65 protein-coding genes and 1 tRNA gene (1 of these 66 running past the window's edge) are annotated in these 53,555 nt (G+C 68.3%); 54 read left to right on the top strand and 12 right to left on the bottom strand.

The window, feature by feature from the left end; translation table 11 throughout:
- From DFR50_RS26830 to DFR50_RS26770, 13 genes are all read left to right on the top strand, one after another.
- On the top strand, positions 1–1,050 hold the 3' portion of the coding sequence (locus DFR50_RS26830; protein WP_113892606.1) for a phage portal protein. It extends 231 nt beyond the left edge of the window; the window shows 1,050 of its 1,281 coding nt (coding positions 232–1,281); its start codon lies off the left edge, out of view; the stop codon is at positions 1,048–1,050.
- An 84-nt stretch (positions 1,051–1,134) separates the two neighbouring features.
- A complete protein-coding gene (locus tag DFR50_RS26825) occupies positions 1,135–2,298 on the top strand; it encodes an HK97 family phage prohead protease (protein WP_170153408.1) in 1,164 nt (387 codons plus the stop codon).
- A 206-nt stretch (positions 2,299–2,504) separates the two neighbouring features.
- Positions 2,505–3,923 carry a phage major capsid protein gene (locus DFR50_RS26820; RefSeq protein ID WP_113892602.1) on the top strand — a complete coding sequence of 473 codons (1,419 nt, stop codon included), beginning with the start codon at positions 2,505–2,507 and terminating at the stop codon, positions 3,921–3,923.
- A gap of 116 nt (positions 3,924–4,039) precedes the next feature.
- Positions 4,040–4,525, top strand: a complete 486-nt coding sequence (locus tag DFR50_RS26815; protein WP_113892600.1) for a hypothetical protein — start codon at positions 4,040–4,042, stop codon at positions 4,523–4,525.
- Positions 4,526–4,594: 69 nt separating this feature from the next.
- A complete protein-coding gene (locus DFR50_RS26810; RefSeq protein ID WP_113892598.1) occupies positions 4,595–5,371 on the top strand; it encodes a hypothetical protein in 777 nt (258 codons plus the stop codon).
- Positions 5,372–5,533: 162 nt separating this feature from the next.
- Positions 5,534–5,905 (top strand): hypothetical protein, encoded by a 372-nt coding sequence (locus DFR50_RS26805; protein ID WP_113892596.1) that lies wholly within the window; start codon positions 5,534–5,536, stop codon positions 5,903–5,905.
- A gap of 1 nt (position 5,906) precedes the next feature.
- Positions 5,907–6,569: a phage head-tail connector protein gene (locus DFR50_RS26800; protein ID WP_113892594.1), complete on the top strand. Its 663-nt coding sequence runs from the start codon at positions 5,907–5,909 to the stop codon at positions 6,567–6,569.
- Positions 6,570–6,603: 34 nt separating this feature from the next.
- On the top strand, positions 6,604–7,005 hold the full coding sequence (locus DFR50_RS26795) for a hypothetical protein (protein WP_113892592.1): 402 nt from the start codon (positions 6,604–6,606) through the stop codon (positions 7,003–7,005).
- Positions 7,005–7,478, top strand: a complete 474-nt coding sequence (locus DFR50_RS26790; protein ID WP_113892590.1) for a hypothetical protein — start codon at positions 7,005–7,007, stop codon at positions 7,476–7,478. Before DFR50_RS26795 ends, DFR50_RS26790 begins: the two co-directional genes overlap by 1 nt.
- A gap of 165 nt (positions 7,479–7,643) precedes the next feature.
- The gene (locus tag DFR50_RS26785; RefSeq protein WP_113892588.1) at positions 7,644–8,081 is read left to right on the top strand and encodes a hypothetical protein; all 438 of its coding nucleotides are present in this window, start codon (positions 7,644–7,646) and stop codon (positions 8,079–8,081) included.
- A gap of 178 nt (positions 8,082–8,259) precedes the next feature.
- On the top strand, positions 8,260–9,006 hold the full coding sequence (locus DFR50_RS26780; protein ID WP_113892586.1) for a hypothetical protein: 747 nt from the start codon (positions 8,260–8,262) through the stop codon (positions 9,004–9,006).
- 79 nt (positions 9,007–9,085) lie between these two features.
- Positions 9,086–9,439 (top strand): hypothetical protein, encoded by a 354-nt coding sequence (locus tag DFR50_RS26775; RefSeq protein ID WP_113892585.1) that lies wholly within the window; start codon positions 9,086–9,088, stop codon positions 9,437–9,439.
- Between the two features lie 74 nt (positions 9,440–9,513).
- Entirely contained in the window at positions 9,514–9,696 is a 183-nt protein-coding gene (locus DFR50_RS26770; RefSeq protein WP_113892583.1) for a hypothetical protein, read from the top strand.
- A 5-nt stretch (positions 9,697–9,701) separates the two neighbouring features.
- Here the strand turns inward: DFR50_RS26770 and DFR50_RS26765 are convergent, their stop codons facing one another.
- The gene (locus DFR50_RS26765) at positions 9,702–10,148 is read right to left on the bottom strand and encodes a TM2 domain-containing protein (RefSeq protein WP_113892581.1); all 447 of its coding nucleotides are present in this window, start codon (positions 10,146–10,148) and stop codon (positions 9,702–9,704) included.
- A gap of 325 nt (positions 10,149–10,473) precedes the next feature.
- On the opposite strand from DFR50_RS26765, the gene DFR50_RS26755 reads away from it, so the two are divergent.
- The 22 genes from DFR50_RS26755 (at position 10,474) to DFR50_RS26655 (ending at position 28,510) form a co-directional block, all read left to right on the top strand.
- A complete protein-coding gene (locus DFR50_RS26755; RefSeq protein WP_147262942.1) occupies positions 10,474–10,863 on the top strand; it encodes a hypothetical protein in 390 nt (129 codons plus the stop codon).
- Positions 10,864–10,877: 14 nt separating this feature from the next.
- A complete protein-coding gene (locus DFR50_RS26750; RefSeq protein ID WP_113892575.1) occupies positions 10,878–11,381 on the top strand; it encodes an HNH endonuclease in 504 nt (167 codons plus the stop codon).
- 33 nt (positions 11,382–11,414) lie between these two features.
- Positions 11,415–13,616 carry a hypothetical protein gene (locus DFR50_RS26745; protein WP_113892573.1) on the top strand — a complete coding sequence of 734 codons (2,202 nt, stop codon included), beginning with the start codon at positions 11,415–11,417 and terminating at the stop codon, positions 13,614–13,616.
- Entirely contained in the window at positions 13,617–15,941 is a 2,325-nt protein-coding gene (locus DFR50_RS26740; protein WP_113892571.1) for a baseplate megatron protein TIM-barrel domain-containing protein, read from the top strand.
- Entirely contained in the window at positions 15,938–16,555 is a 618-nt protein-coding gene (locus tag DFR50_RS26735) for a DUF2460 domain-containing protein (protein ID WP_113892569.1), read from the top strand. The genes DFR50_RS26740 and DFR50_RS26735 overlap by 4 nt, the downstream gene beginning before the upstream one ends.
- Before the next feature lie 55 nt (positions 16,556–16,610).
- Entirely contained in the window at positions 16,611–17,708 is a 1,098-nt protein-coding gene (locus tag DFR50_RS26730) for a DUF2163 domain-containing protein (RefSeq protein WP_113892567.1), read from the top strand.
- Position 17,709: 1 nt separating this feature from the next.
- Positions 17,710–17,904, top strand: a complete 195-nt coding sequence (locus tag DFR50_RS26725) for a hypothetical protein (RefSeq protein ID WP_113892565.1) — start codon at positions 17,710–17,712, stop codon at positions 17,902–17,904.
- On the top strand, positions 17,901–18,347 hold the full coding sequence (locus DFR50_RS26720) for a C40 family peptidase (protein ID WP_113892563.1): 447 nt from the start codon (positions 17,901–17,903) through the stop codon (positions 18,345–18,347). The genes DFR50_RS26725 and DFR50_RS26720 overlap by 4 nt, the downstream gene beginning before the upstream one ends.
- Before the next feature lie 3 nt (positions 18,348–18,350).
- The gene (locus DFR50_RS26715) at positions 18,351–20,882 is read left to right on the top strand and encodes a phage tail protein (protein WP_113892561.1); all 2,532 of its coding nucleotides are present in this window, start codon (positions 18,351–18,353) and stop codon (positions 20,880–20,882) included.
- Positions 20,883–21,716 carry a hyaluronate lyase N-terminal domain-containing protein gene (locus DFR50_RS26710; RefSeq protein WP_113892559.1) on the top strand — a complete coding sequence of 278 codons (834 nt, stop codon included), beginning with the start codon at positions 20,883–20,885 and terminating at the stop codon, positions 21,714–21,716.
- A gap of 14 nt (positions 21,717–21,730) precedes the next feature.
- Positions 21,731–22,054 carry a hypothetical protein gene (locus DFR50_RS26705; RefSeq protein WP_113892557.1) on the top strand — a complete coding sequence of 108 codons (324 nt, stop codon included), beginning with the start codon at positions 21,731–21,733 and terminating at the stop codon, positions 22,052–22,054.
- Positions 22,051–22,881, top strand: coding sequence for a hypothetical protein (locus DFR50_RS26700; protein WP_113892555.1), 831 nt, complete (start codon positions 22,051–22,053; stop codon positions 22,879–22,881). Before DFR50_RS26705 ends, DFR50_RS26700 begins: the two co-directional genes overlap by 4 nt.
- A 10-nt stretch (positions 22,882–22,891) precedes the next feature.
- Positions 22,892–23,620 (top strand): hypothetical protein, encoded by a 729-nt coding sequence (locus DFR50_RS26695; protein ID WP_113892553.1) that lies wholly within the window; start codon positions 22,892–22,894, stop codon positions 23,618–23,620.
- On the top strand, positions 23,617–24,060 hold the full coding sequence (locus DFR50_RS26690; RefSeq protein WP_113892551.1) for a hypothetical protein: 444 nt from the start codon (positions 23,617–23,619) through the stop codon (positions 24,058–24,060). The genes DFR50_RS26695 and DFR50_RS26690 overlap by 4 nt, the downstream gene beginning before the upstream one ends.
- Before the next feature lie 130 nt (positions 24,061–24,190).
- Positions 24,191–24,763: a hypothetical protein gene (locus DFR50_RS26685; protein WP_113892549.1), complete on the top strand. Its 573-nt coding sequence runs from the start codon at positions 24,191–24,193 to the stop codon at positions 24,761–24,763.
- Positions 24,764–24,791: 28 nt separating this feature from the next.
- Positions 24,792–24,980 carry a hypothetical protein gene (locus DFR50_RS26680; RefSeq protein ID WP_113892506.1) on the top strand — a complete coding sequence of 63 codons (189 nt, stop codon included), beginning with the start codon at positions 24,792–24,794 and terminating at the stop codon, positions 24,978–24,980.
- 8 nt (positions 24,981–24,988) lie between these two features.
- The gene (locus tag DFR50_RS26675) at positions 24,989–25,372 is read left to right on the top strand and encodes a hypothetical protein (RefSeq protein ID WP_113892504.1); all 384 of its coding nucleotides are present in this window, start codon (positions 24,989–24,991) and stop codon (positions 25,370–25,372) included.
- The gene (locus DFR50_RS26670) at positions 25,369–25,764 is read left to right on the top strand and encodes a hypothetical protein (protein ID WP_113892502.1); all 396 of its coding nucleotides are present in this window, start codon (positions 25,369–25,371) and stop codon (positions 25,762–25,764) included. The genes DFR50_RS26675 and DFR50_RS26670 overlap by 4 nt, the downstream gene beginning before the upstream one ends.
- Before the next feature lie 164 nt (positions 25,765–25,928).
- On the top strand, positions 25,929–26,363 hold the full coding sequence (locus DFR50_RS26665) for a hypothetical protein (RefSeq protein WP_113892501.1): 435 nt from the start codon (positions 25,929–25,931) through the stop codon (positions 26,361–26,363).
- Positions 26,363–27,628: a hypothetical protein gene (locus DFR50_RS26660; RefSeq protein ID WP_170153407.1), complete on the top strand. Its 1,266-nt coding sequence runs from the start codon at positions 26,363–26,365 to the stop codon at positions 27,626–27,628. Before DFR50_RS26665 ends, DFR50_RS26660 begins: the two co-directional genes overlap by 1 nt.
- 59 nt (positions 27,629–27,687) lie before the next feature.
- Complete coding sequence (locus tag DFR50_RS32360) at positions 27,688–28,098, top strand: DUF1937 family protein (RefSeq protein ID WP_170153406.1); 411 nt, start codon at positions 27,688–27,690, stop codon at positions 28,096–28,098.
- Between the two features lies 1 nt (position 28,099).
- Positions 28,100–28,510 carry a dATP/dGTP diphosphohydrolase domain-containing protein gene (locus DFR50_RS26655; RefSeq protein WP_113892499.1) on the top strand — a complete coding sequence of 137 codons (411 nt, stop codon included), beginning with the start codon at positions 28,100–28,102 and terminating at the stop codon, positions 28,508–28,510.
- Here DFR50_RS26655 and DFR50_RS26650 read toward each other — a convergent pair.
- From DFR50_RS26650 to DFR50_RS26640, 3 genes are all read right to left on the bottom strand, one after another.
- Positions 28,459–28,695, bottom strand: coding sequence for a hypothetical protein (locus DFR50_RS26650; protein WP_113892497.1), 237 nt, complete (start codon positions 28,693–28,695; stop codon positions 28,459–28,461). The two genes, DFR50_RS26655 and DFR50_RS26650, sit on opposite strands and share 52 nt — an antisense overlap.
- A gap of 16 nt (positions 28,696–28,711) precedes the next feature.
- Positions 28,712–29,254: a phospholipase D-like domain-containing protein gene (locus tag DFR50_RS26645; RefSeq protein ID WP_113892495.1), complete on the bottom strand. Its 543-nt coding sequence runs from the start codon at positions 29,252–29,254 to the stop codon at positions 28,712–28,714.
- Between the two features lie 169 nt (positions 29,255–29,423).
- Positions 29,424–29,498: transfer RNA gene (locus tag DFR50_RS26640), tRNA-Val, on the bottom strand.
- A gap of 73 nt (positions 29,499–29,571) precedes the next feature.
- On the opposite strand from DFR50_RS26640, the gene DFR50_RS26635 reads away from it, so the two are divergent.
- From DFR50_RS26635 to hmuQ, 5 genes are all read left to right on the top strand, one after another.
- Positions 29,572–30,117 carry a GNAT family N-acetyltransferase gene (locus tag DFR50_RS26635; RefSeq protein WP_113892493.1) on the top strand — a complete coding sequence of 182 codons (546 nt, stop codon included), beginning with the start codon at positions 29,572–29,574 and terminating at the stop codon, positions 30,115–30,117.
- Between the two features lie 171 nt (positions 30,118–30,288).
- The gene (locus DFR50_RS26630; RefSeq protein ID WP_113892491.1) at positions 30,289–32,088 is read left to right on the top strand and encodes an NAD(P)/FAD-dependent oxidoreductase; all 1,800 of its coding nucleotides are present in this window, start codon (positions 30,289–30,291) and stop codon (positions 32,086–32,088) included.
- A gap of 121 nt (positions 32,089–32,209) precedes the next feature.
- Positions 32,210–33,019 carry a bestrophin-like domain gene (locus tag DFR50_RS26625; protein WP_113892489.1) on the top strand — a complete coding sequence of 270 codons (810 nt, stop codon included), beginning with the start codon at positions 32,210–32,212 and terminating at the stop codon, positions 33,017–33,019.
- A gap of 76 nt (positions 33,020–33,095) precedes the next feature.
- Entirely contained in the window at positions 33,096–33,401 is a 306-nt protein-coding gene (locus DFR50_RS26620; RefSeq protein WP_113892486.1) for a GNAT family N-acetyltransferase, read from the top strand.
- Positions 33,402–33,519: 118 nt separating this feature from the next.
- Positions 33,520–33,843 carry a heme-degrading protein HmuQ gene (gene hmuQ, locus DFR50_RS26615; protein ID WP_113892484.1) on the top strand — a complete coding sequence of 108 codons (324 nt, stop codon included), beginning with the start codon at positions 33,520–33,522 and terminating at the stop codon, positions 33,841–33,843.
- Between the two features lie 100 nt (positions 33,844–33,943).
- On the opposite strand, the gene DFR50_RS26610 is transcribed toward hmuQ, so the two are convergent.
- Positions 33,944–34,432 (bottom strand): hypothetical protein, encoded by a 489-nt coding sequence (locus DFR50_RS26610; protein ID WP_147262941.1) that lies wholly within the window; start codon positions 34,430–34,432, stop codon positions 33,944–33,946.
- Between the two features lie 145 nt (positions 34,433–34,577).
- Positions 34,578–37,289 carry an aconitate hydratase AcnA gene (gene acnA / locus DFR50_RS26605; RefSeq protein ID WP_113892480.1) on the bottom strand — a complete coding sequence of 904 codons (2,712 nt, stop codon included), beginning with the start codon at positions 37,287–37,289 and terminating at the stop codon, positions 34,578–34,580.
- A gap of 120 nt (positions 37,290–37,409) precedes the next feature.
- Here acnA and ccmA point away from each other — a divergent pair, with 120 nt between their 5' ends.
- From ccmA to DFR50_RS26585, 4 genes are all read left to right on the top strand, one after another.
- Positions 37,410–38,030: a heme ABC exporter ATP-binding protein CcmA gene (gene ccmA / locus DFR50_RS26600; protein ID WP_113892478.1), complete on the top strand. Its 621-nt coding sequence runs from the start codon at positions 37,410–37,412 to the stop codon at positions 38,028–38,030.
- A gap of 478 nt (positions 38,031–38,508) precedes the next feature.
- Positions 38,509–39,177: a heme exporter protein CcmB gene (gene ccmB / locus DFR50_RS26595; RefSeq protein ID WP_113892476.1), complete on the top strand. Its 669-nt coding sequence runs from the start codon at positions 38,509–38,511 to the stop codon at positions 39,175–39,177.
- 32 nt (positions 39,178–39,209) lie between these two features.
- Positions 39,210–39,527 carry a nucleotidyltransferase domain-containing protein gene (locus DFR50_RS26590; protein WP_113892474.1) on the top strand — a complete coding sequence of 106 codons (318 nt, stop codon included), beginning with the start codon at positions 39,210–39,212 and terminating at the stop codon, positions 39,525–39,527.
- A complete protein-coding gene (locus tag DFR50_RS26585) occupies positions 39,524–39,913 on the top strand; it encodes a HEPN domain-containing protein (RefSeq protein WP_113892471.1) in 390 nt (129 codons plus the stop codon). The genes DFR50_RS26590 and DFR50_RS26585 overlap by 4 nt, the downstream gene beginning before the upstream one ends.
- 27 nt (positions 39,914–39,940) lie before the next feature.
- Here DFR50_RS26585 and DFR50_RS26580 read toward each other — a convergent pair whose 3' ends face one another.
- Together DFR50_RS26580 and DFR50_RS26575 are read right to left on the bottom strand one after the other, a co-directional pair.
- Complete coding sequence (locus tag DFR50_RS26580) at positions 39,941–41,215, bottom strand: hypothetical protein (RefSeq protein WP_147262940.1); 1,275 nt, start codon at positions 41,213–41,215, stop codon at positions 39,941–39,943.
- Between the two features lie 702 nt (positions 41,216–41,917).
- On the bottom strand, positions 41,918–43,021 hold the full coding sequence (locus DFR50_RS26575; protein WP_113892467.1) for a transporter substrate-binding domain-containing protein: 1,104 nt from the start codon (positions 43,019–43,021) through the stop codon (positions 41,918–41,920).
- 169 nt (positions 43,022–43,190) lie between these two features.
- Between DFR50_RS26575 and DFR50_RS26570 the strand changes: the two genes are divergently transcribed.
- The 3 genes from DFR50_RS26570 to DFR50_RS33675 are packed head-to-tail and all read left to right on the top strand — an operon-like array spanning position 43,191 to position 45,136.
- The gene (locus DFR50_RS26570) at positions 43,191–44,582 is read left to right on the top strand and encodes an MFS transporter (protein WP_113892465.1); all 1,392 of its coding nucleotides are present in this window, start codon (positions 43,191–43,193) and stop codon (positions 44,580–44,582) included.
- Between the two features lie 48 nt (positions 44,583–44,630).
- Positions 44,631–44,858, top strand: a complete 228-nt coding sequence (locus DFR50_RS26565) for a hypothetical protein (protein ID WP_113892463.1) — start codon at positions 44,631–44,633, stop codon at positions 44,856–44,858.
- Positions 44,855–45,136 carry a type II toxin-antitoxin system RelE/ParE family toxin gene (locus DFR50_RS33675; RefSeq protein WP_170153405.1) on the top strand — a complete coding sequence of 94 codons (282 nt, stop codon included), beginning with the start codon at positions 44,855–44,857 and terminating at the stop codon, positions 45,134–45,136. The genes DFR50_RS26565 and DFR50_RS33675 overlap by 4 nt, the downstream gene beginning before the upstream one ends.
- A gap of 66 nt (positions 45,137–45,202) precedes the next feature.
- Here the strand turns inward: DFR50_RS33675 and katG are convergent, their stop codons facing one another.
- The gene (gene katG / locus DFR50_RS26555; RefSeq protein ID WP_113892459.1) at positions 45,203–47,404 is read right to left on the bottom strand and encodes a catalase/peroxidase HPI; all 2,202 of its coding nucleotides are present in this window, start codon (positions 47,402–47,404) and stop codon (positions 45,203–45,205) included.
- A gap of 329 nt (positions 47,405–47,733) precedes the next feature.
- Between katG and DFR50_RS26550 the strand changes: the two genes are divergently transcribed.
- The 5 genes from DFR50_RS26550 (at position 47,734) to DFR50_RS26530 (ending at position 50,910) form a co-directional block, all read left to right on the top strand.
- Positions 47,734–48,492: a heme ABC transporter permease gene (locus tag DFR50_RS26550; RefSeq protein WP_113892457.1), complete on the top strand. Its 759-nt coding sequence runs from the start codon at positions 47,734–47,736 to the stop codon at positions 48,490–48,492.
- Positions 48,492–48,662, top strand: a complete 171-nt coding sequence (gene ccmD / locus DFR50_RS26545; RefSeq protein WP_113892455.1) for a heme exporter protein CcmD — start codon at positions 48,492–48,494, stop codon at positions 48,660–48,662. Before DFR50_RS26550 ends, ccmD begins: the two co-directional genes overlap by 1 nt.
- Positions 48,659–49,252, top strand: coding sequence for a DsbE family thiol:disulfide interchange protein (locus tag DFR50_RS26540; RefSeq protein ID WP_113892453.1), 594 nt, complete (start codon positions 48,659–48,661; stop codon positions 49,250–49,252). The genes ccmD and DFR50_RS26540 overlap by 4 nt, the downstream gene beginning before the upstream one ends.
- Before the next feature lie 117 nt (positions 49,253–49,369).
- On the top strand, positions 49,370–50,437 hold the full coding sequence (locus tag DFR50_RS26535) for an AI-2E family transporter (RefSeq protein WP_245428169.1): 1,068 nt from the start codon (positions 49,370–49,372) through the stop codon (positions 50,435–50,437).
- A 56-nt stretch (positions 50,438–50,493) separates the two neighbouring features.
- Entirely contained in the window at positions 50,494–50,910 is a 417-nt protein-coding gene (locus DFR50_RS26530; protein WP_113892449.1) for a hypothetical protein, read from the top strand.
- 85 nt (positions 50,911–50,995) lie between these two features.
- Here DFR50_RS26530 and DFR50_RS26525 read toward each other — a convergent pair whose 3' ends face one another.
- Complete coding sequence (locus tag DFR50_RS26525) at positions 50,996–51,148, bottom strand: DUF3309 family protein (protein WP_113892447.1); 153 nt, start codon at positions 51,146–51,148, stop codon at positions 50,996–50,998.
- 94 nt (positions 51,149–51,242) lie between these two features.
- Between DFR50_RS26525 and DFR50_RS26520 the strand changes: the two genes are divergently transcribed.
- Positions 51,243–51,662 carry a secondary thiamine-phosphate synthase enzyme YjbQ gene (locus DFR50_RS26520; RefSeq protein WP_113892445.1) on the top strand — a complete coding sequence of 140 codons (420 nt, stop codon included), beginning with the start codon at positions 51,243–51,245 and terminating at the stop codon, positions 51,660–51,662.
- An 81-nt stretch (positions 51,663–51,743) separates the two neighbouring features.
- Here DFR50_RS26520 and DFR50_RS26515 read toward each other — a convergent pair whose 3' ends face one another.
- The gene (locus DFR50_RS26515) at positions 51,744–51,947 is read right to left on the bottom strand and encodes a CsbD family protein (RefSeq protein ID WP_113892443.1); all 204 of its coding nucleotides are present in this window, start codon (positions 51,945–51,947) and stop codon (positions 51,744–51,746) included.
- A gap of 151 nt (positions 51,948–52,098) precedes the next feature.
- Here DFR50_RS26515 and DFR50_RS26510 point away from each other — a divergent pair, with 151 nt between their 5' ends.
- Positions 52,099–52,362 (top strand): hypothetical protein, encoded by a 264-nt coding sequence (locus DFR50_RS26510; protein ID WP_113892441.1) that lies wholly within the window; start codon positions 52,099–52,101, stop codon positions 52,360–52,362.
- Positions 52,363–52,581: 219 nt separating this feature from the next.
- Here DFR50_RS26510 and DFR50_RS26505 read toward each other — a convergent pair whose 3' ends face one another.
- Entirely contained in the window at positions 52,582–53,082 is a 501-nt protein-coding gene (locus tag DFR50_RS26505) for a PRC-barrel domain-containing protein (RefSeq protein ID WP_170153404.1), read from the bottom strand.
- Between the last annotated feature and the right edge of the window lie 473 nt (positions 53,083–53,555).

The following is a 53,555-nucleotide window of genomic DNA, read 5'->3' as shown; positions in this document are numbered from 1 at the left end:
GTCGACCACGAGGTCTACAACCTCCTCTACCGTCCGAACTCGTGGCAGAACTATTTCGAATGGGCGGAGATGATGCAGCTCAGCCTCGTACTGCGCGGCAACGCCTATTCGGTCAAGATCCGCGACCGCCGCGGCAAGGTTTCCGCCCTGATCCCGGTCAACGCCGACTGGGTCGCGCTTTGGGAATCTCCCGACGGCGAGATTTTCTACCGGGTCACGCCGAACGGCCTGCATCTGCGTGCAGAACTCGCTGGCCAGCCGTTCCTGATCCCCGCCGAGGACGTGTTTCACGTCCGCGGATTCTCGATGAATGGCCTCTTGGGCGCCTCGCGCATCTCGCTGGCGAAAGAGGCGATCGGCCTCGCGCTTGGCTATGAGCGCCAGGCGGCGATGTACATGAGCCAGGGCTCGAACGCCTCGGGCATCCTGACGACCGATTCCAAGCTGACGCCTGACGCGGCGAAACGTATGGCGGCCGACTGGAAGGAAAAGCGCTCCGGCGTGCAGAACTCCGGCAAGATCGTGGTGCTCGAGCAGGGCCTGAAATACCAACCGACGGTCTTGAGCGCCACTGACGCCCAGTTCATCGCCGCCAGAAACCTGCAAATTCAGGAAGTGACCCGCATCTTCCGCATTCCGGCGCACATGATCGGCGATCTGGCGCGCAGCACAAACAACAACATCACCCAGCTCGCGCAGGAATACATCAACCTGACGATGAGCGGCTACACCTCGCGCTGGGCGTGGAAGTGGGACACCGACTTCGACCTGCGCGCCGAAAACCTGTTCGTCGACTACGACCTCACGCAGCTTTCCCGCGCCGACGTCTCGACCCGCTACAACAATTACGCCCGTGGCGTGATGGGCGGCTTCCTGAAGCCGAACGAAGCCCGCATCGACGACGGCCGCAATCCGGACCCTGCCGGCGACAAGCTGCTCGAGCCCGCCAACATGAGCGTGATGGGCTCGCAATCGAGCGGAACCGGCGCCGACGGCGGCGGCCGCCCCGCAGACGGCAGCGCCGACCAGTCCGTCAAGCCCGCCCCCTGACCCCTTCGCCCCGTGAAACGGGGAGAAGGTGGCGCGAAGCGCCGGATGAGGGCGGCGCCGCCCTTTACAATTTTTGAGGCCCCCATGCCGACAGCCATCAACATCGCCGATTTTGCCCGCGAGGCGAGCCGCACCCGCGCGACGCCGTTCACTCCCACCGTGCGCTTCGCCACCGTCGCCGAGCCCGTCCTCGCGGCCGACAGCCGCACCGCGAGCTTCGTCTTCTCCGACGAGACGGTCGACCGCTACGGCGACGTGATCTCGGCCAAGGGTTGGGAGCTTTCCAACTTCAACCAGAACCCGATCGCGCTCTTCGGCCACGATAGCGCCTCGGTCGAAAACGCCATTGGTCGGGCGAAGAACGTCCGGGTTGAGGGGACGCGGCTCGTCGGCGACATCGAGTTCATGGGCGCCGACGTCAACCCGACCGCCGCGGCCGTCTGGGAGATGGTCAAAGGCGGCTGGCTCAAAACCGTCAGCGTCGGCTTCGCCCCGATCGAATGGACGCCGTCGAAGACCCGAAAAGGCGGCGTCGATTTCCTGAAGCAGGAGCTGCTCGAAATCTCGATCGTGCCCATCCCCGCCAACCCCAACGCCGTCGCGCTCGCCAAATCCGCCGGCGTCGACGTTGCCCGCCTCAACCTCCTCCCCCTCGCCCGCGAAACGGGAGAGGGACAGCCCGGCGCAGCCGGGCAGGGTGAGGGCTCGCAACACCGAACCGTCGACCCTCGCGCCCTCGCGCGCGCCTACCGCAAGCGCGGCCTCTACGAGGTCTCCTATCTCTGCGACCTGCTCGCCTTCGCCGACTGGGTGTGCGCCCGCGTCGAGGAAGAGGCCGAAGCCGAGCAGGACGGCTCGCCGCTGCCGGCCCGCATGCGCGCCTGGGTCAACGAGGGGGCGGCAATCGCCGCCGCCATGGCCAAGGAAGAGACCGACGAGCTGATCGCCGGCGGGGAAACCGGAAACGTCGAGGCGCAGGTCGCCGCCGGCGTCCAGAAGGCGCTGTCCGCCCTCGGCCTTGGCCGCTCCGGCCGCCGCCTCTCGGCCGAGACCGAAAAATGCCTCCGCGCCGCGCACGAGCATTGCGCCACCGCCGGCAAGCACATCATGACCGTGCTCGAGCCGCCCGACGACGACAACCCTGAGACTGGCGACGACGGCGGCGACAATGCCGACGAAGACCCGGACAACGAGCGCGCACTTCGCGCCCGCAAGGCCCGCGCCCGCGCCGCCCGCAACCGCCTCTGATCACGCATTCGCCGGCGACGTATCGCCAGCGCGATAGACAGGCCGGCCGTTCGAATCGGTCCGTCAGCCGCGGTCGTCGCCCCCTTCCGGTCTCAAAAACCGGACGCCTCAAACCGCCCTTCGGCAAGGCAGCCCGCGGACGTCTGAAAACGTGCGCAATCCCCCAGTGCCGCTCGTTGTGAGACGCGGCCGAAGGAGCCCTCTACATGGACAAGCTCGCTGAGCTGCGCCGGAAACTCGGCGCGCTGACCGACGACCTGAATTCCGCAGAAATCCTCGCCGACGGAAAGGCGTTCGACGCCAAGGAGGCCGAGATCGTCGCGGTCGAGGCGGAAATCCGCCGGGTCGAGGCCGCTCGCGCCCGTTCGGCCTCGCTCGCCCAGCCGGTCTCGGCCGCCGCAGCCGAGCCCGATCCGAACCTCGCCGCCCGCGCCGCGCAGGGTTTCAACCTGCGCGCCTTCAACGGCGGCGGCGAATGCCTGTCGCCGGCCAACTACAATCCGGTGATCGGCCGCCAGTTCGAATCGTACGTTCGCTCCGCCCGCGCCGAGGCCGCCTCGCTCGGCCTGACGGCCAAGGACCTGCCGTTCAAGTCGTTCGGCGAGCAGCTGCAGGCCATCGCCCGCTCGACGCTGGCGACCAAGGCCGGCGGAACGGCCGACCCGCGCCTCGTCCGCGCTCCGACCGGCGCCTCCGAAGTCGATCCGACCGGCGGCGGCTTCCTCGCCCAGGTCGATTTCCAGCAGGCGGTGTTCATGCTCGCCCACGATATGGGCGAAATCCTCTCCCGGGTGAACAAGATCCCGATCAGCGCGGAAGCGAACGGCCTCAAGATCAACGCGGTCGACGAAACGAGCCGCGCCACCGGATCCCGCTGGGGCGGCGTACAGTCCTACTGGGTCGGCGAAGGCACGCAGCCCTCGTCCTCCAAGCCGAAGTTCCGCCGGGCCGAGTTCGACCTCAAGAAACTGTTCTCGCTCGCCTACATGACCGACGAACTTCTGCAGGATTCGACCGCGCTAACCGCCATTCTCGGCCAGGCGTTCGCGGAAGAAATCATGTTCATGACCGAGGACTCGGTGTTCGAGGGCACCGGCGCCGGCCAGCCGCTCGGTATCCTCAATTCGACCGCGCTGGTCTCGGTCGCCAAGGCGGTCGGCCAGCCGACCGCCACCATCGTCAAGGAAAACGTCGATGCGATGTGGTCGCGCCTGTGGTCGCGTAGCCGCAAGAACAGCGTCTGGCTGGTCAACCAGGATGCGCTGCCGCAGCTGATGGGCCTGGCGCAGGTGGTGGGAACCGGCGGCGCGCCGGTCTATCTTCCGCCCGGCGGCTATTCCGGCTCGCCCTATTCGACCCTGCTCGGGCGCCCGGTGATCGAGACCGAATACAGCGCCGCGTTGGGCTCGCCCGGCGACATCGTGCTGGTCGATCTCAGCCAGTATACGCTGGTCGACAAGGGCGGCGTGCAGGCGGCGACGTCGATGCACATCGCCTTCCTGACCGACGAAATGGTGTTCCGCATTACCTACCGCACCGACGGCCAGCCGATGTGGAAGAGCCCGATCACCCCGTTCAAGGGCGGCAACACCCGCTCGCCGTTCGTCGCCATCGCCGCCCGGTAAAGCCCGTCGCCCTGACCCCCTCTCCCCTCGCGGGAGAGGGACAGGCGCCGCAGGCGGCAGGGTGATGGTTCGGAGCGCCGCCCTTTCAATCCCTCGCACTTCAGGAGCCCGCCGCAATGGCCCGCCAGTATTCCCTCCCCGACATGTTCCCGCCCGTCAGTCTGCTTCCGCCCGCGGCCGACGCCGCCGGCCGCACTGGCTCCTACCGCACGCTCAAGGGCGCGGAAAAGGCATGGATCGTCGCCCGCGTCAACCAGGGCAACGCCGCGCAGGTGACCTTCTCGCCGCTGCAGGCGCAGGACGTCTCCGGAACGGCGTCGAAGGCGATCAACGCCGTGCGCGTCTGGCTCGACAACGCCACCGGCACGACCGACGTTTTTGTCGCCCAGACCGCCGGCGCGACCTTCCAATGCGACGCGAGTCTCGCCGACAAGATCGTGATCTTCGAGATCGTCCCCGAGGTCGCGCTCGACATGGCCAACGGCTTCAAGACCATCGCGCTGCAGACCAGCGCATCCAACGGCTCGAACATCACCGAGGCGACGCTGATCGTGTGGGAGCGCTACCAGGGCGCCGACAAGATCAGCACCTACACGAATTGACGATGACCGGAGGGGCGGCGTCTCGCCGCCCCTGACCGCCGCCTTCCCGCATGTCCGGAGTTTCGCCCCATGTCCACCCCGACCAGCACCAAGGCCGAATTCCGCGCCGGCGTGCAATGTGAATTCGACGGCAACACGACGGAGACGGTCGCCGCCGCCTCGGCCTTCGCCTTCGGCGACGAGTTCGTCGGAGCCGGCCACACAGCCGGCATCCCGGCCGCAGGCTCGCCGGCCGTCGGCTATGCCTGGGTCAAGAAGATCGTCGGCGCCGCGCCGCCGACCGTGGCGCTGCAAACCAACTCTTCCGGCGGCATCATCCAGTGCACGCTGCTGGCGACCTCCGAAATCGAGGAGGCAAGCCTCTATTTCAACGATTCGCTGAGCGTCGACACCACCAAGATCGGGCAGGCTGAATGGCGCGCCGCGCTCTCCGTCGCGCCCTCGCTCGCCGGCGTCCAGGCGGCTGTCGGCCTCGGTTCGGCCTGGGTCGGCGGCGCGCTGCCGAACCAGGCGGTCTACATGCTGTTCGGCTGGACCGCCAACAATGCGCTGCTGATCTGGTCGAGGGACGGGCAAGGCAACACCTATAATTTCGCCGCCAAGCCTATTGGCGGTTCGGCGATCGCGACCGATACCAACATGCACCTCTACCGGGTGGACTGGTCGAACCCCGCCGACATCGCCTTTTTCGTCGATGGCGGCCGCGTCAATGCGGTCGGCTCGGTCGTCTGGGCGGCGACCGGCGGCGCGGCGATCCTGCAGCCCTGGCACACCGTGTACAAGACGGCGTCCGCCGGCCTCGCGACGCTGTCAATCGACAAGATCGATATCTTCAACGGCCGGTGAACGTCGACGCCTCCGCGTTCCGTCTCCCCTTGCGGGAGAAGGTGACCGGCGAAGCCCGCCGGATGAGGGGTCGCGCCGCCCTCGAAAGGCCCCCATGCGCTCCCCGCTGGACCGCGCGCTCCGCGCCACACATCGCAACCCTGACACCGCCGAGGCGCTTCCATGGCTGGTTCGATCGCCGTTACAGAAACCCTGCTCGGCGGAAGCATCGTCAAATATGCGGTCCAATGGACCGCCGACGGCTCCGGCAACCTCAACGCCTCGACCTTCGACATCGGCCGCGGCCGCATCTGGGGAATCAAGTTCGTTCCCGGAACGCCCGCCCCGACCACCGGTCACACGGTGAAGCTGCTCGACCCTGACGGCGCAGACCTTCTCTCCAACGCCGGCGCCTCGGTATCTGGGACCGCCGCGACCTTCGGGACGCTTCTGGCGCAACTCCAGTTCGTCGAGGGCTTCGCCGCCATCACGCCGACCGTGACGGGCGCCGGCGCGCTGGCGCAGGCGACGCTGACCGTCATCGTCGGCCCCTGATATGGGCCCTCCCGCGACCATCTCGACCGTCGTCACGCCGGCCGCGAGCCCAAACCTCGTCGATATCGCCACCGTCAAGATGATGCTCGGCCTGACCGACACGTCCGCCGACGCCTTTCTCGCCCTCCTGATTCCGCAGGCCTCCGCCGCTGCGGCCAATTTCACCAACAACAAGTTCGTCGTCGAGACGATCCTCGACCAGATCTTCCCCGGCCGCGACGGCCGCCCGTGGACGCTTCGCACCGCGATCGCGCCGCTGCAACTGTCGCGCTGGCCGCTGGTTTCGGTTGGGAGCGTCATCGAGACCATCGCCGGGACGCCGACGACGCTGATTTCCGGGACCGACTATCTGGTCGACGCCGTGAACGGCCAGCTCGTCCGCCTCGACAGCTTCGGCTTTCCCCGCGCGTGGGGGTCCGATCCGGTCGCCGTCACCTTCACCGCAGGCTTCGCCGCGATCCCGTTCGAAGTGGTCGCCGCCGTGGTCGAGATCGTCAAGATCGCCTATTATGCGCAAGGCCGCGACCCGATGGTCAGGAGCCAGAACGCGCCCGGCGTGTTCGAGCAGGCGTTCTGGTTCGGCAACGGCCCCGGGGTCGACAACGAACTCCCGCCCTCGATCGCGGGAAAACTGTTGAACTACCGCATGCCGGTGGTCGCATGAGGCGCGCCGCGAAGCCGCCCGTCGGAAGGAAACCATGAGGATCGACCGCGCCGCCGCCGCCGCGACCGCCGCCGCGATCCGCCTGCGCGGCCAGCCCGTGACCTTCGCCAGGCTGTCCGGCACGCCGCCGAACGTCGTCCAGACGCCCCTGAACGGAGCGGCGGTCACGGCCTTCGTCGAAGACTATCAGGCCGACACCACGGCGACCGCCGCGACAGGATGGTCGGCTTCTCAGATCGGGTCGATGGAGCTTGGCGACCGCCATCTGATTGTGATGCTTTCCGACCTCGCCGCCGCCGGCTTCCCCGGCTTGCCGCAGAAAGGCGACCAGGTGACGCTGACCCTGCCGGCCGAGACGCTGACGATCACCAAGGTCGACCCCGCCCGGCGGGCGCTCGCCGGCGCGATCGACCTCTACGGCGTCGGGCTGGCCTGATGCCCTCGATCCGCTTCTCGTTCGAGCACGCCAACTTCGACGCCAGGATCGACGCCGTCCTGCCCGACACCGAGGACGCGCTCGAGCGCGCGCTCGGCCCCGTCGCGTCCGACATGGCCGACGCCGCCCGCAACGCCGCGCTCGCCCACATCCGCTTCGAGGGGACGAAGCCCGGCCAGTACCTCGCCTCGATCTATGGCGGCACGTTCCGCGGCCCCGGCGTGGTCGGCGGCTTCGTCCGCTCCGGCTCGCCGCTCGCCCATCTGCTCGAACTCGGCGCCTCGACGCCCGCCCACGACATTTTGCCGAAGGCGGCCGCCGCGCTCGCCTTCGACGGCTCCGCCGGTCAGGTGTTCGCCAGCATCGTCCACCATCCCGGCGCGACCATCCCGGCCTATCCGGCGCTTTCGCCGGCGTTCGACGCGGCGCGGGGCGCGATCGCCGCCGCGATCGAGAGCGCCGCCAAGGGATAGTCACCGCGCCGTGAGGCGCGAAGGGACAACCAGGAACCGCGCCGTCAGGCGCGCAAGGGCGCAAAGCCCCGTCTCGAGACGGGGCGTCTTTCGACGCCCCTTTGGCCGCCCGCGCTGATGCGCGGAACGCCTCGAGCGCCGGACGGCGCGAAGGGAAAGGCAAAAATGGCGACCACCCGCGAACAGGCGATCGAAGCCCTCTTCGCCACCCTCTCCTCCGCTTACCCCTTCGGCGCGGCCACCCGACGCCTCGCCGCGCCCGAGCAGCTCGCGACCCCCGGAAAGCCCGGCTTCGGCCTCGTCGTCCACCACGAGGCCTATCACCGGCCGAACCTGAACGTTCCGCCGCGCCGCACCCTCACCGCGCTCGCGGTGATCTATGTCGCGACCGGGGCGAACCCGAACGGCGTCCCCGACGCGCTGTTGAACCCGATCAAGGACGCGTTCGACGCGGCGCTCGCGCCCGACAATGTCCAGACCGGGACCTGCACGCTCGGCGGCCTCGTCTTCGCCTGCGGCATCCGCGGCGACGTCGTCCAGGCGCCGGGCGACAAGACCGGCGCCGGCCTCGCCGTGATCCCGATCGACATCGTCCTTCCGTGACCTCAAGCCGCGGTCGCTGACCACGGGTCTCCCTCAAGCCGCGGTCGCTGACCGCGGGTCTCCCTGTAGCCGCGGCCGCCGACCGCGGGTCTCCCTGTAGCCGCGGTCGCTGACCGCGGCCCGCGACCAGCGGTCGCGGCTACAAACGCCGTCCCTCTGACCATCGGAGCCCCCAAAAATGTCCGCAGCCGTCTTCGGCCCTGGCGTCATCATCGTGACCCGCACCGACACCGCGATCCCGGTCGCCTTCAACATCGGCTACGCCAACGAGTTCTCGCTCGACATTTCGGCGCCGACCAAGCAGCTGATGGGCCAGAACCAGTTTCCGATCGCGGTCGCCCGCGGCGTCGCCAAGGTGACCGGCAAGGCCAAGGCCGCGGTTCTCTCCGGCCAGGTGTTCAACGCCGCCTTCTTCGGCCAGTCGTTCACCGCCGGCAAGGACAACTATTACTTCAACGAGCCGCACACGCCCTCGACCACGACCCAGGTCGTCACCAACACCACCGGCGGCATCGTCGACCTCGGCGTCACCTACGCCGCGACCGGCATTCCGCTGGTCCGTGTCGCCACCGCCTCGGTCGCCGGGACCTATTCGGTCGTGCAGTCGACCGGGACTTATACCTTCGTCGCCGCCGACGAGGTCGCGCTCAACTTCAACTATTCGAATTTTTCCTCCGCCTCCGGCCAGCAGCTCAACATCACCAACCAGCTGATCGGCGTTACCCCGACCTTCCAGCTCGATTACTGGACCAACCTCAACCAGCCGGCCGCCAAACCCTTCGCCGTCCGCCTGTTCTCCTGCGCCGGATCGAAACTGCAGATCGCCTCGAAGATCGAGGATTTCGTTCTGCCGGAGCTCGATTTCGAGGTCTTCGCCAACGCTGCGGGGCAGGTGATGAACATCAACTTCCCGGATCTCGGCTGACGCGCTGTAGGGCGGCGTCGCCGCCGCCGCCCGGCGCGCTCAGCGGGCGCGCCCTACAGCGCCAACTTTGGGAGATTCCATGCCAAACACCATCGCCCTCGGCGGCAAGACCTGGACGCTCCCCGCGCTCCCGTGGCGGATCGTGCGCGAGGTCCAGCCGGAGATCGGAAAATTCTTCGCCCTCGCCGGCGACGGCGGGACGAACACGTTGCGCCTGACGACCGCCGAACTCGACGCCCTCGCCGGCGTCGTGTTCAGGGCCGCGGGCCACGTCGACCGCACGCTGACCCGCGAAGCCTTCGACGACCTCGCCTTCTCGCCGCTCGACGTGGTCAGGGCGATTCCCGCCGTCGCGCGCGCCTGCGGCCTCGTCAAGGAGAGCGCCGCCGCGCCCGACCCTTTGGACGCCCGGCCGCCGGCGCCGGACGAGTAGACGACCCCTGGCCCGGCCTGATCGCGCTGGCCTGCGCCTCGACCGGCTGGACGGCGGCCGCCGTCCTCGACCAGATGACCTTCGAACTCTGGTCCGCCTTCCGCGAGGAATGGAAAATCCGGCCGCCCGTCCACTGGCTGGTGGCGAAATTCGTCGGCTACGAGCCGCCGGAAGACAAGCAATACATGGACGCCGACGCCTTCAAGGCGTTCATCGACGCCTCCGGCGGCGTCCTCGACGGCGTGCGGCGGGCGTGACGCCTCTACCCGAACTCCCGCCAGAACTCTTCGTCCTTCATCGAAAATATCCAGAGCGCCTCGACGAAGGCGAACAAAGCCGGAAATGCCGTCCAGAAGAACAGAAGGTAGACCAGCCCGAGGCCCCAGCGGCCGAGGTAGAACTTGTGCACCCCGAACCAGCCGAGAAAAAGCGCCAGCAGCCCTGCGGTTGTCCGGCTGACGGTCGGCGGCTGGGCGACGACAAAGACCGGGACGGCCCTCTCGGGGGCGGCCAGAGCCTCGGCGACGAACCGTTCGCCGAACCGCGCCGCGTCACTCGACGGACCAGAGTGCGTCAGGAGAGGCGGTCCGACCCTCGCTGCGAATGCAGGAGAAAGCCCCGGCTGCGGCGCTCCGCAATAAGGGCATTCCGTCGAATCGACGCGCAACGGGTCGCCGCATTCGACACAGAATTTCACCCGGCCAGCCATGGCCGCGAATCGTAAACAACTTCCACGAAGCGCGCAATGCACGCTCAGCGTGCGGCAAGGGCCTTTTCGAGGATGCGACGAATCGCCTCGGGCCGGGAAATCGGATGCGGTTCCGATCGGATGAAAGCGTCGAGGCGATCGAGAACGCCGGGCTGGAGACGCACCCCAACAAGCGTCCCCGGCTCTTCCGGGCGCGGCTTTCGTGCTACCACGTTATCACGAATTGACGACTTCATGTCATCGTGATAACACGAAACAGTCGGGCCGCCAAGACGCAGCAACGCCGTGACGGCCCTAACCGCAACAACCTGTGTGTGAGGTCGTCATGGCTGCCGCCAACAATAGCACATCTTCAACCCGACGCTCCATTGGCTTGACGGCGTCTCTGCCGTTTCTCTCGGCCGCGCCAGGGCCGGAACCGGTCGCTGACCATTCGCCCGATTTCGCCGTGCTGCGCACGCTGTTCGATGAGGCCATCGCCGTCGAGCGCGCCACGCCGGTCGCCTCTCGCGACGCGGCGCTAAACCGCACCCGGGCCATCGTCGATCGCATTCTGGCCACGAAAAGCGAGACGCTTGAGGATTTGCGGCTGAAGGCGCTGGCTGTGGCTTGGTGTCGCGACTTCGAGCCGGTTACGCTCGCCAGCTTCGACCACGACATGAGCCTCGACCTTCGCCTCGCCGTGTCGATCGTCAGCGACCTGCTGCTGATCTGAGGTCGGCCGCCGCCATGGCCGATGATGGCCTTGTCGCGCTGGATCGGCTGCGTGAGGTTCTTGCCTATGACCCGGCGACGGGCAGTTGGACGTGGCTGGTAACCAACAGCAACCGAGCGAGGGCTGGCTCGCTCGCGGGCTGGGCTGCTGATGGGTACGTCAACATCAAAGTTGATGGCCGCGTGTATCGGGCGCACGTCTTGGCTTGGTTCTACATGACGGGTTCTTGGCCTGAGACCCATGTCGATCATCGGGACCGCGACCGCAGCAACAATCGGTGGCGAAATCTCAGGGAAGCCACGCATTCGCAAAATCTTTCGAACTGCAAGGTCCGGAAAGACAATGCAAGCGGCGCGCGCGGCGTGTCTTGGGACGTTGGCCACGGAAAATGGCGCGCCTATGGAAACGTAGATGGTAAGCGCCACAACATCGGATACTTCGAGAAGAAAGATGACGCCGTCGCCGCCCGTCGCCGATGGGCTGAAAGCAGCTTCGGCGAGTTTGCCGGAGCCTTTTGACGCAATCCTGCCGCGCCTGCTTAGGAAGCCCTAATGTCGCAAGACGTGTACGTCTCGTTCGGCGCCGAGACCGGCGACCTCGAGGCCGCTATGGCCAAGACCAAGGCGGAGGTGTCGAGCCTCGGCCGCGAACTCGCCCAGACCGCGCGCGAGATGCAGAAGTCCGGCCAGGACATGGATTCGTCGCTCGGCGAGCACCTGAAGGCGATCGGCGCGAAGATGGCCGAGGCCAAGGAGCACATGGCCGAGCTGAAGACGGAAATCCGCGAGGCGGGCGAGGGCCGGGAGGGGGGCCTCTCCGGCCTTGCCGAGGCGCTGAAGACGCCGCTCGAATCGATCGAGGCGCTGAAAGGCGCGCTCGCCGGCATGGCCGAGATGGTCGCCGGCGCCTTCGCGCTGGAAAAGATCGTCGAGTGGGTCAACGAGACGGCGGAGGCGGCGGAAAAGATCGAGCGCGAGGCCGAGGCGCTCGGGCTCGCGGTCGGCGCGATCCAGAAGTTCCGGGCCGAATCGACGCTGGCCGGCGTCTCCGCCGACGGCGTCGTCCAGAGCATGGAAATGCTCCAGCGCATGTTGACCAAGGTCGAGAGCGCCGGCAGCCCGGCCGCCGCCGTGCTCAAGGCGATGGGGATCGCCGGCGAAGAGTTTCGCTCGCTCGACATGGCGGGCCAACTCGAAGAGCTGGCGCAGGGGTTCGAGAAATTCGCCGACGGGCCGAAGAAGCTCGCCGCGGCGATGACGCTGTTTCGCGGCAACGGCGAGGAGATGCTGAATTTCCTCAACCGCGGCAAGGAGGGGTTCGAGGAGCTCGGCCAGAAGGTCGACGAGACCGGCGTCGTCATGGACGGCGCGACCGTCGGCGCGTTCGCCAAGCTCAAGGAAGCCGAGAACGAGCTGGGGCTCGCGACCACGGCGCTGAAGCAGGATCTGGAGACCGGCCTCGCCGGCCCGCTGATCAGGATCATCGGCCTTGCGATCCGCGCGACCGAGGCGATCGACCGGTTCTACCGCTCGGTCAAGAACCCGCCCCTGATCACCGGGGCCGATTTTTCCGCCCCCGCCGACATTCCCGTGCTCGACCCGACCGGCTCGGCGCTGAAGGACGCGATGGCCGGCGGCCCGGGCCGCAACGTCAACGTGCACAAGGGCAAGCCGGAATTCCCCGACATCAACGTCGGCCGCGGCGGAAAAGGCGGCGGCGGGGGCGCCGGCCACGACGATTCCGCCGCGGTCGCGCGCGAGCAGCTTCAGGACGAGCTCTCCGACGTCAAGGACGCCGCGAAACAGAAGCTCGACGCCTACAACGACGATCTCTCCCATCACCGGACCTCGGTCGCCGCGTGGCTGAAGGATTCTGAAACCGTCCTCAATCAGGAAGCCGCCGACGTCAAGAAACTCTACGACGAGGAGGCCTCGCTCGCCGGCCAGACCGCGGCCGAAGTCGCCCGGATCAAGCGCCAGGAGCGGCAGGCGCTGCGCCAGATCAACGACCAGATCGCCGCCGACGAACGCAAGGCGGCGGACGAAGCGCAAAAGTCGTGGGAGTCCTCGCTCTCGACCATCACCGGCGCGTTCAATTCGGCGCTGAAAGGCATGATCAGCGGCCATGAGACCTTCCGCCAGGCGATGATGAAATCGCTCGAAGGCCTCGCCTTCAAGGCGCTCGACCTGATCGAGCAGACCGTCATCCACCACATCGCCGGCGAACTCGCCAAGACCGCCGCGACCGCCGCCGGCACGGCGGCGCGCACGGCCGCCGAGACCGGCGCGGCCGGGGCCGGCGCCGCCGCCGACGCCGCCGCGGCGCTGAAATCGATCATGACCTCCGCCGCCGAGACGTTCGCCGGCGTGTTCGGCTTCTTCGCCCCGGTCATGGGCCCGTTCGCCGCCGGCCCGGCCGCCGCGGCGCAGGCCACCGTCATGGGCGCGGCCGGCTCGATCGCCTCGGCCGACATCGGCATGTGGCAGGTTCCGGGCGACCAGCTCGCGATGATCCACAAGAACGAGCTTGTCATGCCCGCGGGGCAGGCGGGCGCGTTCCGCGACCTTCTTTCCGGCGCGGCCTCGGGCGGGAACGCCGGCGGCATGGCGATCCATCCGACCACCAACATCTCGGTCAGCGGCGTCGCCGACGCCTCTTGGTGGCGCAACAATTCTTCCGACGTCGTCAAGGCGGTCGAAAGCGGCGTCCGCTCTGGCGCAGCGCTCGCCTCGAAGCGCCTGCGGGCGTTCTGAATGGGGGCTCCGCAGGCGCTTGGCGTCCACCTTCTGCCCTCGACCGGCGAGTGGGCCTATGACACGGTCGCGACGTCGGCCGCGCAATGGGACCTGTTCACCGGGACCATCGAGACGGCGAAGCCGACAAACACTTATGCCGGCGGCGGCTCGACCACGGATTACACGCTCGCGCTCAACCAATTGCAGGCGCAGCATCCGGAAACGACGACGGTTTCCGTGGTCGTCTCATGGTTCTTCGATTCGACCGACGCCTCGAAGTGCCGCATCTACCCTTCGACGATCTATCTTTTGGGCGGCGTCTGGCAGGGCGGCGTTGCGACGCACTGGTATTGCTCGGGCCTGACCGAAGCGACCTTCCCGGGCGTCATTCCGCTGCCGATGACCGGCGCAGACAGTTCGGCGATGCTCAAATACTTCGCCGGGCTCCTGCCCGATCCCAGCGCCGCGCTCGGGAGCTACATTTACGGTGGGACGCCGAGCGACCCGTCCATTGTGCGCTGCATTCAGGATTTGAAGGCGCGCGGGTTCAAGGTCGTGTTCTATCCGTTCCTGCTCGCGACCTGCGCCGGCTATCCCTGGCGCGGGCGCATCACCTATTCGCCCGATCTCTCGAGCGCCGCGGCCGCGGCCGTGAACGCGTTCCTGGGGCCGGCGACTACGGGCATGTTCAGCCGCGACGCGGTCAATCTGACGGTCGGTTACAGCGGCGGCGCGACGACCGATTGGACCTATCGCCGGATGATCCTGCATTACGCGAACCTGTGCGTGATCGCCGGGGGCGTGAACCTGTTCGTGATCGGATCAGAACTCCGCGGCCTCGAGACGATCCGCGGTCCGGCCTGGACCAAGGCCGGGACGCTCGACGGCGGCGGAAAGGCGGTCTGGGATTATCCCTTCGTCGCCGGGCTCGTGACGCTCGCCAACGACGTCCGCTCGGTCTTCGACGGCGCGGGACTGACGAAGAACCTGTCGACGCACAAGAACCTCATCACCTATTCGGCCGACTGGTCGGATTGGATGGGCTATCAGCATCCGGGGCAAAACGGCCAATGGCCGCATCTGGACAGTCTTTGGTCTTCGTCAAATATCGACGTGGTGAGCTTCGACAACTATCTGCCGCTGAGCGACTGGACGACTGGCTCCGGCGGTCTAGACGTTCTGAATTGGAGCGCGCCAGCGCCGACCGGGCCTTGGCCGCCTGGCAGTTCGACCATGAGCGGGCTTGGGCTCAGTGGCTTGCCGACGATTTACAGTCTGCCCTATCTCGAAGCGAACATTGAGGGCGGGCAGTATTTCAACTGGTTTTACAACGACGGCAACAACCTCGGCCGCGGCCTCGATCCGAACAACTCGGGCCAGATCGTGTCCCTGCCCGAAGGTGACAGGCTTACGCAAAGCCGCAACGCCTATTCGAGCGGCCAGCAGATCCTCGCGCCGAAGCAATTGCGCTGGTGGTGGAACAACACGCATCAGGCCGTCTATGACACCGGCTCGGGCTGGGTTCCGCAGGGCGCGCAAACCGAATGGGTCGCGCAGTCCAAGAGCATCATCACGCTCGAATATGGTTGCTCCAACGCCGACAAGGCGACCAATCAGCCGAACGTCTTCTTCGATCCGAAGTCGACCGAGAGTTACACGGCGTTTTGGTCGGCGTGGGCGCAGTACGGCTCGAATTGGGCGCCGGTGCGTGACGACACGATTGCCGCGCTCTACATTCAGGCGGTCTATAACTACTGGCTGAGCGGGTCGAACAATCAGACGAGCGGCGGCGGCGTTCAAATGCTTCTGCCGACGTTCTGTTGCCTGTGGAATTGGGACGCCCGCCCGTTCCCGATATACCCGCTCGACGGCTCGGCCTGGGGCGATACCGGGAATTGGAGCGCGGGCGATTGGTTCACGGGGCTTCGAACGCCGCTTCCGCCGCTGGCGCCGAGCGCGGACCCGACGCCGCCGGCCTATGCGACCTTCCCGACGATCGCGACGCTTGGATGGTCGGTGCATGTCCGCCCGCGCTTCGCGACCGACGTTGCAAGCCATGTCTCGGGCCGCGAGGTCCGCAACCCGCGCTTCGTCGCCCCGCTCTATGACTTCGAACTGACGTTTGAGGTCTTGCGATCGGACGCGGCGCACCAGGAATTGCAGGCGCTGGCCGGCTTCTTCGAGGCGATGGGCGGCGCCGCGACGCCGTTTTGGTTCTCGCCGCCGAACCTGTCTGGCGGCCCGTATCTCTGCCGCTTCGCCGACGACGTCCAAGATTTCGAGGAGTTCATGACGATGCTGTTCAAGCTCGGGACGTGCAAGCTGCAGGGGGTCCGTGGTTGACCACGCCTCCATCGTTCCCGACCCTCGCCGGGCTCGGCTGGTCGGTCCACAAGAAGCCGACGTTCAGCACGATCATCGGCGCGCACGCCTCCGGGCGTGAGGTCAGGACCCCGCTTTACGTCAACCCGATCTGGACTTTCGAGGTCACGATCGACGGGCTGTCGTCGTCCGCGACCGCGTTTCCCGGCCTCGGCGCGAACTCGCAACAGGCGCTGCTCGGCTTCTTTCTCGGCCTTCAAGGCAAATATGGAACATTCCTGTTCACCGATCCGACCGACTCCAGCGTGACCGCCGGCGCGCTCGGGACCGGCGACGGGACAACGACCACGTTCACCTTCGCGCGCTACATGGGCGCCTTCCTCGAGCCGGTCGGCTGGGTGACGGCGGTTTCGAACGTCTACTTGAACGGCGTCAATCAGGCGTCCGGATGGTCGCTCACGACCCCGAACAGCCTCGTTTTCTCCGTTGCGCCTGGCGCGGCCGTGGCGATCACGGCCACCTTCACCTTCGCCTTCCAGTGCCGTTTCGACGACGACGCGATGGACTTCGAGCAGTTCATGTCGAACCTGTGGAAGGTCGACAAGATCACTTTCCGAAGCGTGAGGGCGTCATAATGCTTATTGGCCTCGTTGGGATTGCCTTTGCCAGCGTTCGCCGGGGCCGCCCGGCATGAAGATCAACAGTTTCCTCGGCTACATCAGTGGCTCGACCCTGACAGTGACGTCCGTCCTATCCGGGACGGTCGGCACGGGGCAACTGTTCAACAATAGCGGCCTGTTGTCGGTTGCGGTTTCGGTAACGGGGCAGACCGGCGGAACGACTGGCGGGGCAGGAACCTATTCGCTATCGAACAGTTCGAACGGCAGCGTGGGTTCATCTGGCTCCCCGGTGGCGTTCAGCACGCATCCCCTCTGGCCGCTGATCGGCTCGGGCGGCTCGGCGATTGCGAACCCGGACAGCCCGATCGCCTTCGCCGAGTGCTACACCTTCACCACGTCGACCGGCGCGGCCTACCGCTGGACGTCCTACGATCAGCCGATCCCTTACGGCGGCTATGTCTTCTCGGCCTCCGGGCCGCTCGTGCAAGGCCTCAAATCGAAAGCCAATGTCGGCCTCGAGGTCGACCGCCAGCAAATCCAGATCTCCGCCACGCCGGCCATGCTCATCAACGGCGCGCCGTTCCTGATCGCCTTGCGCGATGGCGCTTTCGACGGCGCCGCGGTGCAGCGCGATCGGGTCTTCATGTCCTCGCCGGGCGGCTCGGTCGTCGGCGGCGTGACGATGTTCAAGGGGTTCATTTCGACCGTCGACCAGGTCGGGCGGACCATGGCGACTGTGACCATCGCCAGCGCGCTCGTGATCCTCGATTACGACATGCCGCGCAACCTGTTTTCGCCGACGTGCATTCATTCGCTGTACGATGCGGGCTGCGGCGTTCCCCGCGGGACCTTCGGGGCCAGCGGGACGGCGGCGAGCGGATCGAACGCCTCGACCGTCGTTTGGTCCGGCGCGGTCGCGGGCCACCGTGGCGGCTCGCTGGTCTGGACGTCCGGCGCCAACGCCAACGTGCGCTCGACGGTCAAGAGCGTAAGCGCTGGGGCCTCGCTCGGCCTCATGTACCCGCTGCCGTTCGCCCCGACCGTCGGCGACGCCTTCACGGTGTACTACGGCTGCGATCACACGCAATCGACCTGCCAGAACGTGTTTGGCAACCTCGCAAACTTCCGCGGCTTCCCCTACGTGCCGCCTCCGGAGATGGCTTACTGACATGAACGACGATCCCATTCTTCAGTTCTTCGCCTGGTCGCATCTGCCGCCTCATCTTAAGGCGGTCAGCAAGCCGTTCGGCGATCTCGCGACGTCGATCGCCGAGACTCTCCCGGACAATCCGGAACGGAACGTCGCGCTCCGAAAACTGCTCGAGGCGAAGGACGCGGCCGTTCGCGCGAGGCTCTTCAGGTGACCGAGGAAGAGGGCCGCGCGGCCGTGGTCGAGGCCGCCCGCGCGTGGCTCGGGACGCCCTACCATCACCTTGGCGACATCAGGGGCGTGGGCGTCGACTGCGCCATGCTCTTGGTGCGCGTCTACGTCGACCTTGGCCTCATCGAGCCCTTCGACCCGCGGCCCTACTCGCCCGATTGGATGCTCCACAACGGCGAGGAACGCTATTTGACCCTTCTCCTGGCCCGCTCGCGCGAGATCCCGCGTGCCTCGGTCGGGCCCGGCGACTTCATCCTGTTTCGCTTCGGCCGCTGCTTTTCCCATGGGGGCATCGTGACCAAAACCGACCCGCTGACGATGGTCCACGCCTTCATGCCGGCGCGCCGCGTGATCGAAGACGAGCCGGAGCGCAGCGAACTCGGAATCCGGCTGCAAACCGCGAAATTCGCGAGCTATTGGGGCTGATCCGTGGGCTTCCTCCGCGGCAACCGCAACCAGGTCAAGCCGGATTACACCGGCCTGCAGATCCAGACATCCGTCTCGACGCTGCCGATTCCGATTGTCTGGGGGCAGGGCAAAGTCGGCGGAAACGTCATCTGGTACACGGACTTTATCGCCACCCCGCTTCATGCCAGCGGCGGAGGGGGAGGCAAGGGCGGCGGGTCGCAGATTTCCGGCTATAACTACAACGTCAACGTCGCCATGGCGCTGTGCGAGGGGCCGGTTAATCTTCTGACCGTCTACAAAGACCAAAGCCTTTACCTCTATCAGTGGCTCGGCCTGACCTTTTACAACGGTTCTACGCCGCAAGGCGTGTGGGCGGGCTTCGAGGCGGTGTCGACGAGCCAATTGCTCGCTTACCAGGGAACGGCCTTCGTCGCGGCCCTCTACTACAACCTCGGCGATTCCGGCTCGCTCGGAAACCATAATTTCGAGGTCCAGGGGATCCTTGCCGGGACCGGCGTCAACGGGATCGACGCCGATCCGGCCCAGGTCATCAACGACTTTCTGACCAACGGGCAATATGGCGTCGCGGGCTTGAACGGCGCGACCTTCCCGTCCGCGATGATAAACGGCGCGACGCTGTTCGGCTCGGGCGGCGATTCGAGCCTACAGACCTATTGCAAGGCGCTGGGGATTTGCTTCTCGCCGGTCCTGACGTCGCAGGAACAAGCCTCCTCGATCCTCACGCGCTGGCTGCAAATCTGCAACTGCGCGGCCGTGTGGTCGGGCGGGATGCTGTCGTTCGTTCCCTACGGCGATTCCTCGATCGGCTCGGGCTCATCGAGCACGATCACGGCGCAATTCACCATTCCGACGCCGATTCCGCCCAACTCGACCAGCGAGCCGCAGATCCCGGCGCAAGTCCCGGTCTCGTCGCCCGCGCAGTTCGCCAGCGACGGCGGGGTCAAATATGCTTCGACCGGCGCCGCGCTGACCTTCCTGCCGGGCGTCACCATCCCGACCGCGGCCGGAACCTATGGTTGCGTGAACGGGACCTATTATTTCGCGCCGCCCGACGAGGGCTTGGCCGTCATCGTCACCTATACCGTCCAGACGGTCACAAGCTTTGTCCCGAATCTGACGCCGGCCTATGCGATCGGCGACAACAATTTCGTGGACGAGCGGGGCAACAAGGACCCGCTGCAGGTCGAGCGGGTCGACATTTTCAGCCTGCCGACGATCCAGCGCATCGAAGTTTCGAGCCGGTCAAATCGGTATTCGCCGGTCCCTGTCGAGGCGCGCGACCAGGCGATGATTGAACAGTTCGGCCCGCGGGTCGGTCCGGTCATTCAGGCGCACGAGATTTGCGACGAATTCACCATCGGCCCGCTCGTCGCGCAAACACTCCTACAACGCGAGCTCTACGTCCGCGCCAAGTTCACCTTCAAACTGTCGTGGGAGTTCTGCCTTCTCGACCCGATGGACATTGTCACGCTGACGGACGCCAACCTTGGGCTTTCGAACTATCCCGTCCGAATCATCAGCATCGACGAAGACGACAAGGGCCTCCTGACCGTCGTTGCCGAGGAGCTTGTGACCGGCGTTTCGAGCCCGGCCTATAACCCATCCGCGGGCGCCGGCTCGGCGCTGCCGTCGTTCGGAGCGCCAGCCTGGGGCGTCAACACGCCGCTCGTCTTTGAGCCGCCGACCACGATCACGGGCGGCGTCCCGCAACTCTGGCTCGGGGCCTCCGGTCAATACGGCCAGACGATGCAATGGGGCGGGGCCTATGTCTGGCTCTCGGTCGACGGGGTCAATTTCTCGCAGATCGCGACGCTCGATGCGCCGCTGCGCCAAGGCTTCCTGACCGCGCCGCTGCCAAGCGCGAGCGGATGGGATTCGACCGACACGCTCGCCGTCTCGCTCACCGAAAGCGGCGGGACCTTGACCGGGACCTCCCAGGCCGCGGCGCAGGCCGGCGGCACGCTTTCGCTGATCGACGGCGAACTCGTCGCCTATCAAAACGCTGCGCTGACCGGCGCGAACGCCTACAGCCTGACCGGCTTGCAGCGCGGCATGGGCGGGACAAACGCAGCCGCGCATGGCACAGGCGCCCCGTTTGCGCGCCTCGACAGCGCGGTTTTTCAATACACGTTGCCGCAAAACCTGATCGGCCGGACGCTTTATGTGAAGTTCCAGAGCTTCAACGCCTTCGGCGGCGGCGTCCAGTCGCTTGCGAATTGCACAGCCTATACCTTCGCGGCGACGGGAACCTCCGACCCGATCGCGGCGCAGCTTTTGAGCGGCGCGCCGCTGGATCTCGGCGCGGTCAATGCGTCGCCGACGCTGAGCGACGATTTCGGCGTCCTGGGCGGCGGCGTCGCCAGCATCATCGACCTGGGCGTCATCACGCTTTCGGACCCGATCGCGACGCAACTCCTCTCAGGATCGGCGGTCGATCTCGGCCCGGTGACAGGCGCCGCGACCGTCTTCGACGACTTCGGCCAGATCACGATTGTCGTCACGCAAACCGTTAACCTCGGGACTGCCCCATAAATGAGCGAACAGCTACAGCTTAGGCGCGGCACGGCCGCGAGCGTCGCCACCTTCACGCCCGCGCAAGGCGAACTCGCCGTCGACACAACCTACTACAAGCTTTACGTCGGCGACGGTGCGACCGCGGGCGGCTGGTCGGTCGCCATGGCGCAGCGCCGGGCGCTGGCGGCCTCCGGAACGACCATCCTCGGGACGGACCGGATCATCGCGCACACGACACTTTCGGGCGCCGTGACCGACACCCTGCCGGCGGCCTCCGCCTTCCCGGTCGGCGAGCGCCTGCTTGTGATCGACGAGTCCGGGTCCTGCTCGACCACCAACACGATCACGGTCCAGCGCGCCGGATCGGACACGATCGGCGGCGGCGTGACCTCGATCGCGGTCAATGTCCCCTACGGCTTCCTCGCGCTCGAATCGAACGGGTCGAACGCCTGGACGGTGACAGACTCCTTCCTCGCCGCGCAGGCCCCGCACGGCGCCTCAATGCAATTCGCCGTGCTCGAGATCACGTCGGGCGCTCTGAGCGGCGCGCTGGTCACGCTGTCGAACGTCGTTCCGGCCAACTGCATCGTGTTTTCGGTCGGCGCCTACGTCACGACCACGATCACGGGCGCAACCTCCTATTCGGTCGGATGGAACGGCCCGGGCGGATCCTCCTCGACCTTCGGCTCCGGCCTCTCGCTGCCGGCAGGCTCGGCGAATTACGGGCTGATCGGGCCGACCGCGAACTATTCGCTCGCGAATCTGACGCTGACGCCGGCCGGCGGCAACTTCACCGCCGGCGCGGTCCGGCTCTCGATCCATCTGGCCTTCTGCAACCCGTCGTCCTCGTAACCGGAGTTTTCCGCATGCGCTATCTCGTTTTCGCGTGTCTCCTGCTGGCGCAGGGCGTGGGCGAAGCCCGCGCCGAGATGACGCCCGTCGCTCCCGGCCAGTACGGGATCGGCGGCTTCGGCCCGATTGTGCTCAGCATTCCGGACGGCGCGGCTTTCGCGACCGTCTGCGCCGAGGGCGCGCCCGCGCGCTTCACCACCGACGGCGTCACGGTCCCGTCCGGCCGCATCGGCATGCCGCTCCCTGCCGGCGAATGCGTCGCGCTCTCCGGCCCGGCGGTGCTGTCGGCCTTCCGCGCGGTCGCGGCCGGAAGCCTCGACGTCGAGTATTTCCGATGAGGCTCGCCCTGTTCGCCGCCCGGATCGGCGGCCTCCTCGAGCCATGGATGTGGGCCTGCGCCGCGGCGCTGTTTGCGCTCTCCGCGCAGCCCGCCCCGGCGCAGACGACGCCGGGCTCGATCGCGCGCGCGACAGCGCTCGGCGGCGGCGCGATCGTGATCGGCAATGTCGACATCCTCGGCTCCGGCGGCGCGGTTCTCGACAGCGCAGCCGGCACGAGCGCCGCGCAGGCGCTCGGCGTCCAGGGCGTGATGGGGGGCGTCCCGCTCCCGGTCTCGGGCGCGCTCGGCCGCTCGTGGACGCTCGGCGCCTCGGACAACCCTGTCCTCGGCGCGGGCGCGAACACGATCGGCTCGATCGCCAATCTGAGCTTCGGCATTTCCGGAACGCTGCCGGCGTTCGCCGCGACCCCGACCGTCAACCTCGGGGCCCTCAACGGCGGGGCGCTCGATGCGAGCGTCCAGGCGGTCAAGACGGCGCTCGGCTCGCCGATGCAGCAGACCGGCGGAACGGTCGGGATCGCGCCGGGCGCGAACACGATCGGCACGGTCGGCCCCTACGGCTACACGCCCTTCTCCGGCGCCGGACAGCACGGCCTCGCGCCGACCTCGGCGAAGGCGCTCACCGTCCCGAGCGGGGCGGCCTATGCGACGATCTGCGCCCGGACCGCCGAGGTGGAATACACGACCGACGGCTCGACGCCGTCCGCCTCGGCCGGGATGCCGCTCGCGGCGGGCGCCTGCGTCGCCCTCTCAGGACCGCTGGTCGTGGCCGCCTTCCGGGCGTTCAGCGCGACCGGGACCCTCGACGTCGAATATTTCCGGTGAGGGGACCTGAATGAGCAACGTCAACGCCCTCCCGCTCTACAAGGCGACGCTCGGCGTCTCGACCGACGAGGACCTCGGCTTCGCCCTGACCTTCACGCTGGCCGACGGCGTGACGCCGCTGCCGCTGACCGGGATCGGCTTCGCCCTCTCGGTCGGGACCGTCGCCACGCTGACCAGCGCCGCCGGCGGCGGCCTGACCATCGCCGGCGCCGCGAGCAACATTTTGTCCGTCTTCTGGCCGGCCTCGTCGAAGACGGACTGGCTCGGCGTCTACCCGCTCGGGCTCGCGGCGAGCGACGGGTCCTACACCCGCGAAGTGTTTCAGGGCGCGACCTCGTCGCTCTCGGTCTATTGGGGCGCCTCGTCGCCGATCGCGCTGCAACAGGTCGCCTCGCCGAGCCAGAACCTGCTGTCGGCCGTCAACGCCGTGCCGGGCGCCGAGACCGCGGCGCTCGCCGCGATCACGTCCGCCTTCGCCGCGCGCCCGAACGTCGTGACCGATTCCACGATCACGCTCCCCGGCCCCGGCTGGTGGCTGATCGAGACGGCGGGCGCTGTCCTGACGCTGCCGGATCTCTCGGCCGGCGGTCCCGTCGTGATCACCGACGCGACCGGCTCGTTCGCCCCGAACATCCAGATCGTCGGGACCGTCAACGGCGACGCGGGCGGCCTCCTCCTCACCGCCCGGGGCCAGTCCGTGACCCTCGGCGCAGGCTCGAACTCGTGGTGGATGCAATGACGCGCGCGCTTCTTCTCGCCTCCGCCGCCCTCGCGCTCGGCCTCGCGCCGGCGTCCGCGACCGTCATCCCGGAAGGGATCCAGACGCAGGCCTCGGCCGCGATCAGCCTTTCGACCGAATCGACGCTCGCCACGACCCTCGTCGCCGCCGCGACCGGCAAGGCGATCTACGTCACGGCCTTCGACTTCGCCTTCGCCGGCGTGGGATCGTTCTCGCTCGCGTATGGAACGACGGCCGCGACCCCATGCGACACCGGAACGACCGTGCTGGCCGGCCCGTGGGCGTCCGGCGGCTACCAGACGCTCGCCAAGGGCAACGGCGGCGCAGTCCTCTTCATCGTCCCCGCCGGCAACGCCTTGTGCGCCGTCATGACCGGGGACGGCCTGACCGGCGGCCACCCGTCGAGCGTCGGCGGATCGGTCTCCTACAGCCAGTTCTGACGCCGAAATCCCCTCTCCCCTTGCGGGAGAGGGTGGCGCGAAGCGCCGGGTGAGGGTTCGCAACGCCTCCGCCCGCCCACGCCCCGGCGCCCCGCGCGCCCGCCCCCATTCCCATCCGAAAGGCTCGCCCATGACGCTCGCCGCCCCGGCGGAGTTCTTCCGCTGCGCCCGAAACCGCCTGTTCGCCGGCTCCATGACGCAAGGACAGGTCGAGGGGACCAACGCCCTCCTCGACGCCTGGGACCGCCACGACATCCGCTGGCTCGCCTACGCGCTCGCGACCGCGTTCCACGAGACCGCCCAGACGATGGAGCCGATCGCCGAATACGGCCGCGGCCGTGGCCAGCCCTATGGCGCGGCCGTGGGGCCGTTCGGGCAGCGGTACTACGGTCGCGGCTACGTGCAACTCACCTGGCGGCACAATTACGCCCGCGCCGACGCCGAGCTGCCCGGCTTCGACCTCGTCAAGACGCCCGACAATGCGCTGAAGCCCGAGATCGCCGCGGTCGTGATGCTGCGCGGCATGACGGAGGGCTGGTTCACCGGTCTGAAGCTCGACGACTACTTTCCGCTGAAGGCCCCGCAGCGCGCCGACTGGGTCAACGCCCGGCGCATCATCAACGGCCTCGACTGCGCCGCGCGCATCGCCCTCTACGGCCAGCAGTTTCGCGAGGCGCTCGAGGCCGGCGGCTACGCGCCCTGATTGTTTCACCCCCGAAAGGAGACCAGCCATGAAATACGTCACCACCGGCACCGTCGCCGGCGTCCTCTCGTTCGCCGCCGTCCTCGCCGGCGCGTTCGGCAAGTCCGCGCTCGCGGCGTTCCTCTCCGACCCGCACACCGCCGCGACCGTGCTCACCGTGGCCGGCGGCCTCGGCGCGCTCGTCAGCGGCGCCCTCGCCGGCGTCCAGGCGAAGTGAGGGGCGCGATGAAGCCGATCCTCGCCCTCCTCGCCCTCGCGCTCGCCGGGCTCGCCCTCGCCGGCTGCCAGTCGACCGGCGGCCCCGCGATCTCCGCAGCCTCCGTGCAGGCCGACGCGAAGGCGGCCGTGCAGGCCTTCTGCGCGACCGGCCTGCCGGCGGCGCAGCCGTTCGTCGCCGAGCTGAACGCCCAGCTTCAGGCCGACTACCGGACCGTGTCGACGGCCTGTGCGCTGCTCGCGAACGGCGGGGCGATCAACCCCATCGCCGCCGCGGCCGCCGCGCTCGCCCTCTACGATGGGCTCAAGGCAACCTATCCGAAGGCGTTCACGGCGCTGGCGCCCGCCGACATGACGAGCCTGCGGCGGATCTCCGTCCGCGGTCTCCGGTGAGCTGCGTCGACTGGCTCCGCCGCGCCGCCGGCGCGGCGGCGTCCCTGTCCCCGACCGCGCCGGGCGCTGCGCCGCCTCCGGCGTCCGTCCCGATCGGCCGGGCGAAACTGACCGTCGGCGAGGCCCGCGCGCTCGCGGGCGTCGTCGCGCACGTCGTCTCGGGCTCGGCAGGCCGCGCCGATGCGGAAGCCGTCGCCGACGCCGTGATCGACGTCGCGCTCTCGGCCGCGAACCCGCTGGTCGCGGCGCTCGTCGCGCCGGCCGCCGACGCCCTCGCCGCGCTCGTAATCGAGCGCATCGCGTCGGGCGCGATCCGGGGCGACCCGGACCCGATCCACGACGCGCAGACGCAACCCTCGTCGATCACGCACGGCCGCTGGATCGGCCGGTGAACATGAGCGAGCCGCCGGAAGCGTTCCATCGCGACCGGCGGCTCTGACCAAACCGATCCTGGCGGAATCGGAGCGGCCGAACCCATCCTCGCACGAGACCGTGCGCGCGGGCAAAGCGCGACCGGCCGGGCGGTCCGCCCCAACCCTTCGAGGATCAACGAACCATGGAGCCGGGCCCCGACGACGTGACGACCGTGACCGGATGGCTGCATTATTGGGAGCATTTCATCATGTGGGGCGTCGGCGTCGCCGCCGGCGTCTCGGCGATGGTCTTTCGCCGCGCGCGCGCCGAAGGCGCCGAGGCCGCGAAGGCCTCGGTCCACGCCGCGGCGGTCGAAAACCTCGCCGCGCGCGTCCAGGCGATCGAGAGCGGCCACCGCGCCTGCATGCCGGCGGTCGCCGCGGCCGACGCGCTGCGCGCCCGGGTCGAGGCGCTCGAATCGCGCGAGCGGCTGGCGGGCGAGAAGGTCGCCGCGCTCGCCGCGACCATGGCCGCCGTCCAGACCGCCGTCGAGCGGATCGAGGGCCGGATCGATGACGGCTTCGCCTCCGTCGGCGCGGCGCTGGCGCAGATCGCCGCCGGCCGGGCGCACGCCTGATGGCCGCCCGTCCCGTTTCCGACGAATTCCTGAAACAGGTCGTCGCCGAGGTCGAGGTGGCGGTCGCGAAGGGCCACGCGCCGCCCGGGGCCATGCCGCCGCCGGGCGCGCGCTCGGCCGTCCAGGTCGTGGCTGCGGCGCGAAAGCTGTCGCAGGCCCATCCGGTCACGCGCTGGCTGAAGATCGCCGAGCAGCGCGGCCTCTATCGCATAGGCCCGACGCCGGTCGAACTGCGCGACGCGGCCTTCTGGCGACGCCGCGCCAAGACGCTCGCCGACGAGCTCGCCGGATCGAACCACCTCCTCGCCCAGGTCGCCGGTCTCGTCGACCGGCCGCTCGATCCACCGAAATGGGCGCTTCCCGCCGCGAAGGCGAGCGGCAAATCGAGCCGCGCCGTCGGGCTTTTGCAGATCTCCGACGTCCACGGCGGCGAGATCGTCCGGGCGAACGAGGTCGCGGGCCTCAACGCCTACGACCTCGACGTCTGCGCGGCGCGGCTGAAGCGCCTCTACGAGGCCGCGGCGAGAATTCTGCCTCGCTGGTCGGCCGACTGCCGGCTCGAGGGCGTCTATGTCGCGCTGAACGGCGACCTCGTCTCGGGCGACATCCACGACGAGCTGCGCCGCACCAACGCGCTCACCGCGCAGGAACAGGTCTGGTTCGTCGCCGACCGCAACGCGGCCGGAATCGAGCTGCTCGCCGAGGCCTTCGGCCGCGTCGTGGTCGTGGTCACGCCGGGCAATCACGGCCGCTCGACGATCAAGACCAACGCCAAGACGACGGCAGCGCTGAACTACGACACGATGATCGGCGAGGCTTTGCGCCGGCATTTCGCCGGCGACAGGCGCGTGACGGTCGTCGTGTCGCCGTCGCGCGACGCGATCTACGAGATTCTGGGCTGGCGCGTGCTGCAGACCCACGGCGACGAGGGCGGCGGCGGCGGCCAGGGCTTTGCGGGGCCGGTGCTGCCGATCGTGCGCAAGAACCGGATGATGGAGTTCGTCTCGGCCCAGACGCGCGACTTCTTCGACATCGTGCTCACCGGCCACTATCATCTCTCGACCAACCCGACCCGAAAGCATTTCGGCAACGGGTCCGTCGTCGGCTACTCCGAATTCGCCCGCCAGATCCGCGCCGAGCCCGAGCCGCCGATGCAATGGCTCCTGCTCGTGACCGAACGCTGGGGCGTCCGCGAACGCCTCCCCATCGTCCTCGAGGACCCGCGCGCCGCCGCGCCCTCTCCCTCCTCGCCCGCGAAGCGGTAGAGGACAGGCCGCGAAGCGGCCAGGTGAGGGTCCGCAACGCCAAACCAGGGACATTTCGCATGACTGACGAAAAATCCTCGCCGGCGACGCCGGTCGACCTGACCTGGGCCTATCCCGGCAAATACTTCTATCTCGCCTCGCCCTATTCGAAATGGGCCGAGGGAATCGACGACGCGGCGCATGTGATCGCCAAGGTCGCCGGAAAGCTCATCCGGCAGGGCCTGCCGGTGTTCTCGCCGATCGCGCACAGCCACACGGTCGCCCGCGCCGCAGCGATCGACCCCTATTCGCACGAAATCTGGCTCGCCGCCGACAAGCCGATCTTCGAGGGCGCCGCCGGCATGATCGTCGCCGCGCTCCCCGGCTGGCGCGAGAGCTTCGGCATCGGCGAAGAGGTCAAATGGTGTCGCGAGCACGACAAGCCCGTGTGGCTGCTCGACGTCGAGACGCTGACGCTGGCGGCGCTTTGAGATGGTCGCGCTCGACAATCTCGGCCGCAAGGACGATTCGGGCAAGGACCCCTGGCACCTGCTGCCGTTCGACGCCGTCCGCGCCATCGTCAAGGTCCTGGCGCACGGGGCGAAGAAGTACGAGCCGCGCAACTGGGAGCGCGGCATGGACTGGGAACGGCCCTACGCCGCCTGCCTTCGTCACCTGACGGCCTGGTGGGACCGCGAGGAGGGCGATCCGGAGACGGGCTTCTCCCACCTCTGGCACGCCGGCTGCTGCATCGTGTTCCTGATCGCCTTCGAATTGCGCGGCATCGGCCGCGACACGCGCCCGGCGGCGGCGCCGAAGCGCGCGTGCGTCTGCGGCCGCGACCCCTGCGCCTACGATCCGGACGCCGGCTGCGGCTCGCCGCCCCCGACCCCGGCCGGCTGAGGATCGGGCGTCTCCGCCTCGATCCTCGCTTGAGCTTCCGAGACCATCGCCCGTGTGACGAGCGGGTTGTCGAGATGGACATTGCCGTAGGCGAAGCTCGCCGCCTGCGCCCTCCGCTGCGCGTCCGTCATCGGCGGCAGCGTTCTGGCCCATGCGATCAACGCGTCGAGATTGCTCCGCGTCATTTCGTCAAACCTCCCCTTATTCCGCCGCGCGCCAGGCGCGGTCGAAGGTCGCCTCGAACCGCGCCGCCTCGCGCGCGTCCCGCATGAGTTCGAGGTCGTTCGCCTGCCGCGTCTCTCCGGAGCGCGAGAAATTCGCCGAGCCGAGCCGAAGAAGCCGCCGGTCGATCGCGTAGGCTTTCAGGTGCATCAGCGGCCCCGGCGGCGAAATCCGCACCGTCACGTTCGGCGCGGTCTCCAGCGCCGCGACGTCGGCGGATCCGGTCTGGTCGGCGGCCGACAGGTCGCGCAACAGCCTGATCGCGACCCCGCGCCGGCCGGCCTCCTTCAGCGCCTCGACCACGGCCCTGTCGCTGAGCACATAGGCCGCGAAGTCGATCCGCTCCCGCGCCTCCCCGATCGCCGCGACGTCGATTCTCTCGAGGTCCTCGTCCGGCGCGTAGTGGACCTCGATCGAAGGCGGCGGCGCCGCGCGCCAGTCGTTGACGATCAGCCCGACGCAGACAGCGCTCACGAGCAGGAACGGACCGTTCCGCCGGACCCACATCCCCGCCGTTCCCATCAGAACATCCCCCGAACGCCGCCGCACGGGTTTCGCACGGATCGCCGCACTTCGTTCCGTGTCCGTTCGCAGTTTCGCGCGTCAACGGGCAATCGGCAAGCCCAACGGCCAAGCTCCTTACGATGGTCGTAAGGGCTTGACTTGCAAAGGATATGTGGTTTTTCGGAGATGGTGGGCGCTACAGGGATTGAACCTGTGACCCCTACCATGTCAAGGTAGTGCTCTACCGCTGAGCTAAGCGCCCATCTCCAAGGGCCTCGCGCCGGGTCCCCGACCGAGAGTGCGCGGCGGTATAGACGCTCGCGGAGCGGCGCGCAATGGGCTTTTCGAACCCCGGGACAGAAAGCGCGCGGACCGCGCCGCCCGAGCCCGCGACCGTCCGCCCCGCGGGCCCGGACGACGTGGCCGCGATCATGGGCCTCGAGAGAGGGCCCGGCTTCGACGCCTTCGTCGGGCGTTCCGCCGAACCCGAGCACCGCGCGATGATGGCCGACCCCGGCTTCGCCTATCGGCTCGGCCTCGCGCGCGACGGCGCGGCGGTCGCCTTCGCCATCCTGTCCGGCCTCGGCGACCCCCACGGCAACCTGTACCTGAAGCGGGTCGCCGCGATCCGTCCGGGCGAAGGAATCGGGACGGCCTTCCTCGCGCGCGTCCTCGACGAAGCGTTCGGGAGCCTCGGCGCATGGCGGTTCCACCTCGACTGTTTTGCGCACAACCGCCGCGCCCAGGCCGCCTACGCCAGGCTCGGCTTCTCCCGCGACGGCGTCCTGCGCCAGGCCTGGCGGGCGCCCGACGGGACGCGGGCGGACCTCGTCCTGATGGCGCTGTTGAAGCCGGAATGGGAGCAGCGAGCCCGCGCCTGAGCGTCGGGTTCAAGTCCGCCTTGACCTGAAAACCTGAGCCGACCGGGACATCCCGCGATGCGGTCTGTTGTCGCCGGTTCCCGCTGACGCTATGCTGGCATGCCAGTTTGGACGGCAGGCGCGGCCACGGCCCCGCCTGCAAGCCGATCCGAACGCGAGGGAGGGATTTGCATGCTCGACGTAACACCGTCCGCACGGGCGCAGGCGTTTCTCGACCGGTTCGGCGAGGCGCTCGCCAAGCCGGACATCGAAGCCGCCGTCGCGATGTTCGCGGAAGACTCCTATTGGCGCGATCTTGTCTCCTTCACCTGGAACATCAAGACCATGGAGGGACGCGAGCAGATCCGGGACATGCTGACCCAGTGCCTGTCGACCGTGAAGCCCGGCGACTGGCGGGTCTCCGAAAAGGAGCCGGTCAACGAGGCGGGCGGCGTCATGGAGGCCTGGTTCACGTTCGAGACCGAGGTCGCGCGCGGCTACGGGCTCATGCGCATCCGCGACGGGTTGATCTGGACGCTGCTCACCACCATGGTCGAACTGAAGGGCTTCGAGGAGAAGGCCGGTTTCACCCGCCCGCTCGGGGCCAAGCACGGCGTGAATGTCGGCACGAAGAGCTGGAAGGAAACCCGCGAAGAGGAACTCGCGACCCTCGGCTATTCGAAGCAGCCCTACGTCGTCATCATCGGCGGCGGCCAGGGCGGCATCGCGCTCGGGGCCCGCTTGCGCCAGCTCGACGTGCCGACCATCATCCTCGAGAAGAACGAGCGCGCCGGCGACAGCTGGCGCAAGCGCTACAAATCGCTCTGCCTGCACGACCCGGTCTGGTACGACCACCTGCCCTACATCGACTTCCCGAAGACCTGGCCGGTGTTCTCGCCCAAGGACAAGATCGGCGACTGGCTGGAGATGTACGTCAAGGTCATGGATCTGAACTACTGGACGAAGTCCGAGACGAAGTCGGCGACCTTCGACGAGGCGACGAAGGAATGGACGGTCGTCGTCGACCGGGACGGCGAAGAGGTCGTGTTGCACCCCAGGCAGCTCGTGTTCGCCACCGGCATGTCCGGCAAGGCCAACGTGCCGCAATTCAAGGGCGCCGAGACCTTCCTCGGCGACCAGCACCATTCCTCGCGGCATCCCGGCCCCGACGCCTACAGGGGCAAGAAGGCGGTGGTGATCGGTTCGAACAACTCCGCCCACGACATCGCCGCGGCGCTGTACGAGAACGGCGCCGACGTGACCATGATCCAGCGCTCGACCACGCACATCGTGCGCTCGGAATCGCTGATGGAGATCGGCCTCGGCGATCTTTATTCCGAGCGCGCGGTACAGGGCGGCATGACCACCGCCAAGGCGGACCTGATCTTCGCTTCCCTCCCCTATGCGATCCTGCACACGTTCCAGAAACCGGTGTACGACAAGATCCGCGAGGTCGACGCCGACTTCTACGCGGCGCTGGAGAAGGCCGGCTTCCGGCTCGACTTCGGCGTCGACGATTCGGGCCTGTTCATGAAGTACCTGCGCCGCGGCTCGGGCTACTACATCGACATCGGCGCCTCGCAGCTCGTCATCGACGGCAAGATCAAGCTGGCGCAGGGGCAGGTGGTCGAGATCCTGCCTCACGGCCTGAAGCTCGACACCGGCGAGGAGGTTCCGGCCGACCTGATCGTCTACGCCACCGGCTACGGCTCGATGAACGGCTGGGTCGCGGACCTGTGCGGGCAGGCGTTGGCCGACAAGGTCGGCAAGTGCTGGGGCATCGGCTCCGCGACGCCCAAGGACCCGGGTCCGTGGGAAGGCGAGCAGCGCAACATGTGGAAGCCGACCCAGCAGGAGGCGCTGTGGATGCACGGCGGCAACCTGCACCAGTCGCGCCACTATTCGCAGTTCCTGTCGCTGCAACTGAAGGCGCGCATGGAGGGGATAGCGACGCCCGTCTACGGGCTGCAGCCGTCGCACCACAAGAGCTGAGCGAAACCCGCTTGCCGGGAGCGGGGCGCGGGGATCGTCCGCGGCTCGCTCCCGCGCCCGCGCGCTTCGGACGCGATCGTGCTATGTCCGGCGCGGCTCTTCCCGCACCCCCTCGAGGCCCATGCATTCGCTCACCCGCTCCGTCGCAATCGGACTGACCACTTTCGGCGCCAGCGTCGTGGGCATGCTGATCGAGTGGGAGGCGCCCCTCGACATGCTCAACGCGTCGAAGGGCGCGGTCGGGGGAATGGTCGGGCTCGTGTCGCTGCTGCTCGCGCTCGTCCTCGGCCTGCTGATCTGGACCGCATTCGGCGTGTTCGCCACGCAGCAGTCGGAGGCCTATTCGCTCGGGCCGGTCGTGGCCGACATCGATCTCGCGCTCGAACGCTACGGACCGGAGGGGGCCGGCGGCCGGGCGGGCCTGCGCGCCTCGCTCGCGCGTTCGCGCGCCCGCTTCTTCGACGGCGACGGCGCGGGACCGCGGCCGTTCACCTTCGCCGAGACGAAAACCATCTTCGCCGGCCTCGACGGCTATTTCGACAGCCTCGAGCCCAGGACCGACCGGCAGCGGCGCGAACTCGCCAAGGCCTGGGATCTCGCGCGCAAATACCAGGACACGCAGATGAGAATGGCGCGCCAGCTCGCGAGCCCGTTTCCGCCGCATGTGCTGACGATCGTGATCGGCTGGGCGACGGTGCTGTTTCTCGGCAACGGGCTGGTGGCGACGCCGAACGCGATCACGATCATCGCCCTTCTGGCGGGCGCGATCTCGATCGCCACCGCGATCTTTCTGATCCTGGAGCTCAGCCACCCCTACACCGGCCTCATCCGGATCTCGCCGGCCGGCGTCGACAGCGCGCTCGGCGTCCTTGGCGAGGTCGCAGCGGCGGTCCCGGACGGATCGGCGCGGAACGAGGCGGCGCCGGCGTGAGTTTCGAGGCTGCGGGCGCAATCCGTGGATTGCGCGTCGCTTCGAGGGGGCGAGGGCGGGAGCGGAGAGGACGACGATGAGCGACGCGCTTCGGATCGAGAAGGAGGAGCAGGGCGCCGGCGGCCGCTACGTGGCCCGGATCGACGGCCGCGACGGCGAGGCCGAATTGATCTTCACCCGCCGCGGCGCCCGTCTCATCAGCGCCGATCACACCGAGGCGCCGGTGAGCCTGCGCGGGACCGGCGCGGCGCAGGCGCTGGTCGAGCGCATGGTCGCCGACGCCCGCGCGTCGGGTTTCAGGATCGCGCCGGTCTGCCCCTTCGTGCTCGCCTGGTCGAAGAAGCATCCCGAATGGAGCGACGTGTTCGCGGCGCCGACATAGGGGCGCGGGACCCCGCTGGTCGTTGCGAGCGGCGCGACGTCGGGGGTGGCGACGGTTGACGATCGCCACAGGCGCCGACTATCGACGCATTGACTGCAGGCTTTCGACAAGGACGCCCATGTTCATCGCCATGAACCGCTTCAAGGTGCTCAAGGACGCAGGCGCTGCGTTCGAAACCGTGTGGCTGTCGCGCGACAGCCATCTCGATCACGTCCCCGGCTTCGTCGCCTTCCACCTGCTGCGCGGGCCCGAGCGCGACGATCACGTGCTCTATTCGTCGCACACGATGTGGGAGAGCCGCGACGCCTTCGCCGCCTGGACCCAGTCCGAGGCCTTTCGCGCCGCCCACCGCAACGCCGGCGACAACAAGCCGCTCTATCTCGGGCATCCCGAGTTCGAGGGCTTCGACGTCATCCAGACGGTCGAGAAGGCGGAGGCGTGAAGCCTTTTCCCGCTGGATCGAACTGACCGACCTCGCTGTCGCCGGCCGCCTCGATTTTCGCCAGGGCCGGCGCGCCCCGCGTCGCCGCCCTTCGGGTTCGCTAGTCCCGGATCGGCTTCCACTGGTCGGCGAAGAAACCGCGCCGGTCGAGCGGGCTGGCGCGGCCGGCGACCGCCTTCGTCCCGGCGCAGGTCCAGGCGTAGGCCGTGTCATGCCCGGTCGCGTAGGCCGGAATCTCGTCCGCGCCCGGATGCTCCCGGCACCAGGCTTCGGCCCCGGCGGACGCGGGCGCGGTGTCCGCCTTGGCGCAGCTCAGGTTCGCGCCATGGGTGCAGACCCAGACGACGCCGTCCATGCAGCGATAGACCGTCGACCGCACGACATAGTCGTCGGGCGCTTCGCTGGCGAAGCCGAGCGCCGCGCGGGCCCTGGCTGCGAGGGATTGCGGGATCGGGCGGGCGCGATCGTCGTCGCCGGGCGCGCAGATTGCGCTCGGGTCCGCCGCGGCGAACGCGGGCGCGATCGGAGCCGCGAGGCCGACGAGGACCAGCGCGGCGGACGACACGACTGCACGGCTCCGGACACCCATGGCGCTCGCCCCTTCAGCACGCGAGAGACTTTCGCCATCAGGGCACGAAGTCGGCCGGGCGATCAAGGCCTCGTCGCCAGGAGGCAGGAAGTCCCATCCCGGCTGATCCGCGGAAGGCCTACCGGTCTGTCGCCACAGCCACAGGCTAACCCGCCAGCTGCCGCAGCACGTACTGCAAGATCCCGCCGTTGCGAAAATATTCGAGCTCGTCGAGCGTGTCGATGCGGCAGACGAGCGGAACGGAAAACGCCTCGCCGTTCGAACGCGCGACCTCGGCCTGCAAGATCTGGCGCGGCTTGAGCGTTTCGCCCAGGCCGCGGACGGTCACCGTCTCGTCGCCGACGAGGCCCAGCGTTTGCCAGCTCGTCCCCTCCTCGAACACCAGCGGCAGCACCCCCATGCCGACCAGGTTCGAGCGGTGGATGCGCTCGAAACTCTGGGCGACGACAGCGCGCACGCCCAAGAGCTTCGTGCCCTTGGCCGCCCAGTCGCGCGACGAGCCGGTGCCGTATTCCTTGCCGGCGAACACGACCAGCGGGACCTTCTCCGCCATGTACTTCATCGCCGCGTCGTAGATGGCGAGGCGCTCGCCGCCGGGCTGGTGGATCGTCAGGCCGCCCTCGACCACGGCCCCGGCCTCGTCCTTCACCATCTGGTTCTTGATGCGGATGTTGGCGAACGTGCCGCGCATCATCACCTCATGGTTGCCGCGCCGGGTGCCGTACTGGTTGAAGTCGGCCGGTTGGACGCCGTGCCCGGTCAGGTACTTGCCCGCGGGGCTCGCCGCCTTGATCGAGCCGGCCGGGGAAATGTGATCCGTGGTGATCGAATCGAGGAACAGCGCCAGAATGCGACCGCCCTCGATGTCGGCGACAGGCGCGGGCGTCATGGTCAGGCCATCGAAATAGGGCGGGTTCTGGACGTAGGTCGAGTCCGCGTCCCAGGCGTAGGTGAGCCCCGCCGGCGCCTTCACCCTGCGCCAGTTGGCGTCGCCGTCGAACACGCTCGCGTACCGGGTCTTGAACATCTTCGCGGTGATGACCGAATCGACGAGGTCGTCCACCTCCTGGCCCTTCGGCCAGATGTCGGAGAGGTAGACGTCCGCGCCCTGCCTGTCCTTGCCGAGCGCTTCGCGGGTGAGGTCGATCGCCATCGAGCCGGCGAGCGCATAGGCGACGACCAGCGGGGGCGAGGCGAGGTAGTTGGCGCGCACGTCCGGATTGACGCGACCCTCGAAGTTGCGATTGCCCGAGAGCACCGAGGTTGCGACCAGATTGTGTTTCGCGATCGCGGCCGAGATTTCCGGCGCGAGCGGGCCGGAATTGCCGATGCAGGTGGTGCAGCCGAAGCCGACAATGTTGAAGCCGAGCTTGTCGAGCGGCTTCTGGAGGTCGGCCTCCTTGAGATAGTCCTGCACGACCTGGCTGCCCGGCGCGAGCGAGGTCTTGACCCAGGGCTTTACGGTCAGGCCCCTGGCGACGGCGTTGCGGGCGACGAGGCCGGCGGCGAGCATCACGCTCGGGTTCGAGGTGTTGGTGCAGGAGGTGATCGCGGCGATCACGACGTCGCCGGCGCCGAGGTCGTAGTTCGCCCCCTCGACCGCGTGGCGCGCGCCGAGCGCGTCGGGCTGCTTGAACTCGCCCGCCATCGCCTGCTCGAAGCCGGACTTCGCCTCGGAGAGCGCGATCCGGTCCTGCGGGCGTTTGGGGCCGGCGAGCGAGGGCGCGACCTCGCCCAGGTCGAGCGCCAGCGTGTCGGTGAACACGGGGTCGGGCGTGGCGCGGGTGCGAAAGGTCCCCTGCGCCCGGGCGTAGGCCTCGACGAGGGCGATGCGCGACGGCTTGCGGCCGGAACTCTTCAGATAGTCGAGCGTCTTCGCGTCGATCGGGAACAGGCCGCAGGTCGCGCCGTATTCGGGCGCCATATTGGCCAGCGTCGCCCGGTCGGCGACCGACATCGCGTTGAGGCCGGGGCCGTGGAACTCGACGAACTTGCCGACCACGCCCTTCTTGCGCAGCATCTGGGTGACGGTCAGCACGAGGTCGGTCGCGGTCACCCCCTCGCGCAATTCGCCGGCGAGCCGGAAGCCGATCACTTCGGGCAGCAGCATCGACAGCGGCTGGCCGAGCATCGCAGCCTCCGCTTCGATGCCGCCGACGCCCCAGCCGAGCACGGCGAGACCGTTGACCATGGTCGTGTGGCTGTCGGTGCCGACCAGCGTGTCGGGATAGGCGACCTCGACGGTGCGGCCGTCCTTCTTTTCCTTCGCGGTCCAGACGGTCTGAGCCAGATACTCGAGGTTGACCTGATGGCAGATGCCGGCCCCGGGCGGCACGACCGAGAAATTGGAGAAGGCCTGCTGGCCCCACTTGAGAAACCGGTAGCGCTCCTGATTCTGCTCGTACTCGCGCGCGACGTTGAGGCCGAGCGCCTTCTGCGTGCCGAAATAGTCGACGACCACCGAATGGTCGATGACGAGGTCGACCGGCACCAGCGGGTTGATCCGGTCGGGGTCGCCGCCGAGCGCCTTCATCGCGTCGCGCATCGCGGCGAGGTCGACGACGGCGGGGACGCCGGTGAAATCCTGCATCAGCACGCGCGCCGGGCGAAAGGCGATCTCGTGCTCCTTCGCGCCCCGGTCGTCGAGCCAGGCCGCGACCGCCTCGATGTCGGCCTTGGTGACACTGCGGCCGTCCTCGTTGCGCAGCAGGTTCTCGAGCACGATTTTCAGCGAGAACGGCAGCGACGAGACGCCGCGCAAGCCGTTCTTCTCTGCAGCTTTGATGGAGAAATAATCGTAGGTTTTCGCCCCTACGGTCAGTGACTTGCGGCACTTGAAACTGTCGAGGCTGGCCATGCGCGCGCTCCGAGAAGCGGGATGAACGAAGCACGGGTTATAGAAAACTTCAGGCATGCGCGCTACAGGGACTATTCGTCGAAGGGGGCGGCGTCGCGCGGCGCTTTTCATGGAGAATCAATGCGTTTGCGGGCGTGGGACCTGGCCATGGAGCGCGGCGGGCGGAGGCTGTTTTCGCGTCTCGGGTTCGAGGCCGAGGCGGGATCGGCGCTGATCGTGACCGGGCCGAACGGGTCCGGCAAGTCGAGCCTGCTCCGAGCGCTGTGCGGTTTCCTGCCGCTCCAGTCCGGCGGCTTCGCCCTCGACGGCGGCGACGGCGAGCGGACCTTGGGCGAGCAGGCGCATTACCTCGGCCACGCCGACGCCCTGAAAGGGGCGCTGACCGCGGGCGAAAACCTCGTCTTCTGGGCCGGCGCGCTCGGCGGAGAGGCGCGTCGCGATGCTGCGGGAGCGGCGCTGGCGAGGGTCGGCCTCGCGCATGTGATGGATTTTCCGGCGCGCGCGCTCTCCGCCGGCCAGAAGCGGCGCGTTGCGCTCGCCCGGCTGCTCGTCGCCCGGCGGCCGCTGTGGCTGCTCGACGAGCCGACCACCGCCCTCGACGCCGCTGCGCAAGACGCCTTCGCGGCGATCATGCAAGGCTTCATGGACGACGGCGGCATCGTCGTCGCCGCCACCCACGCTCCCCTCGGGCTCGCGCGGGCGCGGGAGTTGCGCATCGGCGCGGCGGGGGGCGTCGCGTGAGGGTGGCGATTGCGCGGGCGCAGCGACGAGGGCGCATCGTGAGCGTCCTAGCACCCCTTGTGGGGCTACGGCATGCACACATCTCCTTGCCGGCGCGATCTGCGAGCGACCAACAGCGTCCCCGCCCCCCTTGTGCGGGCGGGACAGGGTGGGGGGTCTCACGGAGCTCTCAGTTTCGCGGCTGGAAAGGCCAAAAACCTCGAGTTCAGCGTGACCCCCCTCCTCGTTCCTCCCCCACAAGGGGGGAGGAGGCGCACGGCGCCGACCGTTTTCGTGCGGGGCCCAAGATGTGTGCGTGCAGTAGCCTCGTGGGGGCGAGACAGACTGGGGGGTCGCGCCGAACTTGGGAAGTTCCCTTCCGCGCCAATCGGCTAGGCATGGCCCGCCCCCCCTCCCTCACAAGAGGGGAGGAGGGCGTTCGTTCGACTGGCGCAAGACCAGGCGGGACGGCATTGCGCATCAGCCGGTCGCCGGCCCCATGACCTCGGTCCTGGCTCTCTTCGCCCGCGAATGGCGGATCGCCCGGCGGATCGGCGGCGGCGCGTCGGTCGGCGCGGTGTTTTTTCTCATCCTCGTCGCGATCATGCCGTTCGCCATCGGCCCCGACCTCGCCCTGCTGGCGAAGCTCGGGCCGGCGATCCTGTGGATCGCCGCGCTGCTCGCGACCCTGCTGGGCCTCGACCGGCTGTTCCAGGCCGACCACGACGACGGCTCGCTCGACGTGATGATCAACGGCCCGCTGCCGCTGGAACTGGTGACGCTGATCAAATGCGCCGCCCACTGGACGACCAGCGCGCTGCCGCTGATCGTCGTCTCGCCGGTGTTCGGCCTGATGCTCGGCATGGCGCCCGAGCCGCTCACCCTCGTCGCCGCGACGCTTTTCGCCGGCACGCCGGCGCTGACCATGATCGGCGCGATCGGCGCGGCGCTGACGGTCTCGCTCCGGCGCGGCGGCCTCTTGATGGCGGTGCTGGTGCTGCCGCTGACGATCCCGGTGCTGATCTTCGGCGTCGCGGCGGCCTCGGCGGCCAGCGGCGGCGCGGCGCCCTTTCTGATGCCGTTCCTGATGCTGTGCGCGTTTTCCCTGTTCGCGGTCGCAGCCGCGCCGTTCGCGGCGGCGGCGGCGCTGAGATACGTGCGGGAGTAGGGAAGGCTTCGTCCCTGTGATAGTGTGGAAGGATGGACGCCTCCGCCGATCCGATCCTCGCCCGCTTTCGCGCCGCGCTCGACAAGGTCTACGGCGCGCGGCTGGAACGAGTCGTGCTGTTCGGGTCGCGCGCCCGTGGCGACGAGCGCCCGGATTCCGATTACGATATCGCGGTCTTTCTGAAGGATCCGGAGAGTTTCTGGACCGAGAGCGGCCGCCTGGCCGAGATCGAGACGGACCTCCTTTACGAGACCGGGGCCGTTATCAACGCTTTGCCGCTGCGCGTCGGACTCGATCCGGGGCGCAACCCCCTCATGCGGGAAATCGTCCGCGAGGGGCGCGATCTGTGACCGCCTTGCCGGCCGCTTATCTCGAAAAGGCGGCGCAATCGCTTCGCGAAGCGCGGGCCGTGGCGGAGATCGGCTATTACCAGGCTGCCGGACGCGCGGCTTACCTCGCCGCCTTTCACGCCGCTCAGGCGCTCATCCTGGCGCGTACCGACAAGGTGGCCAAGACGCATTCCGGTGTGCGCAGTGAGTTCTCCCGGCTCGTGAAAGACGACCCGGCCATGGAGCGCGGGCTGACCGCGTTTCTCGCGCGGGCCTACCGCATGAAAGTCGCTGCGGACTACACCGTGGGCGCGGATGAGGAGGTGGGGAAGTCGGAGGCGACCGAAGCGATCGAGAGTGCAACCCGTTTCGTCGAAGCTGTGGAGCGTGCATTGTCCGGGCCATGACGGCAGAAGGACGTTTCTGATCGGCTCTCACTTGAGCAAAGGCAATATCGCCTCGAGCCACGAATACATCTGCGGGTAATGCGCCGTGAGCCACGCCGCCAGCGTCGGTCCGCCGACCTTGGCGCCGGCGCCCGCAACGGTTGCCGCAAGCGTCACCTTCAACAGTTTGAACAAGGCCGGCCCGACTTCGTCGCCGGCCTTTCGAGAGGACTTTCGCAGGCTCTCGTCGGCCCCTTCGCCAAATTCGTTCGCGTAAGAGCCAATCTTCTTCTCGGCGACCTTTGCCGCCTTGCCCGCGCCTCCAAGAACGGCCAGTCCGCCTTCCGCGATGCGCTTCAACGTGTTGTTGAGGCTCTCCAGAATGTCTCGCGCCAGTGCCTCGCGGCCAAACTCGCTTGGCTCATTGCGGCCTTCGGCGCGCGTCGCCGCATCGGCGAGTTCGTCGGAAAGGTCGGCGATCGCATCGGGAAGGACTTGGTCGACGACATCCCGGCTCTCCGGTTCCCGCAGGACATCGGCGAGCGTCTCAGCCGCCTTGGCGATGTCGTGCGCTTCGGCCGGGAGCACCTTTTCGATCGGCGGCTCTTGCGTGAAATCGACCCACTTGGGAAAGCGGCGCAGCGTGCGCTCGAAGGCCAGCGTCACCGAAGCGTATCGAGCCGCGACGAGCTCCGGCCACGACTCCGCGACGATCTTTAGATAGCCCTTGAGCTCATCGAATTCGTGGCCAAGCCGGAAGAGCTGTGTCTGGCTGGGACGCTTGCTTGGTATCCCTTTCGAGATTTCGTCGAGCCGCTTCGCGATGCGTTTGTCGATGTTGCTCTCTTGGCCGGCAGCCTCCGCTAGGCGCCTGAGGCTCTGGGCAAGAGCCTCCAAGGAGGCAAGAATCGTTTGCCCGGACAGGGTCGCTTCGACGGCCGTCCTGGCGAGGGTCAGGCGTCCGGATTCGAAGATCGGCTCGATGGAGGCGGGGCGGAGGGCAGGAACGTGTGGGAGCGATGTCGGGGCGCCAGGAGGCGCGGCCGCAGGCGCGCCTCCGATCAAGACGTTGCCCAACGGCGTTGCGTTGAAGCTGGCGCTCATCGGGGGCCGGTCATTGCCCTCGGTATGCTTTTCCGTCAGCCGCTTGATCTCGGCGTTCACCACCGCCGGACCCTGTGTCCAGATGTCGTCCGGAATCGTCGCGCGGGCGATTTCGAGCGCTTCGTTCGGCGGAGAACCGGCGTCGCCGTCGAGCCGCGCCTCATACCAGTCGGTCCAGACGTCCCAACCTTCGTTGGCGTCGAGGAGAACAGATTTCAAGGTCCGCCAGGCTTTGCTCGCCCGCTGCGGGGGGCCGTTCGGCCAAAGGGGCATTCCCGCGAGATCGTCGGCGGCGCGGCCCGAATCAATCTGAGCGGCGTCGGCGGCGAAGGCCGCGGCGGCGGCGGAGGCGGCGGCGGCGGAGGCGTAGGCGACGGCGTAGCTGGTGGAGGCGGAGGCAGAGGCGGAGGCGGAGGTGGCGGCGGAGGCGGAGGCGGAGGCGGCGGCGGAGGCGGAGGCGGAGGCGGCGGCGGAGACGGCGGAGGCGGCGGAGGCGGCAGACGCGGAAGACGCGGACGCGGCGGCGGCGGCGGCGGCGGTGCGAAGCTTGTTACCGTGGGCCGGATATTTACCGGCGACCCAAGGCAACGCCGTCCCGCGCAAGCACGGCAAAACGATGTCAGGCGGCGTTCGTTTGCGGGAGCGGCCGCTCGTCACCTCCCTTTGGAGGAAGGGGATGGCCCGGAGGGCCGCGCGCGCGGCAATGACGATCGCGACCTGACGCCGCCGCTCGGCCGGCTCGATGGCCTCGAGCCAGCGCCTGATCTCCGTTTGCTTCGAAAAATCGACCATCCCCGCCCCGCGCCCGAAGCGCTTCCCGCGATGCCCAGACTGACAGCGGGATTCCAGTCGTGCAAGCGTCCTTCGCTCACATCGAGAGGGGTTCTATCCATAGGGCGCAGCGTCAAAACGGCGGCCCCCTCACGGCCCAAAATAGCTCGCCTCGACCCGGCGCCACTCGGGCGTGGCGGTGATTTCGGCCAGCGCCTCGTCGAGCGGCCGTTTCAGCGCGCTGCCGGGCGGCAGGGCGAAGGCCATGTAGGCCGGCGCGAGCACGCCACGGGGCGGCTCGACCGTCCGGCTGAACCGCGTCGCAATCGCGTATTGCAGCGCGCCGACGCTGTTGACGACCGCGTCGACCTCGCCGCGCGCCAGCGCCGCCAGTTCGGACGGGATGTCGTCGAACGGCCGATAGGCGAGCCGCCGCTCGTCCAGAAACTCGGCGCCCGACGAGCGCGCCACCGCCGCGAGCCGCTTGCCGACGAGATCGGCCTCGGTCAGCGGGCGCGCGCTCGCGACCCGGTCGGCGGTCACCTTCGAGACGACGGCGGTCGAGATCAGCGAGATCAGCGCGACGCTCGCCAGCATCCACACCACCGCGATGATGCGCCCGCTGCTGGTCTTGGGCGTCTTGTCGCCGTAGCCGACCGTCGTCATGGTGACGACCGCCCAGTAGACGCCGTCGCGCAAGCTGGCCACTGCCGATTCGTGCGCCCGCTTCGGCCGCTCGGCGAGCCACATCGCGACGCCCATCGCCACGAGCAGCGCTAAGGTCAGCGCGATCAGCGGGCTGAGCTCCGCCACCACCGAGGCGTAGGTCCGGAAGGCGGCGGTCAGGCCGCTGTCCCTGCGCACCGCGACCGCGACGCCGGAGCGGTGCGCCGGATAGCTGAAGTCGACGCGCGCCAGGCGCTCGGGCGTGATCGTGATCGCGCCGATGGCGGCGTCGTAGTCGCCGCGCGCGACGCCGTCGAGCACCGCCGTCATCTGCGCGACCGGGACGAGCCGGTACTCGCGGCCGAGGACCTCCGCCGCGCGCCGCCACAGATCGACGCTGACGCCGTCGATCGTCCCGTCCGGCTCGGCGTGGCCGTAGGGCGGCACGTCATAGACCGCCACCCGGAGCGGCGCTTCCGCCGCCGCGGAAGCCGTCGCGACGAGCGAAACGAGCGCGAGCGCCGGCGCGAGACGCCGAAACCGCCGCGAGGCGGCGAACGGTGAGCGATGGCAAGCCGACGGGGGCATGAGCGGGGCGCGAGGGACCAGATTCGCGGAAAGCGTAGCGCGGCGACGCGAAGATCGCGTGTCCGCCGCGCCGCGGCGGCTCGCCTGGCCGACGAGCTGCGTTCGACCGCGTTTTTGACACCCCGACCGCGCGCCCCTATTGCGCCGGACAGCGACAAAAGGAGGAACCATGCCCGAGGACAGAGCGATCCCGACCGCAGGCGGAATCTCCGCCCGCATCGACCGGCTGCCGGCGACGCGCACGATCTGGACCATGCTCGTCCTGCTCGGCTTCGGCATGTTCTTCGAGCTGTACGACCTCTTGTTCACCGCCTATGTCGCGCCGAGCCTCGTCAAGTCCGGCGTGCTGACCGCGCACACGACCGGACTGTTCGGAACGACCGGCGTCGCGAGCTTCATCGCCGCTCTGTTCACCGGCCTGTTCGTCGGCACGCTCGTCTGCGGCTTCCTCGCCGACCGCTTTGGCCGCCGCGCGATCTTCACCTGGTCGCTCCTCTGGTATTCCGCCGCCAATGTCATGGTGGCGATGCAGAACGACGCCTTCGGGCTCAATCTCTGGCGGTTCGTCAGCGGCGTCGGGCTCGGGCTCGAGATGGTGACGATCGGCGCCTATGTCAGCGAACTGGCGCCGAAGGCGATCCGCGGGCGGGCCTTCGCCGTCAACCAGGCGATCGGCTTCACGTGCGTGCCGATCATCTCGTTCCTGGCCTTCGTGCTCGTGCCGGCCGCGCCGCTCGGCGTCGAGGGCTGGCGCTGGGTGGTGCTGATCGGCGCGCTGGCGGCGCCGATCGTGGTGGTGTTGCGTCGCAACCTGCCGGAGAGCCCGCGCTGGCTCGCCAGGCACGGTCGGCTCGCCGAGGCTGACGCGGCGCTGAGGCGAATCGAGGCGAACGTTGCAGCCGACATCGGCAAGCCGCTGCCGCCGCCCGGCCCCGACGAGCCGGTCGCGCCGGCGGGCGGCTTCATGGACCTCTGGCGTCCGGGCGTGCGCGGCCGCGTGATCCTGATGAGCGTCTTCAACATCTTCCAGACCGTCGGCTTCTACGGCTTCGCCAATTGGGTCCCCTCGCTCCTGGTCAAGCAGGGGATCACCGTCTCGACCAGCCTCGGCTACACGACGGTGATCGCGCTCGCGGCGCCGGTCGGGCCGCTGATCGGCTTCTTCCTCGGCGACCGGCTCGAACGCAAGTGGGTCATCGTCGCCGCGGCCTTGCTGATCCTCGTCGCCGGGCTCGTGTTCGGGCAGGCGCGCGAGGCCGCGACGATCATCGCCATGGGCGTCGTGCTGACGCTCGCCAACAACGTCATGTCCTACAGTTTTCACGCCTACCAGCAGGAATTGTTCCCGACCGGGATTCGGGCGCGAGCGGCAGGCTTCGTCTATTCGTGGAGCCGGCTCTCGGTGATCTTCAGTTCCTTCGTGATCGCCTTCATCCTCGACGGTTTCGGCGCGCCGGGGGTGTTCGTGTTCATCGCGGGCGCGATGGCGATCGTGATGGCGACGATCGGATTGTTCGGACCGAGGACGACCAACCTGGCGCTGGAGACGATCGCGCATTGAGTCTTGGCGCTCTTTGCGGCTTCCTCGCCGAAATGGTAACGTTGCACGATGAACTCGACACTCCGGAAGCTCCTGCCCGCGATCGAAGCGTGGCCGGATGAAGACCAAGAAGCGCTCGCCGAGGCGGCGCGCGAAATCGAGGCCGTGCGCACCGGCGTGTACATTTTGTCGCCGGCTGAAGAGGCCGCCGTCGCCGAAGGCCTGAAACAGGCTGACGAGGGACTGTTCGTCGACGATGGTCGTATCCGCGCGCTCTGGAAAAGCGCAGGGCTGTGATTGTTCGGTTTACCGAACGCGCGGAAAGCGACCTCTCGGCAATCTTGGCGCACCTTGTCGCGGCGTCCCCGGTGGGCGCGCGAAACGTTGCAGCGAGCCTTCGAGAGGCGCTGCAAGTCGTCGCCGACCATCCCTTGGGAGGCAAGAGAACCTCCCGACGGATGCTGTTCGTCAAGATCGTCCCGCGCTATCCCTGCAAGATGTTTTACAGGGTCGGGGAAGACGCCGTGGAGATCGTCCCTATCCGGCATGCCTCGCGGCGACCCTGGTTCGCTTAGCTGGCGTCTGATCGGCGCCGCGCGCCCAAGGCGCGCGGCGGTCACTGGCGGCCCTGCAGGTCTATTCTATTCCGCCGCCATCCGCATCGGCTCATCGCGCGTGACGAGGTCGAAGCGGTCCGCGTTCATCACCTTGTTCCAGGCCCTGACGAAGTCCTTGACGAACTTGTCGCCTGCGTCCGCCGACCCGTAGACCTCGGCGATCGCGCGCAGCTGCGCGTGCGCGCCGAAGATCAGGTCCACCCGGGTGGCGGTCCATTTGACCTCGCCGGTCTTGCGGTCGCGGCCCTCGTAGACACCCTCGGCATTCGCGGCCGGCCGCCACACCGTGCCCATGTCGAGCAGATTGACGAAGACGTCGTTGGTCAACGTCCCGGGCCGTTTGGTGAACACCCCGTGCGGCGACTTGCCGGCGTTGGCGCCGAGCGCTCGCAAGCCCCCGACCAGAACCGTCATCTCGGGCGCCGTCAGCCGCAGGAGCTGCGCCCTGTCGACCAGCCCCTCCTCGGGCGCCATCAGCTGCTTGCCGCTGACATAATTGCGGAAGCCGTCGGTCCTGGGCTCGAGCACGCTGAAGGATTCGACGTCGGTCTCCTCCTGTGAAGCGTCCATGCGCCCGGGCGCGAAGGGAACCTTGGCGTCGTGGCCGCCGTCCTTCGCCGCCTTCTCGATCGCCGCCGCGCCGCCGAGGACGATCAGGTCGGCGAGGGAGACTTTCTTGCCGCCTCTGGCCTGGGCGTTGAACTCCTTCCGGACCGCTTCGAGCTTTAGAAGGGTCTTGGCGAGTTCGGGCGGGTTGTTGACTTCCCAGTCCTTTTGCGGGCTGAGACGGATGCGCGCGCCGTTGGCGCCGCCGCGCTTGTCGGAGCCGCGGAAGGTCGAGGCCGACGCCCACGCCGCCGAGACGAGGTCGGGCACGGTCAGTCCGGACGCGAGGATCTTCGCCTTCAGCGCCGTGGCGTCGGCGTCGTCGATCAGCGGATGATCGACGGCCGGGATCGGGTCCTGCCAGACGAGCTGTTCCTTCGGAACGAGCGGGCCGAGATAGCGGACGATCGGCCCCATGTCGCGATGGGTGAGCTTGAACCAGGCGCGGGCGAACGCGTCCGCGAACTGGTCGGGATGCTCGAAGAAGCGCCGCGAGATTTTTTCATAGGCCGGGTCGAAGCGGAGCGACAGGTCGGTCGTCAGCATGGTCGGCACGCGCTTCTTCGTCGGATCGAAGGGGTCGGGAACGGAGGCTTCGGCGCCCTTGGCCTGCCACTGCTTGACCCCGGCCGGGCTCTTGGTCAGCTCCCACTCGAATTTGAACAGATTGTCGAAGAAGTGGTTGCTCCACTGGGTCGGCGTCTGCGACCAGATCACCTCGGGACCGCCGGAGATGGCGTCCGCGCCGACGCCTGTCCCGTACTTGCTCCTCCAGCCGAGGCCCTGATCCTCGATGTCGCCGGCTTCCGGCGCGACGCCGACGAAGGACGGATCGCCCGCGCCGTGGGTCTTGCCGAAGGTGTGGCCGCCGGCGATCAGCGCCACCGTCTCCTCGTCGTCCATCGCCATGCGCTTGAACGTCTCGCGGATGTCCTTCGCCGCCGCGAGCGGGTCGGGATTGCCGTTCGGCCCCTCGGGATTGACGTAGATCAGGCCCATCTGCACCGCCGCGAGCGGGTTCTCGAGCTCGCGCTCGCCGCTGTAGCGGGTGTCGCCGAGCCACGTCCCTTCCGGACCCCAATAGAGTTCCTCGGGCTCCCACGTGTCCTTGCGCCCGCCGCCGAAGCCGAAGGTCTTGAAGCCCATCGACTCGAGCGCGACGTTGCCGGCGAGCACCATCAGGTCCGCCCAGGAGATCTTCCGCCCGTATTTCTGCTTGATCGGCCACAGGAGCCGGCGCGCCTTGTCGAGATTGGCGTTGTCCGGCCAGGAGTTCAGCGGCGCGAAGCGCTGCTGGCCGGCTCCCGCCCCGCCGCGGCCGTCGGCGATGCGGTAGGTGCCGGCGCTGTGCCAGGCCATGCGGATGAACAAGCCGCCATAGTGGCCGAAGTCGGCCGGCCACCAGTCCTGCGAACTCGTCATCAGGGCTTCGAGGTCGCGGGTCACCGCGTCGAGGTCGAGGCTCTTGAATTCCTGGGCGTAGTCGAAGGCCTCGCCCATCGGATCGGACAAGGTCGAATTCGCGTGCAGAACGCCGAGATCGAGCTGGTTCGGCCACCAGTCCCGGTTCCTGTGAACGCGGCTCCCGTGCTGGACGGGGCATTGGCTTTCGCTGGTCATGACTTCCTCGGTCCTTTCGTCAAGATTCCGTCGGAACACGGCCACGAAACGCGACCCTTCGTGGCGACTGGCGCGGCGCCCGCCTCCGAAGGGGGCGCGTGTGACGTTTTGCCGGGCGAACAGGGGCAGGCGAGGTCGGAGAAACCGCTCTCTTTGACTTCCCTCCCTGCCATTCATTCTGGCGACGCCACCTTAGCCGATCGAACGACAGGCGGAAACGAATTCTTCCGCGCTCTTTAATCGGGTTTTCCGATCGTCGTGCCGCGGCGCCGGCTGCGCCGATCGGACGCAATTGCCGGCCGCCGCGCGGGGCGGTAAAAGACCCCGCAATGATCAACATCGCCAATCCGACGGTCTTCGTCGACCTCACGCGCCGTCTGGCGCCGTGGCTCGCTTCGGCGACGGCGGTCACGTTCGCCGTCGGCCTGACGCTGTCGTTTCTGGCGCCGCCGGACTACCAGCAGGGCGAGACCGCCAAGATCATGTATCTGCACGTCCCGGCGGCGATGATGGCGTCCTTCGTCTACGCGGTGATGACGCTCGCGGCGCTCGGCACGCTCGTCTGGCGCCACCCGCTCGCCGACGCCGCGCAGAAGGCTGCGGCGCCGCTCGGAGCGGGCTTCACCTTCATCTGCCTCGCCACCGGCTCGCTGTGGGGCAAGCCGATGTGGGGGACCTACTGGGTTTGGGACGCGCGGCTGACGTCGGTGCTGGTGCTGTTCCTGCTCTATCTCGGCCTGATCGCGCTGTGGCGGGCGATCGACGACCCGGGCCGGGCGGCGCGCGCCGCCGCGATCCTGACCCTCGTCGGCTGCGTCAACCTGCCGATCATCAAATTCTCGGTCGACTGGTGGAACACCCTGCACCAGCCCGCCTCGGTGTTCCGGCTCGGCGGGCCGACCATCGACCGCTCGCTGCTGTGGCCGCTGATCGTCATGATCGCAGCCTTCGCCCTGCTGTTCCTCACCCTGCATCTGCTCGCGATCCGCAACGAGATCCTGCGCCGGCGGATCGCGCGGGTGACCATGCTCGCCGCCGCCGAGGGCGACCGGTTCGCGGCGCCGCCGTTCGCGGCGGAGGGCGCGTGATGCTGAGCGATCCGCACATCGGCTTCGTGATCGCGGCCTATGCCGTCGCCGCTGTGGTGATCGCCGCGATGATCGGCGCGGTCGCGCTCGACTACCGGCGCCTCAGCGCGGCGCTGGCGGAGGCGAACCGGGCGCTGGAAGCCGCGCGCGGGTCGAGGAGCGGGCGTTGACCGGCGCGGCCCCCGAGGCGGCGCGCCCGTCCCGCCGCTGGCTGGCGTTCCTGCCGGCCGCCGTCTTCGTCGTCCTCGCGGCGCTTTTGTTCGTCCGCCTCTACGCCGGCGATCCGGCGAAGCTGCCCTCGGCCCTGATCGGCCAGAGCGCGCCGCAGCTCGACCTGCCCGGGCTCGACGGCCAGGCGGGCCTGACCGACGCCGACCTGCGTCGGGGCCACGTCACCGTGGTCAACGTGTTCGGCTCCTGGTGCGCGCCGTGCCACGACGAACATCCGAACCTGATGGCGCTGGCCGCGGACGAAGCGCTCAAGGCGAAAGGCGTCGTGGTCTACGGCGTGGCGCAGAAGGACAAGCCCGACAACGTCCGCCGTTTCCTCGGCGCGCTCGGCGACCCTTACGCCAAAATCGGCCTCGATCCGGACGGGCGGGCCGGCATCGACTGGGGCGTCTACGGCGTGCCGGAGACCTTCGTCGTGCGCGGCGACGGAACCATCGCCTACAAGTACGTCGGTCCGATCACCGCCGAGGCGCTCGAGAGCGAGGTGAAGCCGCAGATTCTCAAGGCCGCCGGCGCGCCGGCGTCCTGAAGGCCGGTCGCGGGCCGAGCCCCGACATCGTCGCAATTCATTTGAGCCGATTCCGGTCCTGCCGCGTTTATGCGTTGCAGGGTTCGTGCCTTGCCGGCGCGATTGGAAGGACGAGGCGTGAGCGACAGGCGTCCAAGGCCCATTCCGGCCGTCATCGTCGACGAGAGCGCCCAGCCCGTCGACCGGCTGAGGCTGCTGTCGGTCTGGTCGGCGGCGTCGATCGCCGTCGTCGCCGTCGGCGCGGCCTTGTTCGTCGCCCGCGAGATGCTGCTGCCGATCGTGACGGCCTTCGTGGTCGGGGTGATGCTGTCGCCGCTCGCCAAGGCGCTCGAGGCGCGGCGCATCCCGCGCGTCGTCTCGGCCGCGCTGATCGTGCTGATCACCGCCCTGCTGATCGCGCTGATCGTCGGGCTGATCGCCACGCCCGTCGCCGAACTCGCGGAAAAGCTGCCCGCGATGGGAGACAAGCTCCACACGTTCGACGGACTGTTCGGCTTCTGGCGACGAGTCGAGGCGTCCCTGGGCATCCACGCGGGAGGAGCCGCGGTCGCGCTGCCCGAGCCCAGCATCAGCTGGGTGCCGACCACGATCGGCTATATTTCGCCGCCGGTCACCGGATTGCTCTACTTCCTGGTGGTGCTGCTGCTGTTCATCTCGTGGTGGCCGGACCTGCGCCGCCAGCTCGTCATGACCTTCGCGAGCCGCGACTCCCGGCTGCGGGTTCTCAGGATCCTCAACGAGGTGGAGGACTCGCTCGCCGGCTATCTGGTCACCGTCACCAGCATCAACCTCGCCGTGGGCGCGGCCGCGGGGTTGATCGCGCTGGCGACCGGCCTGCCGACGCCGATCGGCTTCGGAACGCTGGCGGCGACGCTGAACTTCATCCCGATCGTCGGGCCGATCGCGATGACCGCGGTGCTCGCGGTGGTGGGCGTGGTCACGGGGGCGACCCTGGGGATGGGCCTCCTGCCGGCGGCGCTGTTCATGCTGGTCGTGTTCGTCGAGGGGCAGTTCATCACGCCGGCGATCATCGGCCGCAAGATCGAGATCAACGCCCTCGCCGTGCTGCTGTCGCTGATGTTCTGGAGCTGGATGTGGGGGCCGATGGGCGCCTTTCTGTCGTCGCCGCTGCTGATCGTCGGCTTGATCCTGCACGACCACCTCGCGCCCGAGCAGCGCCCCTGACCGCGACGGAACCTCGACGGGACAGGCGCGTTCGAAGTGCGGAAACGGAGTTGGCCATGAATGACGTTGCGAATGCCGTCAACGGCGCGACGAAGGTCGCAAGCGACCTCGCCGGGAACGCAGGACGGAGCGCGACGGACGCCCGCGACCGCCTCGGTGAGGATATGGCGGCGGTGAAAACCGAGCTCGCCGAGCTGTCCCGCCGGATTACCGGCGCGGTCGGCGCATTCGGCGCCGTCGCGCAGGAAGAGGGGCGGCTCGGACTGGGGCGCGCTCGCACCGAGGCGGGCGCGGTCGCGTCGGAGGCCTCCGGGCGCGCCGCGGTCGCAGCCGAGGCGTTGAGCATCGTCGCTCAGGATCAGGCGTCCTCGATCGGCGGCCTGATCGCCGATTCCCTCGAGCGGCGCCCGGTCGTATCGCTCTCGGTCGCTGTGGCGATCGGCTTCCTCATCGGCGCTGCCTTGCGTCGCTGACGGCGCGGCCGGGCCGCCCGCGCGGACTGATCGGCAAACGACCCGGCTTCGCCGCGGGCGGGGCGCCGCCCGCCCGCGGCTCGGGCTACAGGATGCCGAGAAGCGCCAAAATAACGAGAATGATCAGGATGCCGCCGAGGCCGCCCGCGGGGTAGTAGCCCCAGCCGGCGCTGTATGGCCATGTCGGCAAGGCGCCGAGCAAAAGCAATATGACGATGATGAGAAGAATGAGTCGCATCGACGGTGGCCCCTTGTCTTCTTGCTGGTTTGAGCACGACAATAACCTGGCAACGTCGAAACTGTTCCCCGGAAGCCGATTGGAGCTCCGTACGATGCGCCAGTTCGTCGAGATCCTCGCTATCCCGACCCGGGGCCGTGGCCTCGTGGAGGCGACCGCGGCGGTGTCGCAATGGGCGACCGGTCTCGGGATTCGAACCGGCCTCCTGACCCTCTTCTGCCGCCACACCTCGGCTTCGCTGATCATCCAGGAAAACGCCGCGCCGGAAGCGCGCTCCGACCTCGAGGCGTTTTTCGAGCGCGTCGCGCCGGAGGACCCGCGGCTCTACGCCCACGACGACGAGGGGCCGGACGATATGCCCGCCCACATCCGCGCCGCGCTGACCGGCGCGCACCTCTCCATCCCGATGATCGGCGGGCGGCTCGCGCTCGGAACCTGGCAGGGGATTTTTCTCTTCGAGCATCGCCGCGCGCCCCAGCGGCGGGAAATCGCCGCACATCTGATGGGAGCGTGAGGCGGCGGCGGCAAAAGAAAAGCTCCGTCCCCGAGGGACGGAGCGGGCGCCCGCGGTCCGGAACCGGACCGACCGGGGCTTTCAGATGGTCTGGCGGGTCCGCCACGCCTCGACCGCTTCCCGCGCCTCGTCCTTCGCCAGTCCGTAACGCTCCTGAATCTTGCCTTCGAGCTGATCGCGCTGCCCGTCGATGGTCGTCAGATCATCGTCCGTCAGCGCGCCCCACTGTTCCTTGACCTTGCCGGTCATCTGCTTCCAGCTTCCCTGGATCCGATCCCAATCCATCCGATTGCTCCCGTGATTCGTCCGCCCGCACGCGCCGCGAGCGCGTTTGGGCAACGGTCGAAAGCGGCGCATTGTTCCCGCTTCCCGACAGACTGCGAAACCGACGGAACACTGGGGGAGAAACGGCGTTGCGCTGGCGGAGGACAGAGCGATGGCGCACCAGACCAGCACGACATCCGGCCCCGCCGCGCGCCGGGAAGCCGATGCGCGCGACGAGGCGGCGAAGCCGGAGCGGGAGCACGGAATGAGCCGAAATCGCGAGCCCCGGCGCAATCCGGTCCTGCCGCACGAGGGCGAGCGGGAGAAGACGCAGCCCTATTCCCGGGAGGTTGAGGACTATTCGGGCCAGGGCGTGACGAAGCCGCCGAGAGACCAGAGCGACGACGCGCGTCCTCCGGCCGATCCGTCGTCATAGCGCGCCCGCCGGCATGCGAGGCGGTCGCTCCCGCTTCGACGCGGCGCCGCGGTTCTTCCGCGCTCGCTCCTGGGAATCCCGGACGGACGCCGCGAGGCGCGACTCCCACGGTGAATTCGTTGGCCGCCTGCGCAGCGGCCGTCGGGCGGGCGTTCCGAGCCGAGACGGCTCGGAACGTCGGCTGAACCCGAGCGCGCTCTCGCGCCCGCGCCGCTTGCTTTAGCTTCGGCTCGCGCTCCAGCGGCCGTCGTACTTGAACTCGGGCGCGGCCTTGAGCTGGTCCTTGCTGGCGTTCATTGCCGCGCGCCACGTCTTGTTGCTGTCGTCGTAGGTGATCGCGACGGCGCCCGGATCGACCGCGACATAGTGCGTTCCCATCCCGAGGAAGCCGCCCACCGACAGGATGTAGCCCTTCACCGACTGGTCCGGCCCCAGCACGACGTCGTGGATCTTGCCGACGTCGTTGTTCTGGCTGTTGTAGACGTCGAGACCGACGACGTTTCCGGTCAACATCGCCGTGTCCGGAACCTGGATGAAGCTCGGCCCCTTGCTCGGTACGTCGACTGCGGTCGTGGCGCGCCCGGTCGCAGGCTGATTTTGCATCGAGCCGGGCGGCGTGCTGGCCGGCCCGGCGTCGCCGGAGGGCGGAGAGGCGTTCTGAGCCAGAGCGGCGGCGGCGAACAAAGGAATCGCCGCTGCGGCGAAGAAAAGCTTACGCATGATCCTGCTCCTGTGAAGATGGTCGTCTCGATCCGAACCGCAAACGCGGTCGCAAGAAAACGCGACCGGCCTCAGCGAGTTCCTCGCGTTTCGGCCTCCCGTCGTAACTCCCAAGCCGGCAGCGAACAGCGCCGTCATCGCGAGCGACCCCCGGGTCGAAGAGCCCGGGGGGAAGCGATCCAGGGCCGCTGGGCCGCTGTCGCGCCCTCTGATCGTCCCGCCGCCCTTCGTTGCGAGCAGAAGACGGAGCGATTCTTTCCGCAGGAAGCAAGCGGCGGCATGGATTGCTCTTATGTCCTTCGTCAAGAGGTCGGACACGCGATCTCGTCTCCGCTCCTTGTTGGGAGGAAGGATGGCCTCGGATGATTGCGCAGGGGTGGGGGCGAAGCCTGTTGGACGTCGGTGATCAAACTCTAATACGCGGGTTTGTTCCGCATGTCCGAGTTGCGTCCGGGGCTGCTCCGCGTCTTCGT

Origin of the sequence: Roseiarcus fermentans (genome assembly GCF_003315135.1) — a bacterium.
In the GTDB taxonomy this organism is placed as follows: Bacteria; Pseudomonadota; Alphaproteobacteria; order Rhizobiales; family Beijerinckiaceae; genus Roseiarcus; species Roseiarcus fermentans.
Note: the sequence above shows the minus strand (reverse complement) of the source record. Positions and strands in the feature narration are given on the sequence as shown.

Bases quoted from the DNA above. Each gene is read 5' to 3' on its own strand.
- DFR50_RS26825 (WP_170153408.1), top strand. From the start codon at position 1,135: ATGCCGACAGCCATCAACATCGCCGATTTTGCCCGCGAGGCGAGCCGC.
- DFR50_RS26820 (WP_113892602.1), top strand. From the start codon at position 2,505: ATGGACAAGCTCGCTGAGCTGCGCCGGAAACTCGGCGCGCTGACCGAC.
- DFR50_RS26815 (WP_113892600.1), top strand. From the start codon at position 4,040: ATGGCCCGCCAGTATTCCCTCCCCGACATGTTCCCGCCCGTCAGTCTG.
- DFR50_RS26810 (WP_113892598.1), top strand. From the start codon at position 4,595: ATGTCCACCCCGACCAGCACCAAGGCCGAATTCCGCGCCGGCGTGCAA.
- DFR50_RS26805 (WP_113892596.1), top strand. From the start codon at position 5,534: ATGGCTGGTTCGATCGCCGTTACAGAAACCCTGCTCGGCGGAAGCATC.
- DFR50_RS26800 (WP_113892594.1), top strand. From the start codon at position 5,907: ATGGGCCCTCCCGCGACCATCTCGACCGTCGTCACGCCGGCCGCGAGC.
- DFR50_RS26795 (WP_113892592.1), top strand. From the start codon at position 6,604: ATGAGGATCGACCGCGCCGCCGCCGCCGCGACCGCCGCCGCGATCCGC.
- DFR50_RS26790 (WP_113892590.1), top strand. From the start codon at position 7,005: ATGCCCTCGATCCGCTTCTCGTTCGAGCACGCCAACTTCGACGCCAGG.
- DFR50_RS26785 (WP_113892588.1), top strand. From the start codon at position 7,644: ATGGCGACCACCCGCGAACAGGCGATCGAAGCCCTCTTCGCCACCCTC.
- DFR50_RS26780 (WP_113892586.1), top strand. From the start codon at position 8,260: ATGTCCGCAGCCGTCTTCGGCCCTGGCGTCATCATCGTGACCCGCACC.
- DFR50_RS26775 (WP_113892585.1), top strand. From the start codon at position 9,086: ATGCCAAACACCATCGCCCTCGGCGGCAAGACCTGGACGCTCCCCGCG.
- DFR50_RS26770 (WP_113892583.1), top strand. From the start codon at position 9,514: ATGACCTTCGAACTCTGGTCCGCCTTCCGCGAGGAATGGAAAATCCGG.
- DFR50_RS26765 (WP_113892581.1), bottom strand. From the start codon at position 10,148: ATGGCTGGCCGGGTGAAATTCTGTGTCGAATGCGGCGACCCGTTGCGC.
- DFR50_RS26755 (WP_147262942.1), top strand. From the start codon at position 10,474: ATGGCTGCCGCCAACAATAGCACATCTTCAACCCGACGCTCCATTGGC.
- DFR50_RS26750 (WP_113892575.1), top strand. From the start codon at position 10,878: ATGGCCGATGATGGCCTTGTCGCGCTGGATCGGCTGCGTGAGGTTCTT.
- DFR50_RS26745 (WP_113892573.1), top strand. From the start codon at position 11,415: ATGTCGCAAGACGTGTACGTCTCGTTCGGCGCCGAGACCGGCGACCTC.
- DFR50_RS26740 (WP_113892571.1), top strand. From the start codon at position 13,617: ATGGGGGCTCCGCAGGCGCTTGGCGTCCACCTTCTGCCCTCGACCGGC.
- DFR50_RS26730 (WP_113892567.1), top strand. From the start codon at position 16,611: ATGAAGATCAACAGTTTCCTCGGCTACATCAGTGGCTCGACCCTGACA.
- DFR50_RS26725 (WP_113892565.1), top strand. From the start codon at position 17,710: ATGAACGACGATCCCATTCTTCAGTTCTTCGCCTGGTCGCATCTGCCG.
- DFR50_RS26710 (WP_113892559.1), top strand. From the start codon at position 20,883: ATGAGCGAACAGCTACAGCTTAGGCGCGGCACGGCCGCGAGCGTCGCC.
- DFR50_RS26705 (WP_113892557.1), top strand. From the start codon at position 21,731: ATGCGCTATCTCGTTTTCGCGTGTCTCCTGCTGGCGCAGGGCGTGGGC.
- DFR50_RS26700 (WP_113892555.1), top strand. From the start codon at position 22,051: ATGAGGCTCGCCCTGTTCGCCGCCCGGATCGGCGGCCTCCTCGAGCCA.
- DFR50_RS26695 (WP_113892553.1), top strand. From the start codon at position 22,892: ATGAGCAACGTCAACGCCCTCCCGCTCTACAAGGCGACGCTCGGCGTC.
- DFR50_RS26690 (WP_113892551.1), top strand. From the start codon at position 23,617: ATGACGCGCGCGCTTCTTCTCGCCTCCGCCGCCCTCGCGCTCGGCCTC.
- DFR50_RS26685 (WP_113892549.1), top strand. From the start codon at position 24,191: ATGACGCTCGCCGCCCCGGCGGAGTTCTTCCGCTGCGCCCGAAACCGC.
- DFR50_RS26680 (WP_113892506.1), top strand. From the start codon at position 24,792: ATGAAATACGTCACCACCGGCACCGTCGCCGGCGTCCTCTCGTTCGCC.
- DFR50_RS26675 (WP_113892504.1), top strand. From the start codon at position 24,989: ATGAAGCCGATCCTCGCCCTCCTCGCCCTCGCGCTCGCCGGGCTCGCC.
- DFR50_RS26665 (WP_113892501.1), top strand. From the start codon at position 25,929: ATGGAGCCGGGCCCCGACGACGTGACGACCGTGACCGGATGGCTGCAT.
- DFR50_RS26660 (WP_170153407.1), top strand. From the start codon at position 26,363: ATGGCCGCCCGTCCCGTTTCCGACGAATTCCTGAAACAGGTCGTCGCC.
- DFR50_RS32360 (WP_170153406.1), top strand. From the start codon at position 27,688: ATGACTGACGAAAAATCCTCGCCGGCGACGCCGGTCGACCTGACCTGG.
- DFR50_RS26655 (WP_113892499.1), top strand. From the start codon at position 28,100: ATGGTCGCGCTCGACAATCTCGGCCGCAAGGACGATTCGGGCAAGGAC.
- DFR50_RS26650 (WP_113892497.1), bottom strand. From the start codon at position 28,695: ATGACGCGGAGCAATCTCGACGCGTTGATCGCATGGGCCAGAACGCTG.
- DFR50_RS26645 (WP_113892495.1), bottom strand. From the start codon at position 29,254: ATGGGAACGGCGGGGATGTGGGTCCGGCGGAACGGTCCGTTCCTGCTC.
- DFR50_RS26635 (WP_113892493.1), top strand. From the start codon at position 29,572: ATGGGCTTTTCGAACCCCGGGACAGAAAGCGCGCGGACCGCGCCGCCC.
- DFR50_RS26630 (WP_113892491.1), top strand. From the start codon at position 30,289: ATGCTCGACGTAACACCGTCCGCACGGGCGCAGGCGTTTCTCGACCGG.
- DFR50_RS26625 (WP_113892489.1), top strand. From the start codon at position 32,210: ATGCATTCGCTCACCCGCTCCGTCGCAATCGGACTGACCACTTTCGGC.
- DFR50_RS26620 (WP_113892486.1), top strand. From the start codon at position 33,096: ATGAGCGACGCGCTTCGGATCGAGAAGGAGGAGCAGGGCGCCGGCGGC.
- hmuQ (WP_113892484.1), top strand. From the start codon at position 33,520: ATGTTCATCGCCATGAACCGCTTCAAGGTGCTCAAGGACGCAGGCGCT.
- DFR50_RS26610 (WP_147262941.1), bottom strand. From the start codon at position 34,432: ATGGGTGTCCGGAGCCGTGCAGTCGTGTCGTCCGCCGCGCTGGTCCTC.
- acnA (WP_113892480.1), bottom strand. From the start codon at position 37,289: ATGGCCAGCCTCGACAGTTTCAAGTGCCGCAAGTCACTGACCGTAGGG.
- ccmA (WP_113892478.1), top strand. From the start codon at position 37,410: ATGCGTTTGCGGGCGTGGGACCTGGCCATGGAGCGCGGCGGGCGGAGG.
- ccmB (WP_113892476.1), top strand. From the start codon at position 38,509: ATGACCTCGGTCCTGGCTCTCTTCGCCCGCGAATGGCGGATCGCCCGG.
- DFR50_RS26590 (WP_113892474.1), top strand. From the start codon at position 39,210: ATGGACGCCTCCGCCGATCCGATCCTCGCCCGCTTTCGCGCCGCGCTC.
- DFR50_RS26575 (WP_113892467.1), bottom strand. From the start codon at position 43,021: ATGCCCCCGTCGGCTTGCCATCGCTCACCGTTCGCCGCCTCGCGGCGG.
- DFR50_RS26570 (WP_113892465.1), top strand. From the start codon at position 43,191: ATGCCCGAGGACAGAGCGATCCCGACCGCAGGCGGAATCTCCGCCCGC.
- DFR50_RS26565 (WP_113892463.1), top strand. From the start codon at position 44,631: ATGAACTCGACACTCCGGAAGCTCCTGCCCGCGATCGAAGCGTGGCCG.
- katG (WP_113892459.1), bottom strand. From the start codon at position 47,404: ATGACCAGCGAAAGCCAATGCCCCGTCCAGCACGGGAGCCGCGTTCAC.
- DFR50_RS26550 (WP_113892457.1), top strand. From the start codon at position 47,734: ATGATCAACATCGCCAATCCGACGGTCTTCGTCGACCTCACGCGCCGT.
- ccmD (WP_113892455.1), top strand. From the start codon at position 48,492: ATGCTGAGCGATCCGCACATCGGCTTCGTGATCGCGGCCTATGCCGTC.
- DFR50_RS26530 (WP_113892449.1), top strand. From the start codon at position 50,494: ATGAATGACGTTGCGAATGCCGTCAACGGCGCGACGAAGGTCGCAAGC.
- DFR50_RS26525 (WP_113892447.1), bottom strand. From the start codon at position 51,148: ATGCGACTCATTCTTCTCATCATCGTCATATTGCTTTTGCTCGGCGCC.
- DFR50_RS26520 (WP_113892445.1), top strand. From the start codon at position 51,243: ATGCGCCAGTTCGTCGAGATCCTCGCTATCCCGACCCGGGGCCGTGGC.
- DFR50_RS26515 (WP_113892443.1), bottom strand. From the start codon at position 51,947: ATGGATTGGGATCGGATCCAGGGAAGCTGGAAGCAGATGACCGGCAAG.
- DFR50_RS26510 (WP_113892441.1), top strand. From the start codon at position 52,099: ATGGCGCACCAGACCAGCACGACATCCGGCCCCGCCGCGCGCCGGGAA.
- DFR50_RS26505 (WP_170153404.1), bottom strand. From the start codon at position 53,082: ATGCGTAAGCTTTTCTTCGCCGCAGCGGCGATTCCTTTGTTCGCCGCC.